58 protein-coding genes (2 of these 58 cut by a window edge) are annotated in these 54,882 nt (G+C 73.3%); 22 read left to right on the plus strand and 36 right to left on the minus strand.

The annotated features are described in order from the left end of the window. From ACZ5GH_RS15870 to ACZ5GH_RS15890, 5 genes are all read right to left on the minus strand, one after another. A protein-coding gene (locus ACZ5GH_RS15870) for a L,D-transpeptidase family protein (RefSeq protein WP_464334532.1) crosses the window boundary here: on the minus strand, window positions 1–810 show its 5' portion. Its footprint begins 489 nt before the window's first position; the window shows 810 of its 1,299 coding nt (coding positions 1–810); it begins with the start codon at window positions 808–810; the stop codon falls past the left edge of the window. A 116-nt stretch (window positions 811–926) separates the two neighbouring features. Next, window positions 927–2,090, minus strand: coding sequence for an aminofutalosine synthase MqnE (gene mqnE, locus ACZ5GH_RS15875; protein ID WP_359902873.1), 1,164 nt, complete (start codon window positions 2,088–2,090; stop codon window positions 927–929). 51 nt (window positions 2,091–2,141) lie between these two features. Then, the gene (locus ACZ5GH_RS15880) at window positions 2,142–3,104 is read right to left on the minus strand and encodes a threonine ammonia-lyase (protein ID WP_387753067.1); all 963 of its coding nucleotides are present in this window, start codon (window positions 3,102–3,104) and stop codon (window positions 2,142–2,144) included. A 3-nt stretch (window positions 3,105–3,107) separates the two neighbouring features. Then, complete coding sequence (locus ACZ5GH_RS15885) at window positions 3,108–3,566, minus strand: Lrp/AsnC family transcriptional regulator (RefSeq protein WP_030055719.1); 459 nt, start codon at window positions 3,564–3,566, stop codon at window positions 3,108–3,110. 119 nt (window positions 3,567–3,685) lie between these two features. Further along, window positions 3,686–4,360, minus strand: coding sequence for a UbiX family flavin prenyltransferase (locus tag ACZ5GH_RS15890; protein WP_387753064.1), 675 nt, complete (start codon window positions 4,358–4,360; stop codon window positions 3,686–3,688). Window positions 4,361–4,450: 90 nt separating this feature from the next. Between ACZ5GH_RS15890 and ACZ5GH_RS15895 the strand changes: the two genes are divergently transcribed. Together ACZ5GH_RS15895 and ACZ5GH_RS15900 are read left to right on the plus strand one after the other, a co-directional pair. Beyond that, a complete protein-coding gene (locus tag ACZ5GH_RS15895; protein ID WP_387753061.1) occupies window positions 4,451–5,194 on the plus strand; it encodes a cyclase family protein in 744 nt (247 codons plus the stop codon). Between the two features lie 58 nt (window positions 5,195–5,252). Beyond that, window positions 5,253–5,969 carry an MOSC domain-containing protein gene (locus tag ACZ5GH_RS15900; RefSeq protein WP_464334533.1) on the plus strand — a complete coding sequence of 239 codons (717 nt, stop codon included), beginning with the start codon at window positions 5,253–5,255 and terminating at the stop codon, window positions 5,967–5,969. A 157-nt stretch (window positions 5,970–6,126) separates the two neighbouring features. Here the strand turns inward: ACZ5GH_RS15900 and ACZ5GH_RS15905 are convergent, their stop codons facing one another. After that, complete coding sequence (locus tag ACZ5GH_RS15905) at window positions 6,127–6,945, minus strand: TetR/AcrR family transcriptional regulator (protein WP_387753056.1); 819 nt, start codon at window positions 6,943–6,945, stop codon at window positions 6,127–6,129. Window positions 6,946–7,046: 101 nt separating this feature from the next. Between ACZ5GH_RS15905 and ACZ5GH_RS15910 the strand changes: the two genes are divergently transcribed. Together ACZ5GH_RS15910 and ACZ5GH_RS15915 are read left to right on the plus strand one after the other, a co-directional pair. Then, a complete protein-coding gene (locus tag ACZ5GH_RS15910) occupies window positions 7,047–8,270 on the plus strand; it encodes an FAD-dependent oxidoreductase (protein ID WP_387753054.1) in 1,224 nt (407 codons plus the stop codon). A gap of 88 nt (window positions 8,271–8,358) precedes the next feature. Continuing rightward, the gene (locus ACZ5GH_RS15915; RefSeq protein WP_464334534.1) at window positions 8,359–9,114 is read left to right on the plus strand and encodes an alpha/beta fold hydrolase; all 756 of its coding nucleotides are present in this window, start codon (window positions 8,359–8,361) and stop codon (window positions 9,112–9,114) included. Between the two features lie 40 nt (window positions 9,115–9,154). Here ACZ5GH_RS15915 and mqnP read toward each other — a convergent pair whose 3' ends face one another. After that, window positions 9,155–10,051 (minus strand): menaquinone biosynthesis prenyltransferase MqnP, encoded by an 897-nt coding sequence (gene mqnP, locus ACZ5GH_RS15920; RefSeq protein WP_387753048.1) that lies wholly within the window; start codon window positions 10,049–10,051, stop codon window positions 9,155–9,157. After that, complete coding sequence (locus tag ACZ5GH_RS15925; protein WP_387753045.1) at window positions 10,048–11,505, minus strand: menaquinone biosynthesis decarboxylase; 1,458 nt, start codon at window positions 11,503–11,505, stop codon at window positions 10,048–10,050. The genes mqnP and ACZ5GH_RS15925 overlap by 4 nt, the downstream gene beginning before the upstream one ends. A gap of 92 nt (window positions 11,506–11,597) precedes the next feature. Between ACZ5GH_RS15925 and ACZ5GH_RS15930 the strand changes: the two genes are divergently transcribed. From ACZ5GH_RS15930 to ACZ5GH_RS15945, 4 genes are all read left to right on the plus strand, one after another. Continuing rightward, entirely contained in the window at window positions 11,598–12,023 is a 426-nt protein-coding gene (locus ACZ5GH_RS15930) for a PLD nuclease N-terminal domain-containing protein (protein WP_464334535.1), read from the plus strand. 452 nt (window positions 12,024–12,475) lie between these two features. Further along, a complete protein-coding gene (locus ACZ5GH_RS15935; protein ID WP_387753039.1) occupies window positions 12,476–14,077 on the plus strand; it encodes an acyl-CoA carboxylase subunit beta in 1,602 nt (533 codons plus the stop codon). Window positions 14,078–14,163: 86 nt separating this feature from the next. After that, window positions 14,164–14,373, plus strand: a complete 210-nt coding sequence (locus tag ACZ5GH_RS15940; RefSeq protein WP_387753037.1) for an acyl-CoA carboxylase epsilon subunit — start codon at window positions 14,164–14,166, stop codon at window positions 14,371–14,373. 214 nt (window positions 14,374–14,587) lie between these two features. Continuing rightward, a complete protein-coding gene (locus ACZ5GH_RS15945; protein ID WP_387753034.1) occupies window positions 14,588–15,199 on the plus strand; it encodes a ScbR family autoregulator-binding transcription factor in 612 nt (203 codons plus the stop codon). Between the two features lie 103 nt (window positions 15,200–15,302). On the opposite strand, the gene ACZ5GH_RS15950 is transcribed toward ACZ5GH_RS15945, so the two are convergent. Further along, a complete protein-coding gene (locus ACZ5GH_RS15950; RefSeq protein WP_387753031.1) occupies window positions 15,303–15,947 on the minus strand; it encodes a ScbR family autoregulator-binding transcription factor in 645 nt (214 codons plus the stop codon). 343 nt (window positions 15,948–16,290) lie between these two features. On the opposite strand from ACZ5GH_RS15950, the gene ACZ5GH_RS15955 reads away from it, so the two are divergent. Next, on the plus strand, window positions 16,291–17,436 hold the full coding sequence (locus ACZ5GH_RS15955) for a ScbA/BarX family gamma-butyrolactone biosynthesis protein (RefSeq protein ID WP_464334536.1): 1,146 nt from the start codon (window positions 16,291–16,293) through the stop codon (window positions 17,434–17,436). 6 nt (window positions 17,437–17,442) lie between these two features. On the opposite strand, the gene ACZ5GH_RS15960 is transcribed toward ACZ5GH_RS15955, so the two are convergent. The 7 genes from ACZ5GH_RS15960 to hemL all read right to left on the minus strand — a co-directional run bounded on the left by ACZ5GH_RS15960 (window position 17,443) and on the right by hemL (window position 24,510). Continuing rightward, window positions 17,443–17,829 carry a hypothetical protein gene (locus ACZ5GH_RS15960; RefSeq protein WP_355256523.1) on the minus strand — a complete coding sequence of 129 codons (387 nt, stop codon included), beginning with the start codon at window positions 17,827–17,829 and terminating at the stop codon, window positions 17,443–17,445. A gap of 141 nt (window positions 17,830–17,970) precedes the next feature. Further along, window positions 17,971–19,098, minus strand: a complete 1,128-nt coding sequence (ccsB, locus tag ACZ5GH_RS15965; RefSeq protein WP_464334537.1) for a c-type cytochrome biogenesis protein CcsB — start codon at window positions 19,096–19,098, stop codon at window positions 17,971–17,973. A 3-nt stretch (window positions 19,099–19,101) separates the two neighbouring features. After that, window positions 19,102–20,919, minus strand: a complete 1,818-nt coding sequence (locus ACZ5GH_RS15970) for a cytochrome c biogenesis ResB family protein (protein ID WP_464336834.1) — start codon at window positions 20,917–20,919, stop codon at window positions 19,102–19,104. Next, complete coding sequence (locus ACZ5GH_RS15975) at window positions 20,916–21,689, minus strand: cytochrome c biogenesis CcdA family protein (RefSeq protein ID WP_464334538.1); 774 nt, start codon at window positions 21,687–21,689, stop codon at window positions 20,916–20,918. Before ACZ5GH_RS15975 ends, ACZ5GH_RS15970 begins: the two co-directional genes overlap by 4 nt. Continuing rightward, window positions 21,686–22,303 (minus strand): TlpA family protein disulfide reductase, encoded by a 618-nt coding sequence (locus ACZ5GH_RS15980; protein ID WP_464334539.1) that lies wholly within the window; start codon window positions 22,301–22,303, stop codon window positions 21,686–21,688. Before ACZ5GH_RS15980 ends, ACZ5GH_RS15975 begins: the two co-directional genes overlap by 4 nt. 152 nt (window positions 22,304–22,455) lie before the next feature. Next, window positions 22,456–23,106 carry a histidine phosphatase family protein gene (locus ACZ5GH_RS15985; RefSeq protein ID WP_387753210.1) on the minus strand — a complete coding sequence of 217 codons (651 nt, stop codon included), beginning with the start codon at window positions 23,104–23,106 and terminating at the stop codon, window positions 22,456–22,458. A gap of 75 nt (window positions 23,107–23,181) precedes the next feature. Beyond that, entirely contained in the window at window positions 23,182–24,510 is a 1,329-nt protein-coding gene (gene hemL, locus ACZ5GH_RS15990) for a glutamate-1-semialdehyde 2,1-aminomutase (protein WP_387753017.1), read from the minus strand. A gap of 440 nt (window positions 24,511–24,950) precedes the next feature. On the opposite strand from hemL, the gene ACZ5GH_RS15995 reads away from it, so the two are divergent. After that, window positions 24,951–25,433, plus strand: a complete 483-nt coding sequence (locus tag ACZ5GH_RS15995) for a hypothetical protein (RefSeq protein WP_121174810.1) — start codon at window positions 24,951–24,953, stop codon at window positions 25,431–25,433. Between the two features lie 57 nt (window positions 25,434–25,490). Here the strand turns inward: ACZ5GH_RS15995 and ACZ5GH_RS16000 are convergent, their stop codons facing one another. From ACZ5GH_RS16000 to ACZ5GH_RS16020, 5 genes are all read right to left on the minus strand, one after another. Beyond that, a complete protein-coding gene (locus tag ACZ5GH_RS16000) occupies window positions 25,491–26,933 on the minus strand; it encodes a DHA2 family efflux MFS transporter permease subunit (RefSeq protein WP_464334540.1) in 1,443 nt (480 codons plus the stop codon). A gap of 136 nt (window positions 26,934–27,069) precedes the next feature. After that, window positions 27,070–27,561 (minus strand): MarR family winged helix-turn-helix transcriptional regulator, encoded by a 492-nt coding sequence (locus ACZ5GH_RS16005; protein ID WP_464334541.1) that lies wholly within the window; start codon window positions 27,559–27,561, stop codon window positions 27,070–27,072. Window positions 27,562–27,623: 62 nt separating this feature from the next. After that, the gene (locus tag ACZ5GH_RS16010; RefSeq protein WP_387753008.1) at window positions 27,624–28,898 is read right to left on the minus strand and encodes a glycosyltransferase family 39 protein; all 1,275 of its coding nucleotides are present in this window, start codon (window positions 28,896–28,898) and stop codon (window positions 27,624–27,626) included. 185 nt (window positions 28,899–29,083) lie between these two features. Next, window positions 29,084–30,757 carry an RICIN domain-containing protein gene (locus tag ACZ5GH_RS16015; RefSeq protein WP_464334542.1) on the minus strand — a complete coding sequence of 558 codons (1,674 nt, stop codon included), beginning with the start codon at window positions 30,755–30,757 and terminating at the stop codon, window positions 29,084–29,086. Window positions 30,758–31,002: 245 nt separating this feature from the next. Continuing rightward, window positions 31,003–31,242: a chaplin gene (locus ACZ5GH_RS16020; protein ID WP_464334543.1), complete on the minus strand. Its 240-nt coding sequence runs from the start codon at window positions 31,240–31,242 to the stop codon at window positions 31,003–31,005. 493 nt (window positions 31,243–31,735) lie between these two features. Here ACZ5GH_RS16020 and ACZ5GH_RS16025 point away from each other — a divergent pair, with 493 nt between their 5' ends. From ACZ5GH_RS16025 to ACZ5GH_RS16035, 3 genes are all read left to right on the plus strand, one after another. Then, entirely contained in the window at window positions 31,736–31,978 is a 243-nt protein-coding gene (locus tag ACZ5GH_RS16025; RefSeq protein ID WP_387753000.1) for a chaplin, read from the plus strand. A 107-nt stretch (window positions 31,979–32,085) separates the two neighbouring features. Further along, window positions 32,086–32,358: a chaplin gene (locus ACZ5GH_RS16030; RefSeq protein ID WP_387752998.1), complete on the plus strand. Its 273-nt coding sequence runs from the start codon at window positions 32,086–32,088 to the stop codon at window positions 32,356–32,358. A gap of 113 nt (window positions 32,359–32,471) precedes the next feature. Next, the gene (locus ACZ5GH_RS16035; protein ID WP_387753207.1) at window positions 32,472–32,849 is read left to right on the plus strand and encodes a hypothetical protein; all 378 of its coding nucleotides are present in this window, start codon (window positions 32,472–32,474) and stop codon (window positions 32,847–32,849) included. 66 nt (window positions 32,850–32,915) lie between these two features. On the opposite strand, the gene ACZ5GH_RS16040 is transcribed toward ACZ5GH_RS16035, so the two are convergent. Beyond that, window positions 32,916–33,581, minus strand: coding sequence for a hypothetical protein (locus ACZ5GH_RS16040; RefSeq protein WP_387752996.1), 666 nt, complete (start codon window positions 33,579–33,581; stop codon window positions 32,916–32,918). Between the two features lie 299 nt (window positions 33,582–33,880). On the opposite strand from ACZ5GH_RS16040, the gene ACZ5GH_RS16045 reads away from it, so the two are divergent. From ACZ5GH_RS16045 to ACZ5GH_RS16055, 3 genes are all read left to right on the plus strand, one after another. Continuing rightward, the gene (locus ACZ5GH_RS16045; RefSeq protein WP_359902775.1) at window positions 33,881–34,225 is read left to right on the plus strand and encodes a rodlet layer protein; all 345 of its coding nucleotides are present in this window, start codon (window positions 33,881–33,883) and stop codon (window positions 34,223–34,225) included. Window positions 34,226–34,309: 84 nt separating this feature from the next. Continuing rightward, entirely contained in the window at window positions 34,310–34,654 is a 345-nt protein-coding gene (locus ACZ5GH_RS16050; protein ID WP_387752993.1) for a rodlet layer protein, read from the plus strand. Between the two features lie 210 nt (window positions 34,655–34,864). Beyond that, complete coding sequence (locus ACZ5GH_RS16055; RefSeq protein ID WP_464334544.1) at window positions 34,865–35,134, plus strand: hypothetical protein; 270 nt, start codon at window positions 34,865–34,867, stop codon at window positions 35,132–35,134. Between the two features lie 66 nt (window positions 35,135–35,200). On the opposite strand, the gene hemB is transcribed toward ACZ5GH_RS16055, so the two are convergent. From hemB to ACZ5GH_RS16090, 7 genes are all read right to left on the minus strand, one after another. Next, window positions 35,201–36,181 (minus strand): porphobilinogen synthase, encoded by a 981-nt coding sequence (gene hemB, locus ACZ5GH_RS16060; protein ID WP_464334545.1) that lies wholly within the window; start codon window positions 36,179–36,181, stop codon window positions 35,201–35,203. Between the two features lie 68 nt (window positions 36,182–36,249). Further along, window positions 36,250–37,899, minus strand: a complete 1,650-nt coding sequence (locus tag ACZ5GH_RS16065) for a bifunctional uroporphyrinogen-III C-methyltransferase/uroporphyrinogen-III synthase (RefSeq protein ID WP_387752985.1) — start codon at window positions 37,897–37,899, stop codon at window positions 36,250–36,252. After that, window positions 37,896–38,903, minus strand: a complete 1,008-nt coding sequence (hemC, locus tag ACZ5GH_RS16070) for a hydroxymethylbilane synthase (RefSeq protein WP_464334546.1) — start codon at window positions 38,901–38,903, stop codon at window positions 37,896–37,898. The genes ACZ5GH_RS16065 and hemC overlap by 4 nt, the downstream gene beginning before the upstream one ends. 41 nt (window positions 38,904–38,944) lie before the next feature. Then, window positions 38,945–40,285, minus strand: a complete 1,341-nt coding sequence (locus ACZ5GH_RS16075) for a glutamyl-tRNA reductase (protein ID WP_464334547.1) — start codon at window positions 40,283–40,285, stop codon at window positions 38,945–38,947. 25 nt (window positions 40,286–40,310) lie between these two features. After that, window positions 40,311–41,213, minus strand: a complete 903-nt coding sequence (locus tag ACZ5GH_RS16080; RefSeq protein WP_464334548.1) for a redox-sensing transcriptional repressor Rex — start codon at window positions 41,211–41,213, stop codon at window positions 40,311–40,313. Window positions 41,214–41,314: 101 nt separating this feature from the next. Next, window positions 41,315–42,061 (minus strand): 3'-5' exonuclease, encoded by a 747-nt coding sequence (locus ACZ5GH_RS16085; protein ID WP_387752973.1) that lies wholly within the window; start codon window positions 42,059–42,061, stop codon window positions 41,315–41,317. 171 nt (window positions 42,062–42,232) lie between these two features. Next, window positions 42,233–42,526, minus strand: a complete 294-nt coding sequence (locus tag ACZ5GH_RS16090; protein ID WP_387752971.1) for a glutaredoxin family protein — start codon at window positions 42,524–42,526, stop codon at window positions 42,233–42,235. A gap of 103 nt (window positions 42,527–42,629) precedes the next feature. On the opposite strand from ACZ5GH_RS16090, the gene ACZ5GH_RS16095 reads away from it, so the two are divergent. From ACZ5GH_RS16095 to ACZ5GH_RS16105, 3 genes are all read left to right on the plus strand, one after another. After that, window positions 42,630–43,658 (plus strand): HAD family hydrolase, encoded by a 1,029-nt coding sequence (locus ACZ5GH_RS16095; protein WP_387752968.1) that lies wholly within the window; start codon window positions 42,630–42,632, stop codon window positions 43,656–43,658. A gap of 579 nt (window positions 43,659–44,237) precedes the next feature. Next, on the plus strand, window positions 44,238–45,059 hold the full coding sequence (locus ACZ5GH_RS16100) for an ECF subfamily RNA polymerase sigma factor, BldN family (protein WP_387753204.1): 822 nt from the start codon (window positions 44,238–44,240) through the stop codon (window positions 45,057–45,059). 280 nt (window positions 45,060–45,339) lie between these two features. Further along, window positions 45,340–46,626, plus strand: coding sequence for a DUF5667 domain-containing protein (locus ACZ5GH_RS16105; protein WP_387752965.1), 1,287 nt, complete (start codon window positions 45,340–45,342; stop codon window positions 46,624–46,626). 147 nt (window positions 46,627–46,773) lie between these two features. Here ACZ5GH_RS16105 and ACZ5GH_RS16110 read toward each other — a convergent pair whose 3' ends face one another. The 5 genes from ACZ5GH_RS16110 to ACZ5GH_RS16130 form a co-directional block, all read right to left on the minus strand. Further along, a complete protein-coding gene (locus ACZ5GH_RS16110) occupies window positions 46,774–47,781 on the minus strand; it encodes a lysophospholipid acyltransferase family protein (RefSeq protein WP_387752963.1) in 1,008 nt (335 codons plus the stop codon). Between the two features lie 7 nt (window positions 47,782–47,788). Further along, a complete protein-coding gene (locus tag ACZ5GH_RS16115) occupies window positions 47,789–48,934 on the minus strand; it encodes an NAD-dependent epimerase/dehydratase family protein (protein WP_387752960.1) in 1,146 nt (381 codons plus the stop codon). A 225-nt stretch (window positions 48,935–49,159) separates the two neighbouring features. Continuing rightward, window positions 49,160–49,276: a 30S ribosomal protein bS22 gene (locus ACZ5GH_RS16120; protein ID WP_425311139.1), complete on the minus strand. Its 117-nt coding sequence runs from the start codon at window positions 49,274–49,276 to the stop codon at window positions 49,160–49,162. Window positions 49,277–49,449: 173 nt separating this feature from the next. After that, on the minus strand, window positions 49,450–49,659 hold the full coding sequence (locus tag ACZ5GH_RS16125; protein ID WP_045699258.1) for a helix-turn-helix domain-containing protein: 210 nt from the start codon (window positions 49,657–49,659) through the stop codon (window positions 49,450–49,452). Between the two features lie 224 nt (window positions 49,660–49,883). After that, window positions 49,884–51,080: an acetoin utilization protein AcuC gene (locus ACZ5GH_RS16130; protein WP_387752958.1), complete on the minus strand. Its 1,197-nt coding sequence runs from the start codon at window positions 51,078–51,080 to the stop codon at window positions 49,884–49,886. 237 nt (window positions 51,081–51,317) lie between these two features. Here ACZ5GH_RS16130 and ACZ5GH_RS16135 point away from each other — a divergent pair, with 237 nt between their 5' ends. Continuing rightward, window positions 51,318–51,782, plus strand: coding sequence for a hypothetical protein (locus ACZ5GH_RS16135; protein WP_387752955.1), 465 nt, complete (start codon window positions 51,318–51,320; stop codon window positions 51,780–51,782). Between the two features lie 34 nt (window positions 51,783–51,816). On the opposite strand, the gene ACZ5GH_RS16140 is transcribed toward ACZ5GH_RS16135, so the two are convergent. Further along, the gene (locus ACZ5GH_RS16140) at window positions 51,817–53,058 is read right to left on the minus strand and encodes an MFS transporter (RefSeq protein WP_464334549.1); all 1,242 of its coding nucleotides are present in this window, start codon (window positions 53,056–53,058) and stop codon (window positions 51,817–51,819) included. A gap of 114 nt (window positions 53,059–53,172) precedes the next feature. Beyond that, window positions 53,173–54,000: a pyrroline-5-carboxylate reductase gene (proC, locus tag ACZ5GH_RS16145; RefSeq protein ID WP_464334550.1), complete on the minus strand. Its 828-nt coding sequence runs from the start codon at window positions 53,998–54,000 to the stop codon at window positions 53,173–53,175. Window positions 54,001–54,219: 219 nt separating this feature from the next. Here proC and ACZ5GH_RS16150 point away from each other — a divergent pair, with 219 nt between their 5' ends. After that, on the plus strand, window positions 54,220–54,669 hold the full coding sequence (locus tag ACZ5GH_RS16150; protein ID WP_464334551.1) for a hypothetical protein: 450 nt from the start codon (window positions 54,220–54,222) through the stop codon (window positions 54,667–54,669). Window positions 54,670–54,802: 133 nt separating this feature from the next. Further along, window positions 54,803–54,882: the start of an SCO2583/SCO2584 N-terminal domain-containing protein gene (locus tag ACZ5GH_RS16155; RefSeq protein ID WP_464334552.1), read on the plus strand. Its footprint extends 1,237 nt past the window's final position; the window shows 80 of its 1,317 coding nt (coding positions 1–80); it begins with the start codon at window positions 54,803–54,805; the stop codon falls past the right edge of the window.

Genomic DNA, 54,882 nt, shown 5'->3' on the forward strand with positions numbered 1-54,882 from the left:
CTTGTCGGTGTTCTTGTCCTGGCCGGAGGCGACCACGACCTGGGTGGTCGCGGCGGGGATCTTCGCGGTGAAGGCCGCGCCGAGGCCGGGTATCGCGGCGACCGAGCCGTCCGGGCGGGTCTGGCTGCGGTCGGCGGCCGGGACCGCGGCCTGCCGGTCGGCGGCGGCCTGGGCGGCCGCGGGGTCCGGGGCGGGCTGGTCGGGCTTGCTGACGCCCTCCGGGCCGGGGCCGTCGGCGGTGGTGATGCCGGGCTTGGCGCCGTCCTGGCCGACGGCGTACCAGCCGGCGGTGGCGGCGACCAGCAGCGCGGTGCCGGCCATCACGGCCTTGCCGTGACGTTTCTGCTTGGCCTTGCGCCGCCGTCCCCGGGCCGCCGTCCGGGCGCCCGCGACCGGTGCGGTGGGCGCCGCGGCGAGCACGACGGGCTCGGGCTCGTACCCGGTTCCGGGAAGGGGCTCGTGGCCGGCTCCGGGGAACGGCTCGTGGCCGGCTCCGGGGAACGGCTCGTGAGCGGCTCCGGGGAACGGCTCGTGCACGGGCCCGGCCTCGTAGACCGAGGCGGGCTCGTAGCCGGCCTCGGCGCCGTACCGGACCGGCTCGGCCTCGTACGGCTGGAACGGCTGGTCGTACGCCGCGTAGTACCCGTCAGGAGCCTGCTCGTACGGCTGGTACCGGTCGTACGGGTGGTCCTGCCGGACCGGCTGCTGGTACGGCTGGAAGCCCTCGTACCGCTGCTGCGGCATCAGGTCGACCGGCTCCTGCATCGGCTGGTGCGGCGGGTACGCGGTGGCGCGATCAGAACCGGACATGCTGTCGATCCTGCCAAACGCCCTACCCGTTGGTAAACCCGGGCCTCGTGCGGAGGCCGTGAAGACAACCGCCGCCCGGGCCGTGGGGCGGCCGGGGCGGCGGGGAGCTTCGCAGGTCAGAGGCGCATCGCCTGCGGGGACTCACGGCGCATCGGGTCCGGCCCGTCGTACTCGCGGATGACCTCGTAGCGGGTGTTGCGCTCCACCGGGCGGAAGCCGGCGTCGCGGATCAGCCCGAGCAGGTCGTCGCGGCCGAGCTTGTTCGGGGTGCCGAAGTTGTCCGCGTCATGGGTGATCTTGTACTCGACCACCGAGCCGTCCATGTCGTCCGCGCCGTGGCTGAGCGCCAGCTGGGCGGTGGCGACGCCGTGCATCACCCAGAAGACCTTGACGTGCGGGACGTTGTCGAAGAGCAGCCGGGAGACCGCGAAGGTCTTCAGCGCCTCGGCGCCGGTGGCCATCTCGGTACGGGCCATCAGCTTGTTGCGCACGACGCCGTCCTTGGAGTCGTGGAAGTCGTGCTGGTAGCGCAGCGGGATGAAGACCTGGAAGCCGCCGGTCTCGTCCTGGAGCTCGCGCAGCCGCAGCACGTGGTCCACCCGGTGGCGGGGCTCCTCGATGTGGCCGTACAGCATGGTCGCCGGCGTCTTGAGGCCCTTGCTGTGCGCGAGGCGGTGGATCCGCGACCAGTCCTCCCAGTGGGTGTCGTGGTCGACGATGTGCTGACGGACCTCCCAGTCGAAGATCTCCGCGCCGCCGCCGGTCAGCGACTCCAGGCCGGCGTCGATCAGCTCGTCCATGATCTCGTCGGCGGACAGGCCGCTGATCTTCTCGAACCAGTGGATCTCGGTGGCGGTGAAGGCCTTCAGCGAGACGTTCGGCAGAGCGGCCTTCAGCTCCCGCAGCGAACGCGGGTAGTAGCGCCACGGCAGGGTCGGGTGCAGGCCGTTGACGATGTGCAGCTCGGTGAGGGACTCGACCTCCATCGCCTTGGCGAGGCGGACGGCCTCCTCGATGCGCATCGTGTACGCGTCCTTCTCGCCCGGCTTGCGCTGGAACGAGCAGTACGCGCAGGACGCGTTGCACACGTTGGTCATGTTGAGGTGGCGGTTGACGTTGAAGTGGACGACGTCGCCGTTCTTCCGCGTCCGCACGTGGTGGGCCAGCCCGCCCAGCCAGGCCAGGTCGTCGCTCTCGTAGAGCGCGATCCCGTCCTCGCGGGTCAGCCGCTCACCCGCGTAGACCTTCGCCTCCAGCTCGCGCTTGAGCCCTGCGTCCATGCGGTGCCCCGCCTCCTCCGACTTCGATTCCTTGCCGGAACGAGCGTACGCCTATGCCGAGAGCAGCTCGGCGAGCAGTGTCGGGTCGATGTTGCCACCGCTGACCACGGCCGCCACCGCCTGGCCGCCGGTTTCGGCGGCGCGGTGGAAGTAGGCGGCCGGGGCGACCGCCCCGGAGGGCTCGGCGACGAGGCGTCCGCGGCGGGCCAGCACGGCCACGGTGGCGCGGATCTCGTCCTCGGTGACGGTGACGATGTCGTCCACGTAGGCGGTGACGTGCTCGAACGGCAGCACGCCGAGCGAGGGGGTGCGCAGCCCGTCCGCGATGGTCCGGTAGGTGTCGGCGACCGGCCACTCGACCCGGCGGCCGGCCCGCAGGCTGGCCCGGGCGTCGGCGGCCAGCTCGGGCTCCACCCCGATCACCCGGATGCCCGGGCGGGTGAGCTTGAGCGCGGCCGCCGTCCCGCCGATCAGGCCGCCGCCGCTGACCGGCACCAGGACGGTGTCCAGCTCGGCCGGGGCGTCCTCGGCGATCTCCAGCCCGACCGTGCCCTGGCCCGCGATGATGAACGGGTCGTCGTACGGGGGCACCCACACGTAGCCGTGCTTCTCGGCCAGCTCGGCGGGCAGGGCGTCCCGCTCCGCCGGGGCGACCAGGATCACCTCGGCGCCGAACGAGCGGGTGGCCTCCACCTTCACCGCGGGCGAGGTGTCCGGCATCACGATCACGGCCTTGATGCCGAGCGTCCGGGCCGCGTACGCCACCGCCTGCGCGTGGTTGCCGCTGGACTGGGCGACCACGCCCCGGGAGCGCTCCTCCTCGGTGAGCGCGGCCAGCCGGTTGTAGGCGCCGCGGGTCTTGAAGGCCCCGGTCGGCTGGAGGTTCTCGGGCTTCAGCCAGAGCCGCCGCTCCCCCTCGGCCGCCCAGGGGGCGGGAACGAGCGGGGTGCGCACGGCGACCCCCGCGATCCGCTGCCGAGCCGCGCGCAGCTCCTCCAGACCGACCAGTGCCATACGTCACTCTCCTACAGGAGGAAGTTCACTCACCCGGTTCTCCCACTTGGTGGAGAGTACGACGGTGGTGCGGGTCCGGGCCACGCCTTTCGTGCCCGAGATCCGCTTGACCACCGACTCCAGGCCGGCCACGTCGGCCACCCGCACCTTCAGCATGTAGGAGTCGTCGCCGGCGATGAACCAGCAGTCCTCCACCTCGTTGAGGTCCTTCAGCCGGAACGCGACGTCCTCGTGGTCCGCCGCGTCGGTGAGCTGAAGGCCGATCAGGGCCGTGACGCCGAAGCCGAGCGACGCCGGGTTGACCGTCGCCCGGTAGCCGGTGATGACCCCGGCCTGCTCCAGGCGGTTGATCCGGTCCGTGACGCTCGGGCCGGAGAGCCCGACCAGGCGGCCCAACTCGGCGTAGGACGCGCGGCCGTTCTCCCGGAGCGCCTGGATGAGCTGTCTGTCCACCGTGTCCATATACCGTCCGCGTCCTTCCGAACCTCACCAGACCCACAGATCATTATCCGGATTCAAAGGCGCTGTGCGCCGACCGACCCGGATATCGCAGAGAAGATACTCTCCCGCCCTCGGTCCGCTTACTCCCCCTCAGGCCGTGGGCCCCCGCCGGCCGCCGGTTTGCGGGCGGCCGCCCCCAACTCCCCTTCCCAGCGCAGGTACAGGGAATGCGGCACGTCGACGGCGTCCAGCACCCGTCCGGCCACGAAATCCACGAGTTCGCGCACGGTGGAGCCGCCGGCGTAGAAACCGGGTGAGGCGGGCAGGACGACCGCCCCCTGTGCGTCGAGCTCCACCAAGTGCTTCAACGTCACCCCGTTGAGTGGTGTCTCGCGCACGCAGACGACGAGCGGACGGCGCTCCTTGAGGGTGACGCTGGCCACGCGCTGCAGCAGGTCCTTGCTCAGGCCGAGCGCGATCCCGGCCACCGCGCCGGTGGTCGCGGGCACCACGAGCATGCCCTTGGCCGGGTACGAGCCACTGGACGGGCCGGCCGCGAAGTCCCCGGCGGGCCAGTAGCGGACGGCGTCCAGGCCTTCGTCGCTCCCGAGCCAAGCGGCGAGGTCGGCGCGCCAGTGGGCGTCCCGGAAGGAGATGCCGGTCTCGTCCAGGATGGTGAGCCGGGCGGCGCGGCTGACGATCAGGTCCACCGCCTCGCCGGCGGCCAGCAGCGCGCGGATCACCGAGGCCGCGTACGGCGTCCCCGACGCCCCCGAGACCCCGACCACCCACGGTTGACGCTTCGCAGTTCCCATGGGGCAATTCTGTCCCGGCCGCACCAGCGCGTTCGGCCCGGGCGGGCCGGGAGGGGCCCGGAAGCGCCCGGCCCCTGGGAGGATGGGCGCATGGCAGCGACCCTCGTCGACCTCACCCATCAGGTGACCACCGCGATGCCGGTCTACCCCGGCGACCCGGCCGTCCTGCTGGAGCCCGCGCTCACCACGGCCACCGCCGGGGTGAACGTGCTGGCCCTGCACCTGGGCTCGCAGTCCGGGACCCACGTGGACGCGCCCTACCACGTGGACGTCACCTGGCCGACCCTGGACGGGCTGCCGCTGGAGCGGTTCACCGGCCCCGCCGTGGTCGCCGACCTGCGCGGACTGGAGCCCCGGACGGCCGTCACCCCCGAACTGCTGGCGCCCGCGCTGGAACGGGCCGCCGAGGGCACCGTGCTGCTGCTGGCCACCGGCTGGGCCCGGCACTGGGGCACCGACACCTACCTCGCCCACCCCAGCCTGACCCCGGCCGCCGCCGAGGCGATCGTCGCCGCCGGGGTGCGGACGGTGGGGGTGGACGCGCTCAGCGTCGACCCGACCCCGGACCCGGGCCCGGGCGACCCGGCGGTGGCCGCCCTGCTCGCCGACCTCACCGACGAGCACGACCCGGACACCGCCGACGAGCCGTCGCTCGCCGCCCACCGGGTGCTGCTGGGGGCGTCCGGCGGCGGGGTGATCGCCGAGAACCTGACCGACCTCCGGCCGCTGCTGGCCGCCCAGGAGGCCGGTCTGCCGGTGGAGGTCTCGCTGTTCCCGCTGCGGCTGGTCGCGGCGGACGGCGCTCCGGTGCGGGCGGTGGCCCGGCTGGGCTGAGGCACCCCGGAGACTTGGTCTAGACCATCCCCCGTCAGCGCCAGTACGCTTTCCGGCCATGGCAGAGATCATCGGAGTGATCGAGCGACTCTGGCGCTACCCCGTGAAATCCACCGGCGGCGAGCGGCTCGACTCCGTCGAGGTGGACGAGCGCGGCCTGGCCGGCGACCGCCTCTACGCCGTCCGCGACGCGGCCGGGCGGCTCGGCTCGGGCAAGAACACCCGCCGCTTCCACCGGATGGACGGCCTGCTCCGCCTCTCCGCCCGGCTCGGCCACCGGATCGACGGCCCCGAGCTGGTCGACCCGCTCGGCCGCCCGGTCGACCGGCCGAACGCCTTCCTGCGCGCCTACCTCCAGCGCGCGGACGTCGAACTCGCCCGCGAGGACGCGGTGTCGCACTTCGACCAGCTGCCGGTCAGCGTGCTCAGCACCGCCACCCTGGACTGGGTCCGCGACGCCGTCCCCTTCGCCGTGATCGACGAGCGCCGGTTCCGCCCCAACATCGTGCTGCGCACCCCGCCGGGCACCCCGCCGTTCGTCGAGGACGCCTGGCTCGGCCGCCGGGCGTCCGGCGAGGCCCCCGGCAGCCCCCGGCTCTCCTTCGTCGCCTCCAGCGAGCGCTGCGCGATGACCGGCGCCCCGCAGCCGGGGCTGCCGCACGCGCCCGAGATCCTCAAGGCCGTGGTGCACGCCCACGACGGCCGGCTCGACGCCCTCGCCGAGGTCGCCGCCCCGGGCCGGCTGCGGGTCGGCGACCGGCTGGTCCTGGACTGATCACCCTCCTCGCGAGCGGCTGACCATTCGTCACTCCGCCTGCGGCGCCAGGGGATTGACCGGCCCGCGGGTTCCACCCCCGCGGCTGCGGACCAGGCGGAAGAAGGGCCCGGCCGGGTGCCGGTCACGGCCCCCCTCAGGGCGGCCACGGCCTTCCTCAGGGGGCGTCGACGTCGCGCCCGGATTCCGCCGCCTCCGCCGCCGGGAGGGCCACCGCCCGCAGGTAGGCGTCGACGAAGATCTCGACGGCCTCGTCCATCGGGGGCATCCCGGCGCCGCCCGGGACGGACTCCAGCACCGGCCGCATCAGGACGTGGTTGAGCAGCGGACCGAGCAGCAGCTGGACCAGCACCGGGGTGGGCAGCGGCCGCAGCCGGCCGGCCCGCACGTGCGGCCGCAGCAGCCGGTCGAGGCTGTCGAGCACCCGCGGCAGGCTGCCGGCCATCACCCTGGCGGCGGGGCCGTCCGGGCGGCCGAAGAGGTCGGCGAAGACGGCGGGGACGATCCGCGGCTCGTGCGCGAAGGCCGCGAGGAAGGCGGCGTGCAGCGCCCGGACGGTGTCCTCCAGGCGCTCCGGCGGGTCGGCCGCGAGGGCCTCCAGGCCGGGCAGCGCGGAGTGCCGCGCGAAGACGGCGGAGAGCAGGCCGTCCCGCCCCTCGAACACCGTGTGCAGGCTGGGCAGCGAGCAGTCGGCCCGGTCCGCCACCGCGTCCAGGGTGACCCCGGCCAGGCCGCGCTCGGCCACCAGCAGCGCGGCCGCCTCGATCGCCCGCTCGCGCACCGGCGGCCGCCCGCCCGGATCCACCCCCGACTCGCGGACCGCCTCGTCCAGTGCCGCCCGGGAGCCGCCGAGCCGGCGCAGCAGCGTGCTGCGGGAGATCCCGGCCGCCGCGGCGATCGCCGTCAGCGGGACGTCGGCGACGTCCTGGCCCCGTTCCTTCGCGGCCGCGAGGGCGGCCGTCACCAGCTCCTTCATGTGGAGCATCGTACTACTTGACACCTGGGACGGTTCCAGAGAGTCTGTATAGGCAAGTTCCATACGGACAGTGGTCGATCGAACACTGAGAGGGGAGAGCCATGAGCGTCGTGATCTCCGGGGGCGGTCCGGCCGGAATGATGCTGGGTCTGCTGCTGGCACGCGCCGGCGTCGAGGTGACCGTGCTGGAGAAGCACGGGGACTTCCTGCGCGACTTCCGCGGCGACACCGTCCACGCCTCCACCGTGCGGCTGATGGACGAACTCGGCCTCGGCCGGAAGTTCGCCGCCCTGCCGCAGAGCCGCCTCGGCGACCTGGTCGTGCGGGTGCCCGGCGCCGCGCCCGTCGCGCTGAGCGCCTACGAACGGCTGCGGCCCCCGTACAACTACATCGCGATGATCCCGCAGTGGGACCTGCTGAACTTCCTGGCCTCGGAGGCCCGGCGGGAGCCCACCTTCACCCTGCGGATGAACACCGAGGCCACCGGCCTGCTCCGGGACGGCGGCCGGGTGGTCGGCGTCCGGTACCGCACCCGGGACGGCGAGGAGGGCGAACTGCGCGCCGACCTCACCGTCGCCGCCGACGGCCGGCACTCCGCCCTGCGCCGGGCCGCCGGACTGACGCCCGAGGAGTTCCCGGTGCCCTTCGACGTCTGGTGGTTCCGGCTGCCCCGGCACCCCCACGAGCGGTCCGCACCGCCCAGCGTCGTCCCCGGCTTCGGGCACCGCGACATCGCCCTGAGCCTCACCCGGGACGACTACTTCCAGATCGCCTACTTCCGGACCAAGGGCGCCGACCCGCTGCTGCGCGCCGAGGGCATCGAACGGTTCCGCGCCCGGATCGCCGAACTGCTGCCCCGGTACGCCGACCGGGTCGACCAGCTGGCCGGCCTGGACGACGTCCACCTGCTCGACGTCCGGCTCGACCGGCTGCACCGCTGGTACGCCGACGGGCTGCTGCTGATCGGCGATGCCGCCCACGCGATGTCCCCGGCCGGCGGGGTGGGCATCAACCTCGCGATCCAGGACGCCGTCGCGGCCGCCACCCTGCTCGCCGAACCGCTGCGCCACGGCCGGCCGACCACCGCCGCGCTCGCCCGGGTGCAGCGGCGCCGGTGGCGGCCGACGGTGATCACCCAGCGGATGCAGCGGGTCCTGCACGACGTCATGTTCGAGCCGGTGCTCAGCGGCCGCCGGGTCGGCCCGCCGCGGCGGCTGGTGCTGCTGGCCCGCTTCGCGCCCGGCTTCCGGCAGCTGGTCTCCCGCCTGATCGCCCTGGGCCCGCTCCCCGAGCACGCCCCGGCGTTCGCCCGCCGCGACGCCTGAGCCGCCACGGCCCGTACGCCGCTCCCCGCTTCCCCCTCCCCCCGAACCGTCCGTTCGGGCGGGCGGCTCGCGGGGAACGACGGCTGGCATGACGATCCCTCACCGCTCGACCGGAACCGGCGACCACCACGTCCTGGTCCTGCACGACTGGTTCGGCACCAGCGCGGGCTGGGGCCCGTTCCTCGACTACCTCGACGGCGACGCCTTCAGCTACGCCTTCCTCGACTACCGCGGCTACGGGCAGCGCAAGGACGTCCCCGGCGCGTACACGCTCGCCGAGATCGCCTCCGACGCGCTCGCCCTGGCCGACCAGCTCGGCTGGGACCGCTTCTCCCTCGTCGGCCACTCGATGGGCGGCAAGGCGGCCCAGCAGGTGCTCGCCGAGGCTCCGCTGCGGGTGCGCAAGCTGGTCGGCCTGGCGCCGGTGCCGGCCGGGGCGTACCCGCTGGACGCGGCCGGGGAGGCGCTGTTCTACGGCGCCGCCGAGGACCGCGGGAAGCGCCTCGCCATCCTGGACCTGGTCACCGGCCGACGGGCCGGCCGGGTCTGGCTCGACCGCATGGTCGACCAGTCGCTGCGGCTGTCCACCCCCGAGGCCTTCGGCGGCTACGTCCGCGACTGGGCTACGGCCGACCTGGAGCGCCGGATCAGCGGCAACCCGGTGCCGGTCAAGGTGATCGTCGGCGAGCACGACCTCGTCCTCACCGCCGACGTGATGCGCGGCACCTTCCTCAGCCACTACCCCCACGCCGAACTGGAGGAGCTCGGCGGCAGCGGGCACTTCCCGATGTACGAGGCCCCGGTGGCCCTGGCGGTGTCGCTGGAGGGCTTCCTGCACCACTGAGCGCAGGCCGACCGGCCGGGGTTCCGGGCGGGGGCGGGCGTCAGATCCCGAGCCCGCGGACGACCAGGTCCACCAGGGCGAAGAAGAACAGCGAGATCCCCACGAAGCTGTTGGTCTGGAAGAACGCCCGGTTGAGCTTCGACAGGTCGTTCGGCTTCACGATGGTGTGCTCGTACACGAACGCGCCCGCGACGACCACCAGGCCGATCCAGAACGCCGGTCCGGCGTCCGTGCGGAGCGCGAACCAGCCCAGCAGGAGCGTCGTCAGGAGGTGGCAGACCCGCGCGCCCCGGACGGCCGCCGGTACGCCGTAGCGCGCCGGCACCGAACGCACGCCGTTCTCGCGGTCGGACTCGACGTCCTGGCAGGCGTAGATCAGGTCGAAGCCGCCGATCCAGATGCCGACCGCGACGCCCAGCACGACCGCGTCCCAGGACCACGTGCCCGTCACCGCGAGCCAGGCGCCGACCGGCCCCATCGCCTGGGCCAGGCCCAGGATCGCCTGCGGGAAGTCGGTGAACCGCTTGCCGTACGGGTAGACCACCATCGGCACCACGGCGACCGGCGCGAGCGCCAGGCAGAGCGGGTTGAGCATCGCGGCCGCGCCGAGGAAGACCACCAGGGCGACGGCCGAGCCGACGTACGCGGTCTTCAACGACACCGCGCCGGTGACCAGTTCGCGGGTGGCGGTGCGCGGGTTGCGGGCGTCGATCTCGCGGTCGATGATCCGGTTGGCCGCCATCGCGAAGGTGCGCAGCCCGACCATGCAGACGGTGACGACGAACAGCTCGCCCCAGTGCACCCGCCGGTCGGCGAGGAACATCGCCGTCAGCGCGGCGATGTACGCGAAGGGCAGGGCGAAGACCGAGTGCTCGATCATCACCAGGCGCAGGAAGGCCTTCGTGCGCCCGGGGGTCTCGACGGCAGCCGTGCTCACAGTCCGTACTCCTTCCAGCGGCGCGAGACCAGGGCGGCCGTCGCCGGGTCCGAGGACACCATCTCCGGCCAGCCGCCGTCCCGGGTGTAGCCCTCCTCGGGCAGCTTGCGGGTCGCGTCGATGCCGGCCTTGCCGCCCCAGAACTGCTGGTACGAGGCGTGGTCCAGGTGGTCCACCGGGCCTTCGACCACGGTGAGGTCGCGGCTGTAGTCGACGTTGCCGAAGGCGCGCCAGGCGACTTCCTGGTAGTCGTGCACGTCGCAGTCGGAGTCCACCACGATGATCAGCTTGGTCAGCGACATCATGTGCGCGCCCCAGATCGCGTGCATCGTCTTCTGGGCGTGCTTGGGGTACTTCTTGTCGATCGAGACGATCACGCAGTTGTGGAAGCCGCCGGCCTCGGGCAGGTCGTAGTCGACGATGTCCGGGATGATGATCTTCAGCAGCGGCAGGAAGAACCGCTCGGTGAACTTGCCGAGCGGGCCGTCCTCCGTCGGCGGGCGGCCGACCACGATGGACTGGAGGATCGGGCGGCGGCGCATCGTCACGCAGTCGATCTTCAGTGCCGGGAACGGCTCCTGCGGGGTGTAGAAGCCGGTGTGGTCGCCGAACGGGCCCTCGGGCAGCATCTCGCCGGGCTCCAGCCAGCCCTCCAGCACGACCTCCGCGTCGGCCGGGACCTGGAGCGGCACGGTCTTGCAGTCGACCATCCGGACCCGCTCCCCGGCGACGAAGCCGGCGAAGAGGTACTCGTCGATGTCCCCGGGCAGCGGCGCGGTGGCCGCGTAGGTGACGGCCGGCGGGCAGCCGAAGGCGATCGCGACCGGGAGGCGCTCGCCGCGCCTGGCCGCCACCGCGTAGTGGTTGCGGCTGTCCTTGTGGATCTGCCAGTGCATGCCGATGGTGCGGCGGTCGTGCCGCTGGAGGCGGTAGAGGCCCAGGTTGCGGATGCCGGTGTCCGGGTCCTTGGTGTGGGTCAGGCCCAGGTTGAAGAACGAGCCGCCGTCCAGCGGCCAGGTGAAGAGGGCGGGCAGCGCGTCCAGATCGACGTCGTCACCGGTGAGCACGACCTCCTGCACCGGGGCGTCGCCGGACTTCACGTGCCGGGGCGGGACGTGCGCCATCGATGCGAGCTTGCCGAAGGCGTCGCGGAAGCCGGTGAAGCCCTGCGGCAGCTCCGGCTTGAGCAGGCCGGCGATCTTCTCTGAGATGTCCTCCGGGCCCTTGAGGCCCAGCGACTTGGCCAGCCGCCGTTCGGTGCCGAAGACGTTCATGGCCAGCGGCATCGACGAACCCTTGACGTTCTCGAAGAGCAGCGCCGGGCCCTTGGCCTTCTGCACCCGGTCGACGATCTCGCCGATCTCCAGGTGCGGGTCCACCTCCGCCTTGATGCGCTTGAGGTCGCCCTCGCGGTCGAGGGCGCGGAGAAACGAGCGGAGATCGTCGTATGCCATGCCTGTCAGTATCCGCCACCCGATAGCCTGGCCGGGTCAAGGGCCCCTGGAAGGCGCCCGCCACCGTCGTCGCCCGGGGGGAGATCCCAGCCGTGCCGAGGATTCTTCTGACCATCATCCTTCCGCTCGCGCTCTGGGTCTGGGCGTTCGTGGACTGCCTGACCACGCCCGAGGACGAGGTGAAGCACCTGCCCAAGGTGGTCTGGGTGCTGATCGTGCTGCTCTTCCCGCCGCTGGGCCCGATCGCCTGGCTGATCGCCGGCAAGCAGCGCGGCTTCCTGCGGACCGCGGCCGCCGGGGCGGCCGACCCGGGGTACCCGGCCGACGACCGTCCGGGCCGCCCGGCCCCGCGCGGCGGGCGCCCGATGGCGCCGGACGACGACCCCGAGTTCCTCGCCTCGTTGAAGAAGAGCGACAAAGACCACGAGGACATGCTCAAGCAGTGGGAGGCCGACCTGCGCCGCCGCGAGCGGGAGCTGCGCGACCGCGACGAACCCGAGGACGGCAGGAAGAGCTGATCGGAGCGGGTCCGCCCGCTCGCTCGGACAGCCCACCCCCACCGCGCGGGGTGGGCTTCGGTGTTTTTGGTGCTTCTCTACGATTGCTCAATCCCTCGGCCGGTCGGCGAACCCCTGGCCACCGGGCTGGAGTGGACCTTGAGCGGCCCCCGAGAGGACCGGCCCGGGGCACCGGCAGACGGTCCTGACCTGCACTTTTCTTCATGCTCAGATCATCGGACCATCATCTGTTCGACAACCCCCGGTATCCGGATGAACACCGAGCGCACGGTGATCGGGTCGACCGCTTCTGTAAGGGCCTGACAGCTAAACGAACCCGACCTTGTACGGAATCGACGCCGAAACCAGCGCACGGCCCCTCGTACAGTCATAAGTGAAGAAAGTGATTCGCAGCCGGGGGCACAGCAGACGTTGGCTGTCGGACAGTTCCCTCACCCTTGGAGTGGTTCGAGATGACGGTTGTGCATGAGGCGCCGGTCGACGGCGAGGTCCCGGAGGTCCCGGCTGACGCCCACGGGCGGGTCGCCGAGCTGCACGAGCTCCGTGAGAAGGTCCGCCGCGGCCCCAGCGACAAGGCCACCGAGGCCCAGCACGCCAAGGGCAAGCTGACCGCCCGCGAGCGCATCGAGCTGCTGCTGGACGAGGGCTCCTTCCAGGAGGTCGAGCCGTTCCGCCGGCACCGCGCCCAGGGCTTCGGCCTGGAGGCCAAGAAGCCGCACACCGACGGCGTGGTCGTCGGCTGGGGCACCGTCCACGGGCGCACCGTCTTCACGTACGCGCACGACTTCCGGATCTTCGGCGGCGCGCTGGGCGAGGCCCACGCGCAGAAGATCCACAAGATCATGGACATGGCCATCGCGGCCGGCGCCCCGCTGGTCTCGCTGAACGACGGCGCCGGCGCCCGCATCCAGGAGGGCGTCACCGCCCTGGCCGGGTACGGCGGCATCTTCCAGCGCAACACCAAGGCCTCCGGCGTCATCCCGCAGATCTCGGTGATGCTCGGCCCGTGCGCCGGCGGCGCCGCGTACTCCCCCGCGCTGACCGACTTCGTCTTCATGGTCCGCGAGACCTCGCAGATGTTCATCACCGGCCCGGACGTGGTCCAGGCGGTGACCGGCGAGAAGATCACCCAGAACGGCCTCGGCGGCGCGGACGTGCACGCCGGCGTCTCCGGCGTCGCCCACTTCATCTACGACGACGAGCAGTCCTGCATCGAGGAGGTCCGCTACCTCCTGTCGCTGCTGCCGCAGAACAACCGCGAGATGCCGCCGTCCGTGATGAGCGACGACCCGGTCGAGCGGCGCAACGACAGCCTGCTGGACCTGGTGCCCGCCGACGGCAACCGCCCGTACGACATGCGCAAGGTGATCGAGGAGATCGTCGACCACGGCGAGTACCTGGAGGTCCACGAGCGCTGGGCCACCAACGTGCTCTGCGTGCTCGCCCGGATCGACGGCCACGTCGTCGGCATCATCGCCAACCAGCCGCAGTCGCTGGCCGGCGTGCTGGACATCGACGCGAGCGAGAAGGCCGCCCGCTTCGTCCAGATGTGCGACGCCTTCAACATCCCGCTGGTCACCCTGCTCGACGTCCCCGGCTTCCTGCCCGGCGTCGACCAGGAGCACGGCGGCATCATCCGGCACGGCGCCAAGCTGCTCTACGCGTACTGCAACGCCACCGTGCCGCGCATCTCGCTGATCCTGCGCAAGGCCTACGGCGGCGCCTACATCGTGATGGACTCCCGCTCCATCGGCGCCGACCTGTCCTACGCCTGGCCGACCAACGAGATCGCCGTGATGGGCGCCGAGGGCGCGGCCAACGTCATCTTCCGGCGCGAGATCAACGCCGCCGAGGACCCGGACGCCATGCGCGCCCAGAAGATCAAGGAGTACAAGAGCGAGCTGATGCACCCGTACTACGCGGCCGAGCGCGGCCTCGTGGACGACGTCATCGACCCGGCCGAGACCCGTCGGGTGATCTCCGCCGCCCTCGCCATGCTCCGCACCAAGCACGCCGACCTGCCCAGCCGCAAGCACGGCAACCCGCCGATGTAGCGGCGCCTCCCAGCGCACCCGCTCCACAGCAGCAGCCCGCACCGGGCACCCACTCAGACCACAGCCACCGGGGGAGAAACCAGGACATGACCGCTTCCGCCGAACCCCTCGTCCGCATCGTCCGCGGCACTCTCACCGACGAGGAACTCGCCGCCCTGACCGCCGTCCTCGCCGCGCGCGCCGCCGCCGCGCAGCAGGCCGCCGCCGCCGCGCCGATGGAGCCGATCGCCAACTGGCAGCGCCTGGAGCGCCGGCCGGCGTACTACTCGCCGTTCAGCTGGCAGCAGGCGGCCTGACCGCCCGAGCCGACGGCCGGCCACCCGAACGGGGTGGCCGGCCGTCGGGCTTTTCCCGGGAGCCGCGCCGGCCGGGCCCCCGCCCGGTCGGCCGGGGCCGGAGGGGGCCGCGGAGGGCTCGGTAGGATACCTGCTGGGCGGTACGCGTCCGCCGCCCCGTCCGCCCCCACGGGACCGGCCGCTGCCGGGACCAGAACCTTCCAGGGAGGCTGCGATGGCCAGGCAGGCCCGCGCGCTGGCGACCCGCCAGGCGGTACTCGTCGCGGCGGCCGAGGTGTTCGACGAGCGGGGCTACGCCGCCGCCACGATGGCCGAGATCCTGGACCGGGCCGGCGTCACCAAGGGCGCGCTGTACTTCCACTTCCACTCCAAGGAGGACCTGGCGCTCGCCGTCATCGAGGGGCAGGGCGCCTGGATCTCCGGGTGGGCACCGTCCTCGGACAGCCCGGTGCAGAACCTCATCGACCTCGGGTACGCCTTCGCCCGCGCGCTCCAGACCGACCCGCTGGTGCGCGGCAGCATCCGGCTGACGATCGAGCACGGCAGCTTCACCCAGCCGCAGATCGCGGCCTACCAGGGCTGGATGGACACGGTCGGCGCGCTGCTGGAGCGCGCCCGGGAGGCCGGCGACCTCCACCCGGGGGTCGACCTGACCGCGGCCTCCGGGGTGATCACCGGGGCCGTCACCGGCATCCAGCTGAGCTCCCAGGTGCTGGCCGACCGGCAGGACCTGGTCCAGCGGATGTCCGACCTCTGGACGCTGCTGCTGCCCGGCCTGGTCCAGCCGCACGCGCTCGCCCGGCTGAGCGTCGCCGAGCGCGCCTGAGCCGTCGGGCGCGCCTGAGCCCGTCCGATGCGCCCGGGCCGTCCGACGCACCCCGGGCCACCGGGCAGGCCGGGTCACCGGACGGCCCCGCGACCGCGCCGGATCAGACCCGGTAGCCCGCCCGGTGCTCCGCCGCCACCAGGGCCGGCAGCGCGGCCGTCCAGAGCCGGCTCACCTTCTCCGGCCCGGGCGCGCCGGCCTCCTCGTCCCCGAGCAGCACCTGGCCCGCCGCCACCGCGGTGAGCAGTTCGGCGGCGGCCCGCCGGTCCACCCCGGGGCCCAGCTCACCGGCCTCGGCGGCGCGGTCCAGCAGCCGGTGGACGACGGCGGTGAGGCTGCGCCAGGCGACGTCGGCGGCCACCGGGGCGGACCGGCCGGACGGCCCCTCCAGGACGCCGTCCCGGCGCCGGCCCTGCTGGACCAGCCGGACACCGGCCCGCACCACCACGTCCTCCCGCAGCATCCGGGCCAGCTCGTGGGAGAAGTCGATCAGGCCCTGGAGCGCCGGGCCGTCGGCCCGCAGCGCGCGCAGCGCGGCCGAGCCGACCTCCCGCCCGGAGGCGCGGCGCACCCCGTCGGCGAGGGCCTGCTTGGACACGAAGTGGAAGTAGAGGGCCCCCTTGCTCACCCCGGCCCGACGGCTGATGTCGACCAGGCTGGCGGCCTCGAAGCCCACCCGCGCGAAGGTCTCCGCGGCCGCGAGCAGTACGGCCTGCCGGGTCCGCCCGGCCCGTTCCTGCTTGACCACTGGCCCCCTCCGGACTCGACCGGGCGCGATCCCCGCCCCACCCGGCTGCTGTCGGCGCGCCCCGCGAGGCGGCGCCGCATGCGGACGGGACGCCCGAAACCGCATGGTTGGTATCTAATCTAGCGCCTGCTTCGCCCCCGCCGTCCAGCGGGGACGGCCCCCCACCGATGGTCCGAGGTCCGCCGAACGGGCATTCCCCCAGCGCACGGGCCAGGTAGCGTGGTGGTACCGGCGAGTGCGGCCCGGGCACCCCGGTCGGCAAAGACAAACCGGGTGGTATGTATGTTTTGCTCGGACGGCCGTGGCGGCCGCTCCGACCGACACCCTGAGGCGGGGGCCAGTCATGCCATCGATCGTAGAGCCGGACCCGCGCGGCCCGTACGCCCACCCCGGCCCGGGCAGCGGTGGCGGCCTCGACTTCCACGACGGCCCCGCGACCGGCTACGACTTCCACGACCGGACCGTCTCCCGGCACCTGGTGCACCGCACCGCGGTCTCCGAGGTGTTCCTCACCGGCTGGCGGTCCACCGGCCCGTACGGTTTCCTGCTCGGCGCCCAGTGGCCCCGGCTGCACGGCTTCTACCGGCTCCCCGGGGACCGCTACCACGACCCGGTGCTGCTCGCCGAAACGATCCGGCAGGCCGGGCTGCTGATCGGCCACGCCGGATTCGGGGTGCCGCGCGGCCACCACTTCGTGATGGAGGACCTCTCCTACGCGCTCGACGGATCCGGGCTGCCGGGCCTGGCCGTCACCACCGGCCCCGCCTCGCTGATGCTGGCCGTCGACTGCGAGGACGTCCGGATGCGGCACGGCGAGCTGGTCTCGCTGCGGGTGTGCGTCGACGTCACCCGGGACGGCCGGCCGATCGGCCGGGGCACCGGCCGGCTGCGGGTGGTCTCCCCCGCCTCGTACGCCCGGCTGCGCGGCCCCGGGCGGCGCACCGCCGCGCCACGGCCGCCGGCGCCCGCCGCCCCCGAACTGGTCGGCCGCGCCCAGCCCGCCGACGTGGTGCTCAGCCCGACCCTCGCCCCGGACACCTGGCTGCTGCGCGCCGACGCCACCCACCCGGTGCTGTTCGACCACGAGCTGGACCACGTGCCCGGGATGCTGGTGCTGGAGGCCGCCCGGCAGGCCGCCCAGCGGCTGCGCCACCCCGAGCCGGTGGTGCCGGTCGAGCTGGTGACCTCCTTCGAGAGGTACATCGAGCTGGACCGTCCCTGCCTCGTCCGGGCGGTCCCCGAACCCATCGCCGGACCGACCTCCGGGCCGGCCGCCGGACCGACTGCCGCGCCCGCCGCGGCGGGCGCCCGGCAGCCGGTACGGGTCCAACTGCTCCAGGACGGCCTGACGGCGGCCGAGTGCCTGCTGCTCACCGCGCCGCTGGACGGCCCGGCCGAGGGCCCGGCGGTACCGGCCCAGCGGGACGCCTACGACGGCCGCCCCGCCGCGCCGGGCCTCGGCGGCACCCGGCTGCCGCTGGCGAGCTGACCCCCGTCAGGCGGCCACCAGGGCGGCCGGCCGGCCCGCGTGCATCACGCTGAGGTTGGTCGCCAGCCGGACCGGGTCCTGGGCCAGCCAGAGCCGCAGCGCCGCGCCCAGGGCGGCGCTGGCCGACTCGATCCGGACGTCGGTGATCTGCGCGATCCGGGCCGCGCCGGGCACCAGCAGGTCGGCCAGCGGGGTCGGCAGCCACACCGTCAGGGCGCACGGCGCGGGCACCGCCAGCGCCCCCAGCAGCCGGTAGGCGTCCCCCGGCGCGCTGAGCGTGGGGATGATGTCCAGCAGCGCGTCGGACACCACCTCGGACACGTCGCTCCGGTGTCCCTGGGCGAGCCGGCGGAGCAGCATGCGCTCGGCGGCGGTGATTCGGACGGTCAACATGACCTCGTCGCACTCCATTGCGCGATTTCCTCCTCAGTTCCCTCTCGCACCGACCGGCGGCCGGCGCGCACTACCCCTGTTGCACCTCGGCCCGGCTACCTGTGGGAGAGGGCCGGGCCGGTGGGTGGTCGTGTGTCCCGGTCAGATCCCCGCGTAGGAGTGCTTTCCGGTGACGAAGATGTTCACGCCGTAGTAGTTGAAGAGCCAGCAGGCGAACGCCGCCAGCGCCAGGTAGGCGGCCTTGCGGCCCTTCCAGCCGGCCGTCGCCCGGGCGTGCAGGTAGCAGGCGTAGGCGACCCAGGTGATGAACGACCAGGTCTCCTTCGGGTCCCACTCCCAGTACTTGCCCCAGGCCGCCTCGGCCCAGATCGCGCCCGCGATGATGGTGAACGTCCACAGCGGGAAGACCAGGGCGTTGATCCGGTACGACAGCTTGTCGAAGGTCGACGCGGCGGGCAGCCGGCGCCAGATCGAGGCCGAGGTGCCCAGCGGGCCGGTGGTGAGGCCGGCCGCCGTCCGCTTGTCGAAGGAGTCCTTGCCGAGGTAGAGCAGCGTGGCGATGAACGCCGCGTAGAAGGCGCCGCCGCAGAAGATCGCGGTGGAGACGTGGATCGCCAGCCACGGCGAGTGCAGCGCCGGGACGAGCTGCTCGGAGTCGGTGTAGAGCACCGTGGTGGCGATGCCGAGGGTCAGCAGCCCCGCGAGGACGACCGGCAGACCCAGCCAGCGGACGTTCTTCCTCGTGGCCAGCAGCACCAGGTACGCCGCCGTCATCGCGAAGGCGAAGGCGCAGGAGAACTCGTACATGTTGCCCCACGGCCAGCGGGAGACCGAGAGGCCGCGGGTGACGATCCCGCCCGCGTGCAGCAGGGCGGCGAGCACGGTGAGCGAGACGGCGATCCGGCCGGCCAGGTCGGCCCGCTCGCTGGTGCCGGCCGCGCCCGGGCCGTCCTCCTCGTCCGCGCCGCGCCCGCTGGTGACCACCGTCGCGCCCTCGCCCGCGACCGCGGTGCGGGTGAGCGTGGTGGTGCCGCCGCCGGCCCCCGCCACGGTGACGGTGACCTTCCTGGCCTTCGGCCCGGCCGTGGCGACGGTCTCGCCGAGGCTGACGGCCTGCTCCTTCGAGCGGACGGCGACGGCGCCCTTGCTGCCGAAGGTCCACTCGATCATGTGGGCGAACATGGCGAGCGTGTAGACCACCATCGCCGAATAGATCAGCTTGTTGGAGAGGTCGGCCAGCTGGGGGTCGACCGCCGAGGCGAGTTGCACCGTCTACTCCTTGGAGTTCTGGTCGGCAGGGACTGCGGGGGCTGAGGCCTCGGCCTCGGGGTCGTCGGACACCGCGTCGGGAGCGGCGGCGGAGCGCTCGGTGCCGTCCCCGTCCTCCTCCGCGGAGGCCGGGGCGTCCTCCTTCGTGGAGGCCGGGGCGTCGTCCTCCTCGGAGGCCGGGGCGTCGTCCTGGAGGTCGACCGCCAGCTCCGCCAGCTCCTCGGCGATCTTCGCCGACTCGCTGCGGGCCAGGCCGGCCAGCTCCACCTGGGTGCCGCCGCCCGGCAGGGCGACCGCCCGCACCCAGATCCGGCGGCGCTGGATGAACAGCGAGCCGATCAGACCGAGGATCGCCAGCACCCCGCCGGCCAGGGCGATCGAGTTGCCCGGGCGGTGCGTGACGTTGAAGCTGGCCCACTGCTTGTAGCCCTCGAAGGTCACCGAGCCGTAGCCGTCGGGGAGCTCCCAGCCCTGGCCGGGCTTGAGCCGGGCCTTGGCCGGCTCGCCGTCCCGGGTGAGCTGGGTGAGCTTGCGGGTGTTGAGCTGGTAGACGTTCTGCGGCAGGCCGGAGTCGGTGCCGAGGTCGCCCGCGAAGGCGTTCAGCACCAGCTCGGGGGCGGCGTCACCGGGGAACAGCGAGACCGGGCCGGTGCCCTCGAAGCTCAGCGGGGCGGTCGGCAGGAAGAAGCCGGAGAAGCCCAGCTGGGTCTTGTTGCCGTCGGGGCCGGTGCCGTAGTCGGAGACCTTCACGACACCGGTGGAGGTGAGGTTGCCGTCCTGCGGCAGGAACGGGACGGCGCCCCGGTAGACGACGTCGCCCTTGCCGTTCTTGACGGTGATGACCGGGGCGTAGCCGTGGCCGATCAGGTAGACCTTGCTGCCGCCGACCTCCAGCGGGTGGTTGACCTCGATCGTCGACTTCTTCAGCTTGGACTCGTCGCTGCCCGCGTAGTACTCGACGTTCGCGGTGAACTGCCGGGCGGCGCCGATCTGGTCGCCCTTCTCCTGGAACTTCGAGGTGAAGCCGTTCAGCTTCAGGTAGAAGGGGTCGAGGTCCTGGCTGCCGTAGAACCGGGTGCCGTTGAAGTCGTCGAGCTGGGTGATGGTGTTGGAGTAGCCCTCGCCCTCGATCATCAGCTTGCCGCCGGTGCCGGCGGCCAGGCTGGACCAGGCGAAACCGCCGAGCAGCGCGAACAGCGACAGGTGGAACAGCAGGTTGCCGACCTCGCGCAGGTAGCCCTTCTCGGCCGCGACCGAACCGCCGGACAGGTGCGCGCGGAAGCCGCGCCGGCGCAGCAACCGGTGCGCGGCGGCGTTCACCCGGTCGGCTTCCGCGTCGGTGCGCCAGGCGGCGTGCACCGGCATCCGGGTCAGGTTGCGCGGCGCGGCCGGCGGCTGGGAGCGCAGCACGCCGACGAACTGCCAGGTGCGCGGGACGATGCAGCCGGCCAGCGAGACGAACAGCAGGATGTAGATCGCGGAGAACCAGACCGAGCTGTAGACGTCGAACAGCTGGAGCTTCTCGTAGACCGGGGCGACGGTGGCGTGCTGCGCCTTCCAGGCCTCGACCTTCAACTGGCCCTGGCCGTTCTGGTACTGCGGGATCAGCGAGCCGGGGATGGCCGCCAGCGACAGCAGGAAGAGCAGGATCAGGGCGACCCGCATGGACGTCAGCTGGCGCCACATCCAGCGCGCCCAGCCGAACGTCCCTATGCCGGTCGGGCCTTCGGACTCGACCGGCGCGGTGCTGAGCCGCTCGGCCGCGCCGTCGTCCGGCGCCGGGGGCTGCTCGGTCTCGGTCGTGGTGTTGCTCACGGTCAGATTCCGATCTGGAAGTCGGCGGTCCAGGACTGCAGCTGGCTCATCATCGAGTCCCAGATCCCGGTGACGAGCAGCAGACCGACCGCGACGAGCATGCCGCCGCCGATCCTCATGACGAGCGGGTAGTGCCGCTTGACCCAGCCGAAGGCGCCCAGCGCCCGGCGGAAGGCCACCGCGGCCACGATGAACGGTACGCCGAGGCCCAGGCAGTAGAAGGTCATCAGCATGGCGCCGCGCGCGGCGTCGGCCTGGTTCAGCGCCAGGTTCTGGACGGTCGCCAGGGTCGGGCCGATGCACGGCGTCCAGCCGACGCCGAAGACCACGCCCAGCAGGGGGGCGCCGAGCAGGCCGACCGCCGGACGGCGGTGGGAGCGCATCTCGCGCATGCTCAGGCCGGGGACGAGGCCCATGAAGGCGAGGCCCATCACGATCGTCACCGCCCCGAGCACGATCGAGATGACCCGCTTGTGCTCCTGGAGGGTGTCGCCGAACTGCCCGAACAGCGCACCGCCCGAGACGAACACGGCGGTGAAGCCGAGGATGAACAGCGTCGCCCCGAGCAGCATCCGGCCGCGCCGGGCGCCGCGCGCGTCCGCGAGGTCGGCGGCGGAGAAGCCGGTCACGTACGACAGGTAGCCCGGGACGAGCGGCAGCACGCAGGGCGAGAAGAACGACACCAGCCCGGCCACCAGCGCGATCGGCGCGGCCACCAGCAGCGCCCCGCTCTGGAGCGTTCCGGTGTTGTCGGCGAGCTGCTGCGGCAGGCTCACTGCTTCTGCTCCGCGACCACCGGCTGGAGGATCGACTCCAGCGCGTCCTCGGTGGTGCCGCCGACGGCGCGGGCGGCCAGCCTGCCGTCCCGGTCGACGATCAGGGTGGTCGGGATGGACTGCGGGTTGAGGCTGCCCTTGGGGAACTTGAGCAGCTGGGTGCCGGCCGGGTCGAAGAGGCTCGGGTAGGTGACGCCCTGCTCCTGCTCGAAGCGGACGGCGTTCTGCTTCTCGGTGTCCCGGGTGTTGATGCCGAGGAACTGGACGCCCTGGTCCCTGTACTTCTCCGAGACGTTCTGGAGGCTCTTGGCCTCGGCCCGGCACGGGCCGCACCAGGAGCCCCAGACGTTCAGCACGACGACCTTGCCCCGGTAGTCGGAGAGCTTGGCCGGGGTGCCCTCCAGGGTCTCCCCGGAGATGTCCGGCGCGTCGCCGCGCTTGCCCGCCTCCGCCTTCGACAGGTTGGTGCCCTTGACCGTGACGAAGCCGACCTGGCCCTCGCCGCCGCCCGACGAGCCCGAGGAGGAGCAGCCGGTGAGGGCGAGCGCGGCAGCGGCGACGGTGACGACGGCTGCTGCGGCGACACGGGGACGGGGGCGCGTCATGGCAGACATGTGAAAAGTTTCGCATGGAGTTCCGGGCAGGTTCGCCGGGGTCCTGCCTTGCGCGTCGCACCCCGTCTGACCTGCGACGACTTCGGGTCACCCGGCACGTGCCAGGTGACCCGAAGTCATACTTACGCACCGCTTACGGGAGGGGCGGAAGGCTAGGCGCCGAAGCTCTTGCCCACCGGCTTGTCCCCCTTGCGGCCCTTGCCCACCAGGTGCGCGGGCAGCAGGTCGCGGGCCGGCTCGCGGTAGCCGACCGAGACGATCCGGTCGTCCTCGAAGGTGAAGCTGGTCAGCGAGGCCAGCGAGCACTGCCGGTTGCGCGGGTCGTGCCAGAGCCGGCGGCGCTCCACGAAGGAGCGCAGGATCCAGATCGGCAGCTGGTGGCTGACGCAGACCGCCTCGTGCCCGCGCGCGGCGTCCCGGGCGGCACCGATCGCCCCCATCATCCGCACCGCCTGGTCGAGGTACGGCTCGCCCCAGGAGGGCTTGAACGGGTTGGTGAGGTACTTCCAGTAGCCCGGGTTGCGCAGCGAACCGTCGCCGACCCCGAAGGTCTTGCCCTCGAAGACGTTCTCCGCCTCGATCAGCCGCTCGTCCTCCGCGACGGCCAGGCCGTGCGCCTCGGCGATCGGCTCGGCCGTCTCCTGGGCCCGCTCCAGCGGGGAGGCCACCACGTGGGTGACGTCCCGGTCGGCCAGGTCCTCGGCGACCCGCTCGGCCATCTTCCGGCCCAGCTCGGACAGGTGGTAGTCCGGCAGGCGCCCGTACAGGACGCCCTCCGGGTTGTGCACCTCGCCGTGCCGCATCACGTGGACGACGGTGATCTCTTTGGCGCTCACTTCTCGACTGCTCCTGGGGAATCGGGTTCGGGCCGCGGCGGGTCAGGCCGTGGCGGCGGCAGCGGCGCGCGCGGCGGCCGGCAGGGCGGCGGCGATCCGCTCGATCGCCCGCTCGTCGTGGGACGCCGAGACGAACCAGGACTCGAAGGCGGACGGCGGCAGGTAGACGCCCTCGGCCAGCATCGCGTGGAAGAAGGCGGTGAAACGGTACGCCTCCTGGGTCCTGGCCTCGTCGTAGTCGGTGACCGGGGCCTCGGTGAAGAACACCGAGAACATGTTCCCGGCGGTCTGCAGCCGGTGCGTCACGCCCTCCTTGGCGAGCGCGTCGGTGACCAGGCCGGAGATCTCGGCGGCGACCTTGTCCACCGTCGCGTACACCTCGTCGGTGCAGCCGCGCAGCTGGGCCAGGCCGGCCGCGGTGGCGACCGGGTTCCCGGACAGGGTGCCCGCCTGGTAGACCGGGCCGGCCGGGGCCAGGTGCGCCATCACGTCGGCGCGGCCGCCGAAGGCCGCGGCCGGGAAGCCGCCGCCCATGACCTTGCCGAAGGTCAGCAGGTCCGGCGCCCAGCCCTCGTTCGCCGCCTCCAGGCCGTACCAGCCGGCCTTGGAGACGCGGAAGCCGGTCATCACCTCGTCGGAGATGAACAGCGCGCCGTTCTCCCGGCAGAGCCGGGCCAGGCCGCCGTTGAAGCCGGGCAGCGGCGGGACGACGCCCATGTTGCCGGGCGAGGCCTCGGTGATCACGCAGGCGATCTCGCCCGGGTGGGCGGCGAAGGCCCGCTCGACGGCGGCCAGGTCGTTGTACGGCAGCACGATGGTGTCGCCGGCCTGGGCGCCGGTGACGCCCGGGGTGTCCGGCAGGCCGAAGGTGGCCACGCCGGAACCGGCGGCGGCCAGCAGCGCGTCCACGTGGCCGTGGTAGCAGCCGGCGAACTTGACCACCTTCGCCCGGCCGGTGAACCCGCGGGCCAGCCGGATCGCGGACATGGTGGCCTCGGTGCCGGAGGAGACCAGGCGGACCTGCTCGACCGGGGCGACCCGGGAGACGATCTCCTCGGCCAGCTCGACCTCGCCCTCGCCGGGGGTGCCGAAGGAGGTGCCGTTGGAGACGGCCCGCTGGACGGCCTCGATCACCGGGGGGTGCGCGTGGCCGAGGATCATCGGCCCCCACGAGCACACCAGGTCGACGTACTCGCGGCCGTCGGCGTCGGTGAGGTAGGGGCCGGTGCCGGACACCATGAAGCGCGGCGTGCCGCCGACCGCGCGGAAGGCGCGCACCGGGGAGTTCACGCCGCCGGGCGTCACCACGGAGGCGCGGTCGAACAGCGACTGGGACTGGGGGGCTTCGTAGGGGTAGCTCACAAAAGACATGGTCTCAAATCGTGTCCTCGCGCTCTGCATGTCCGACCCGATCATCTGGAACGATGATCCGGGCACCGTTGTCTGTACGGTTGTCCGTACAGCAGGGGCCGCTGACTGCACCGGACCGGGGACCAGTCAGACTGTGTACACAGAGTGCGCAGGCGCTCCGGTCTGTGTGCAGGGGTGTGGAGAGGACTGCCGCGTACCGCGAATGGGTACGGCGGCGCATGACGGGTAAGGAGCACGTCCGGTGGGACGCCGGACGTGCGGGGGTCTGTCGATTCCGGCGAATTCCGGTGAGGATGGTCCGAGTGTCCGAGGCGCAGGACGGCTACGACGAGGCCGCGGGGGGCTCCCGCCGGCCCACCGAGGCCGCACGCGGGGGTACGGGAGCGGGTACGGGCCGTGGTCGTCGCGGCGGTGAGAGGCGGGGTGAGGGACGCGTGGGGGTGACCTACAAGTACTTCGGCGCCCCGGACCGCGCGACCGCCGCCAGGGTCCCCACCGCCCTCGGCCCGGGGGGGCTCGGCCTGGACGCCGGCGAGCTCGGCTCGCTGGGGCGGCTCGGCGACCTGATGGAGACCAGCGGCTCCCCCACCGGCCACCTCTCCACCAAGATCAAACCGGAGACGATGAGCGCCATGGTGCTCACCGGCATCCAGGGCGTCCCGCTGCACCAGGTGCCGCCGCTGGAACTGGTCGTGCTGCACCCCGACTACGCCGTCGTCCAGCTCCCCCACAACGTCGTCGAGCCGCTGCGCAAGGCCGACGAGACCGAGCTCGGCGCCGCCGCCTTCATCTGGTCCACCGTGCCGGACCGGCGCGGGCCGCGGGACGCGTTCGTGATCTACAGCATGCTGCACGAGTGGCAGGACTTCGCCAACCGGCTGCACGACGCCGGGCACCAGCTGTACTGCCTGGTCTGGCCGTGACGCCCGCCGCCCCGACTCCGCCGAACGCGGGCCGGGGTGGGGCTGGTTGACGGTTCGTCAGTCCTGGCGACCGGCGGGCCGCAGTACGGTGGCGGCGAGCAGCAGAGCCGTCGCCAGCAGGCCCGCGGCCACCGCGAAGGCGAGCCGGAAGCCGTCCGCGAGCGCCTCGGTGGCGGGCTGCCCGGCGGCCGAGAGGGCCGCGGTGCGGCCGTCGGCGAGGGTGGTGAGGACGGCGACCCCGAGCGCGCCGCCGATCTGCTGGGTGGTGTTGAAGAGCCCGGAGGCGGTGCCCGCGTCGGCCGGTCCGGCGCCCGACATGCCGAGCACGGCGAGGGTGGAGAGCACCAGGCCGCCACCGCCGATCAGCAGCATGGTCGGCAGCAGGTGCACGGCGTAGTCGGCGTCGGCGGGCAGCCGGGTGAGCAGGCCGAGCGCGCCGACCAGCAGGGCGAGGCCGGCGAGCAGGACGCGGCGCTCGCCGAAGCGCGCGCTCAGCCGGGCGGAGAGCAGCAGGGACACCGCGCCGATGGCGACGGCGGCCGGAAGCATCGCGAGGCCGGTGGCGGCGGCCCCGTAACCGAGCACGTTCTGCATGTGGAGGGCGACCAGGATCTGGAACCCGAACATCCCGGAGATGGTCAGGACCTGGACGAGGTTGGCGCCGGAGACGCTGCGCGAGCGGAACATCCGCAGGGGCAGCAGCGGGTGGGCGGCCCGCCCCTCGTGCCGCAGGAAGGCGGCCAGCATGGCGACGGCGAGGGCGCCCAGGCCGAGGGTGCGGACGGAGCTCCAGCCGTGCTCGCCGGTGCCGACGATGGTGTAGACGCCGAGCATCAGGGCGGCGGTGATCAGCACGGCGCCGGGGGCGTCGGCGCCGGCCCGCAGGCCGGGGCCGCGCTCGGGCTCCAGCACCCGGAGGGCGAGCAGCGCGGCGGCGATGCCGAGCGGCAGGTTGATCAGGAAGATCCAGTGCCAGTCGAGGGCTTCGGTGAGGACGCCGCCGAGCACCTGGCCGATGGAGGCGCCGGCCGCGCCGACGAAGCTGAACGCGCCGATCGCGCGGCCGCGTTCGCGCGGTTCGGGGAAGAGCGTGACGATCATGCCGAGGCTGACCGAGGAGGCCAGCGCGCCGCCGACGCCCTGGAGGAAGCGGGCGCCGATCAGCAGCCCGGGGCTGGTGGCGACGGCGCAGAGCAGCGAGGCGGCGGTGAAGACGGCGAGCCCGGCGACGAACACCCGCTTGCGGCCGATCAGGTCGCCGAGCCGGCCGGCCAGCAGGAGCAGGCCGCCGAAGGCGATCAGGTAGGCGTTGACCGTCCAGGTCAGTCCGGACGGCGAGAAGCCGAGGTCCTGCTGGATGGCGGGCAGGGCCACGGTGACGATCGAGCCGTCCAGGATGATCATCAGCATTCCCGCGCAGAGCACCACGAGGGCGAGGGTGCGGGAGCGGGCGGGGGCTGCGGAAGCCGGCCTGGTGGCGGCCGGGGCGTGCGTGGTCATGGCGGTTCTCCCGGTTCGTCGAGTACCGGGTAGGACGCTATCAGATTGTTTTGTTCGGGACTATCTATCTCGGGAGTACATGCGCGGCGGACGGTCCGGGCTCTCGGGTACGGCGGGTGGAGCCCCCGGCTCGCCCTCAGCCCCGGGAACGGCGGGCCCGGCGGACGGTGCGCTCGACCTCGACCGGCTCCGCGAGATGGCCGTCCACCAGGTGCGTCAGGGCGGAGACGAACACCTCGCGCTCGGGCCGCGGCAGCGACTCCAGCAGCTCGCGGTGCACCCGGTCGGCGATCGCGGTGCCCTGCACCACGGCCCGCGCGCCCGCCTCGGTGACCGAGACGATCCGGGCCCGCCGGTCGGTCGCGGACGGACGGCGCTCGGCCAGGCCCGCCTTCTCCAGCTCGTCGACGGTGACCACCATGGTCGTCTTGTCCAGGTCCGTCAGCTCGGCCAGCTGGATCTGGGTGCGCTCGGCCTCCTGGGCGTGGAACAGCACGCAGTAGGCGCGCGGGGTGATCCCGAGCTCGGTGAAGGCGGCCGCCATCCGGGTGGCCAGCACGTGGCTCGCGTGGTCCATCAGCCCGGAGATGTCGCGGATCTGGCGCGCGGGCGGCGGGGGCGTCGTCATACGTCCGAGGTTAGCAACGGCCCGTCTGCTGCCGGATGATCCCGTAGCCAACCAACAGCGGTCTACGGGATGCCCAACTCGAACAGCGCATAGCCCGCGTACCAGCCCGCCGCGAGGACCGGCGTCGCCAGCAGCCCGGCCAGCGAGGAGGTCCGCACCCGGCGCAGCGCCACCGCCAGGCCGATGCAGAGCGGGAAGGCGGGCAGCAGGTAGCGCGAGATGTTGCCGAAGATCTGGTTGGTGCTCAGCGCGGTGAAGAGGGTGAGCCCGGTGTAGACCCACAGCACCAGCGGCGGCCGGGTGCGCCAGAGCAGCACCAGCAGCCCGGGCAGGGCGATCAGCAGGACGATCGCGATCAGGTCCGGGACGGGGTTGGCCTGCCAGTAGACCCAGTGGCCGGCGAGCACGTCCCTGATCGTGCGCACGGTGGACACGCCGCCGTCGAAGTAGCGGTTCCAGGCGCCCTGCTGGAGCTTGAAGTAGCCGGTCCAGTCGCCCATCTTCCAGCCGACCCAGGCCACGTAGCCGAGCAGGCCCCAGGGGGTGACCAGCATCGCGGTCAGCGGACGGGCCACCCCGTCGGTGCGGCGGACCAGCGCGACCAGCGCGGCGATCGAGACGGCGGCGATCAGTACGGCGGCGGTCGGCCGGTTGAGGCCCGCCACCAGCGTCAGCAGGCCGGCCGCGATCCAGCGACGGGTCATCACGCAGTAGCAGGCCCAGGCGGACAGCGCGACGAACAGCGAGTCCGAGTAGACCGCCCACTCCACGCCGGAGCCCGGGAACAGCCCCCAGAGCACCGCCGCGATCACGCCCGCCCGGAAGCCGCCGAGCCGCTCGGCGATCGCGAAGATCCCCGCCGCGGCGACCAGCGAGGCCAGCACCGAGACGACCATCCCGGAGCCGTACGTACCGAGCCCGGTGACCGCGCCGACCAGCCGCATCAGCCAGGGGTAGAGCGGGAAGAAGGCGGCCGAGTTCTCGTAGTAGGTGGCCAGCGGGAAGCCGTGCAGCGGGATCAGCTGCGGGTCGTACCCGTCCTCGGCGATCCGCTGGTACCAGACGCCGTCCCAGGTGCCCAGGACGTCCCACGGGGTGGCGGCGCCACCGCGGCCCGGCTGCTTCGTCAGGTAGTCGCCGGTGTGCGAGAGCAGCAGCAGGAAGACGGTCATGCCGATCGCCTTCACCACCGCGTACGCGCCCAGCGCGGGCGCGAAGCGGTCCACCAGCGCCCCGAACCGCCGGGGCACGCGGCCCGTGCGCTCCTCGGGGGCCTCCACCGGCGCCGCCGCTCCGGGCTGGGTGCTGGACGACTCGGTGCTCGATGCCGTGCTCATCTGGTCTGGACTCCCCGCCCCGCTCGTGGTCCCGCGCGGCTCCGGCGCAACGATTTTCCCGTGAGCCTACGGCACGCCCCCGAACCGAGGCCCCCTGGCGCCCCTGGACCCCCGCCCGGGGTGCCCGGGGACGCGGCCGTCGCCGCCCGGTCGGGCGGCGACGGCCCGGGGTGGTGCGGGGTGGATCAGCCGTGGACGTAGACGATGCCCAGCTTGGTGAGCTGCCAGAGCTGGTTGGCGGCGCCGGTGTCGGCGGCGAGTTCGACGTACGGGTTGCCCTTGGCGTCGAGGGTGCTGCCGGCGGCCAGGACCTTGGTCTGGTCCTGGGAGTCGGCGATCTTGTAGCGGCCGCCGCCGGCCGGCTTGAACACCCAGTGCTGGTTGCCGCCGCCGTTGCAGCGCCACTGCTGGATCCGGGTGCCGGGGGCGGTGGAGGCCGCGTCGGCGTCCAGGCACATGTCCCGGTTGCCGCTGAAGTCGAGCTCGTAGCTGCCGCCGGCCTTGGCCTCCAGGACGAAGGACTGGTTGAGGCCGCCACCGGCCGGATAGGTGATCGCGGGCCGGCCGTTGGTGGAGTCGCCGTAGCTGCCGCCGCCGGCGAGGTCGAGCACGTTGCCGCCGGCCGCGTTGGTCAGCTGGTACCAGGAGCCGTCCTCGGGGACGTCGCCGAACGGCTGTCCGGGAGAGAGCGGCTGGATCGAGGTGGTGTTCTGCTGGTTGAGCGTGCAGTACGCCTGCGCCAGCTCGGGCCGGGCGTAGAACTGGCCGAGGCAGACGCCCTCGCCGCGGTAGCCGGCCACCCGCAGGTGGTACGACTGGCGGACCATGTTCATGCACAGCCCCGGGATGCCGATCTGCGAGTCGCAGCCGTTGCGCACCCACTCGGCGAGGTTGATGACGTCCCCGTTGGTGTACTCGTACGGGGAGCTCGTCCACTCCGCGCAGACCTCGTGCCCGAAGGCGACCCGCCGCTGGTCCAGGTACCGGACGCCGGGCACCTGCTCGGCCGCGCCGCGCAGCGCGTCGCTGAGGGTCGGCACCACCCAGTTGTGGCCCCAGGCGAGGTCCTCGGGGAACGCCGGGCAGCCGTCGGCGACCTTGCCGAGGTAGTCGTTGCGCCGGATGTCCGGGGTGATCGGGTTGAAGTACGACTGGTAGACCAGCTGGTACGAGGAGTCGGCGTAGCCGGCCCTGCGCATGGTCTGGCGGATGTTCTGGAGCGCCGCGACCACCTTGGGCTGGACGCCCTTGGCCCGCCGGCGGATCTCGTCGCTGCCGATGGTGTCCCGGCAGCCCTGGTCCTTGGGGATCGGGAAGTACTGCGCGAGGCAGTGCATCATGATGCCGCTGAAGTCGAAGTCGTCGTTGGCGCCGATGGTGACGACGACCATCTTGACGTCGTACTTCGCCGCCGTGTCGGCCAGTTTGACGTCCTGCTTGGGCTCGCCGAAGTCGCCGCTGCCGGGGCCGGTGATCTTCGCCAGTTCCGGATCGCTGACCAGGTCGCCGGTCTGGGCGCCGGAGCAGGCGAGGTCGATCGGGGTGACCCCGGGGATGTCGGTGACGAAGATCTCCGACTTGGGGTGGCGGTGGCAGTAGTTGGTGGGGCTGTCCGTCTCCGGGAAGTAGCCGTCGTTGGTGTCGGTGCCGGCGCCCTCCCCGGAGATGGCGCTGTCGCCGAGGGCGACGATCGCGGCCGGACGGGCGGCCGCGGGCGCGGCCGGGGCGGGGTCGGCCAGCGCGGCGGGGGCGCCGGCCAGGCCCAGGGTGGCGAGGAGGGCTCCGGTGGCGAGCAGTGCGGCGCACCGGGGCGCACCCGTACGCGTCCGCCGCGCCGCCGACAGAGGGGACCTGATCACACGCGACTCCTTGCGGGGTGGGTGGACCGCCCTGGCGGGGCCGCCGAGCGGCGCGGAGCAAGAGAGGAGCAGGAAAGGTGAGCAGGTCTCGCATTCTAGGAACTGACAAGTAACACAACAAGGCTCGTGACACCTGGAGAACTGACGGTCCGGCGCATTCCGGGCACAGCGGAGAGCCGCCGCCCCGCGCCCCAGGAGGGAAGCGCGGAACGGCGGCTCTCACCGGCCGAACCGGGGGTGCGGACTCAGCCCGCGTTGAGGCACTTGTTGCCGAACGCCGGGTTCAGCAGACCGATGATGTCGATGGTGTTGCCGCACACGTTGACCGGCACGTGCACCGGGATCTGGATCTGGTTGCCCGAGATGACACCGGGGGAACCGGCGGCAACGCCCTGGGCGCCGGAGCTGGCCATCGCGGTGCCGGCACCGGTGGCCACGATGCCCACCACGGCCGCGCCGACGGCGGCGGTCTTCTTGATGCTCATGTGAGCCTCCTGACTGTTCGACAGATGTGCACGGGGAGTGCGACATCTAGAACGAGACCCCACCGGCCCGGTTGCGACGGTCCCCGCACTGTCACCCGTCCGGCGCAACGGCGCCGGGAGACCGGGCATTCGGGTGATCGGAGGGTCGGACCGTTTCCCCGCGCGCGGTGCCTCGTTCTCCCTGACGGAACCCGGTCTCCACGGCCCCCACGCAGCGGGCCTCCCGTACCCGGTGTCCGGCAACCCGTGCCGGAACACCGACCGGAATTCCACCCGGTCACGCCTTCGTCAGGCTTTTCCCGGCCGTGCGGGAATCGCTTCGAAAGGCGCCGTGACCCGGCTGCCGCGGTCGCGCCCGAGCCATGGGCGGAACACGCCGATGTGCGCCGACCGAGTGACAATCACGGCAATCCCTGAAGTCATCGGGTGAGTATTCGTGCTCGCCCGGCTTCCCGACATCTCGCTTCCGTCGGGCAGAAATCGGAGGAATGACATGCGTAACTTCAAGAAGGCCGCCGCCCTGTCGCTGGCCGCCAGCGGCCTGGTGCTCGGTGCCGCCGGTGGCGCGTTCGCCAGCGCCGGCGCCGAGGGTGTCGCCGCCGGCTCCCCGGGCGTGCTCTCCGGCAACCAGATCCAGGTGCCGATCCACATCCCGATCAACCTGTGCGGCAACACCATCGACATCATCGCCCTGCTGAACCCGGCGTTCGGCAACACCTGCGTCAACGCCGGCTGAACCCGCGGTCGCCGCACCGGCGACAGCTGGTTCACCGAGCCCGTGCCACGCCCCGCGACGCCGGGGCGGCACGCTCAACCCGTGTGTGATCGAGGAGATCAACCCCCATGCAGAACATGAAGAAGGCCGCCGTCCTGTCCGCCGCCGCTGCCGGCCTGGTGCTGGGCGCGGCGGGCTCCGCCGCCGCCAGCGCGGGCGCCGAGGGCGTGGCCGCCAACTCCCCCGGTGTCGTCTCCGGCAACCAGCTCCAGGTGCCGATCCACATCCCGATCAACCTGTGCGGCAACACGATCAACATCGTCGGCCTGCTGAACCCGGCGTTCGGCAACACCTGCGCCAACGTGGAGGCCCCGCCGCAGCACGAAGACGACGACTGCTGATCCCCGATCGGCACGCGATCCGGCCGTCCTGCCCCCCGACCAGTCGGCCGGGGGGCAGTTCGGCGTATCCGGACAGCCGTCCGGGACCCCCGATCCTCCGAAGGGTGATCACGATGCTTTCCAAGAAGAGCGCGGCCGGCCTGGCCGCCGCCGTGGGTGCCGCGGTGCTGCTCGGCGCCGGTTCGGCGCAGGCCGCCACCGCCCCGGGCGAGGCCCCGGCCGGCCCGGCCACGCTCACCAAGACCGACCTCGGCCAGGCGCTGGGCGGGACGACCACCGGCCTCGGCTACGGCATCGCGCCGATCAAGAGCCTGCGGCTGGACCCGTGGGCGAACTCCTCGGCCGACTTCCTCAACAACGGCGCGGCCCTCCAGCCGGACCAGGGCCTGCCCGCGGTCGGCACCGGGACGCTGACCGGCCCGCTGAGCGCCGGCGGCGGCGTCAAGGACCTCCCGGTGGTCGGCGGGCTGACCGGCCTGCTGCCGGGCTGAGCGCCCGGGAGCGCGAGAGCCCGGCATCCCGCCGCGCGGGTGCCGGGCTCTCGCGCCGGACGGGCCTCAGAGCCGGGTGAGGTCGGTCAGGCCGGTCTGCCCCACCACGGTGGTGGTCGTCGTGGTGGCGGTGTCGGCCAGGGCGCCCGCCGTGTCGGTCAGGGAGAGCCGGCTGTCATCGCCGCCGAGGCTGGCCTTCGCCCCGGGGATCACCTGCACCGCGCCGGTGACCAGGTGCGGGTCGATCTCGTCCACCTTCAGCCGGCCGCCGGCGAGCTGGCCGGCGCCGTCCTGGGCGAGCGCGAGCGGCTTGCCGAGGGTGAGCCCGGGGGTCCGGGCGTTCAGCGGCGCGGCCGGGGCGTCCAGCAGCACCTCGCCGAGGTCGGCGCTCCGGTCGACCAGCGGGAGCGGCAGGTCGGCCTTGGCGCTCGGGCCGACCTTGCCGGTGGCCAGCTGCGGGAGGATCTGCTCCGGGAGCAGCGCGCCGTCGGAGCTGGTGGTCCGGCCGGGCACCGGCGGCATCACCAGCGAGGTCGGGATGCCGGCCGTGAGGCGGCTGCCCAGCGGGGCGAGCGGGATGTCCGCCGGGACCTGCTGGGTGGCCAGCGCGTCCTCCAGTGCGCCGACCTGATCGAGACCGGTCGGGGCGGCGGCGGAGGCCGACCCCTGGGAGGCGAGCACGCCGGCACCGACCGCCAGCAGCATCGCGCCGGCCCGCTTGGAGAACTTCATGCTATTCACCGTTCTGCTGTCCGAACTGGATCACGGGGGAAGGGCTGCGGGGGCCGCAGCCGGAAAGCAGTCTGCTCAACGAGTGACCGGGACCACGGAATGCGGCGGTTAACCGATTCGGGCTAATAATCCGATCGGAATCCCTTCGCCGCCGTGTCTGCGGGACTCTTTTCAAAAATCCCCGTAACCTTCCGTGCCGTCGTTCTTTGATCTGGACGTCAGTGACTGCAGACCGGGTCTGAGCGTTCTCAGCGTTGTACGCACGGAATCCAAAGAGCATTTCAGAGAGGGATCTCGCCATGATCCAGAAGTCCTTCGCCGCCGCCGGCCTGGCCGTCGCCGCGCTGGCCGGTGCCGCCGCGCCCGCCTCCGCCATCGGTGACGCGGACGGCGCCGCCGCCTCCATCGAAGGCAACGGCGGCACCAACTTCACGGGCACGGTCGGGAACAACAGCCCGAACTTCCACTTCCTGGACAACCCGAACATCTGCCTGCCGGAGATCCACAACATCGCCGTCGGCGTGCTCGGCGTGGCCGTCCCGGTCGAGGTCCCGATCGCCAACAACGGCGGCAGGCAGTACTGCACCGTCGGCCAGGGCACCCAGAGCCAGGGCGACGGCGGCGTGTCCCACCTGATCGGCTGATCGGTCGCCGCTCCGTTCGTCCTGCACCACCGTTCGATCCACCTTCGAATCGCTCCCCGATTCACCCCGAGAGGAAAACCGGAAATGATCAAGAAGACCCTCGCCGCCGCCGGCCTGGCCGCCGCCGCCCTCGCGATGTCCGCGGGCTCGGCCTCCGCCATCGTCGACTCGGACGGCGCCGCCACCTCCGTCCAGGGCAACGGCGGCACCAACCACACCGGCACCACCGGCAACGGCAGCCCGAACAGCCACGTTCTGGACAACCCGAACATCTGCCTGCCGGAGATCCACAACATCGCCGTCGCCGTCATCGGCGTCGCGGTGCCGGTCGAGGTTCCGGTCCTGAACAACCAGCCGAAGCAGATCTGCAACGTCGGCCAGAACACCCAGTCCACCGGCGACGCGGGCATCTCGCACCTGATCGGCTGATCGAGGGGCCTGGCACGGACGGAGGGCCCGGGGAGGAACACCTCCCCGGGCCCTCCGGGCTTCGCGGACGAGAGTGTCCGTCCGGACCGCGGCGCGGTCCGGACGGGTGAGCGGCGGCCCGGCCCGGCGCGTGGGGTGCCGGACCGGGCCGCCGGATGTGATCACGTGTCAGAGCGCCCGCGGGGGCGCTCCCAGAGAGAGGGCAGTTCCATGAAGAACAAGCTGGCCAAGGCCGCGCTGACCGCCGTCGCCGCGCTGGCGCTCGCGGGTGGCGCCACCCCGGCCTTCGCCCACGTCGGCCTGATCGGCGGCGGCGAGTTCGTCGCCTCGGCCGACGAGCCGTTCCTGGCCGGCGGGGGCTTCGGCGTCGCCCACGCCGGCGACGTCGCCGCCGGTGGCTTCGGCGGCGGCGCCGCGACCTCCACCGACCTGGTCGGCGGCGGCGCGGGCTTCGCGCACGCCGGGGGCGTGGGCATCTAGCAGGAACCCGGAAGGCCGGGCCGCTCCCCTGGGGGACCGGCCCGGCCTTCCGCCGTGCGGCGCCCGCTACTCGAGCATCGCGGCGGCTTCCAGGGCCCAGTAGGTGAGGATCTGCTCGGCGCCCGCGCGGCGGATGGAGGTGAGCGTCTCCATGATCATCCGCTCCCGGTCGATCCAGCCGTTCGCGGCGGCCGCCTCGACCATCGCGTACTCGCCGGACACCTGGTACGCGGAGACCGGCACCGAGGAGGCGTCGGCGACCTGGCGCAGGATGTCCAGGTAGGCCATGGCGGGCTTCACCATCACCATGTCCGCGCCCTCGGCGAGGTCCTGCGCCAGCTCGCGCAGCGACTCCCGGGCGTTGGCCGGGTCCTGCTGGTAGGTCTTGCGGTCGCCCTTGAGCGAGGAGCCGACGGCCTCGCGGAACGGGCCGTAGAAGGCCGAGGCGTACTTGGCGGTGTAGGCGAGGATGCCCACGTCCTGGTGCCCGGCCTCGTCCAGCGCCCGCCGGACCACGCCGATCTGGCCGTCCATCATGCCGGACGGGCCGACCAGGTGGACGCCGGCGTCGGCCTGCACCCGGGCCATCTCGGCGTAGCGCTCCAGGGTGGCGTCGTTGTCGACGCTGCCGTCGGCGGCCAGCACGCCGCAGTGGCCGTGGTCGGTGTACTCGTCCAGGCAGAGGTCCGACATGACCACCAGGGAGTCGCCGACCTCGGAGACCACGTCCCGGATCGCCTGCTGGAGGATGCCGTCCGGGTTGGTGCCCTCGCTGCCGACGGCGTCCTGCACCTGCGGGACGCCGAACAGCATGAGGCCGCCCAGGCCCGCCTCGGCCGCCTCCACCGCGGCCTTGCGCAGGGTGTCCCGGGTGTGCTGGACCACGCCCGGCATCGACGTCACCGGGACGGGCTCGCTGACGCCCTCGCGGACGAACAGCGGCAGGATCAGCTCCGCCGGGTGCAGCCGGGTCTCGGCCACCAGGCGGCGCATCGCCGGGCTCTGCCGCAGCCGGCGGGGGCGTACGTACGGGAATTCAGCGGTCACGGCTTCTCTCTCCGAACGGTTGTGCAGTGCCGGGGGCGACGGTCGGCCGCCCCCGGCCGTGAGGGGTGTCAGCGGGCCTTGCGGCGCGAGCCGGGACGGCGCTCGCTGGGCCGGTAGACCGGCTCGCCGGCGGCCGTCGCGGTGTCGCGGCGCTTGGCCCCGAAGTCTGCCAGCGCCTGGGCCAGCGCGGCCGCCGACGGCGCCGGGGCCATCACGTCGACCCGCAGGCCGTGCTCCTCGGCGGTCTTGGCGGTGGCCGGGCCGATGCAGGCGATGACCGTCACGTTGTGCGGCTTGCCCGCGATGCCGACCAGGTTCCGGACGGTCGAGGACGAGGTGAACAGCACCGCGTCGAAGCCGCCGCCCTTGATCGCCTCGCGGGTCTCGGCCGGCGGCGGCGAGGCGCGCACCGTCCGGTACGCCGTCACGTCGTCGACCTCCCAGCCCAGCTCGACCAGGCCGGCCACCAGGGTCTCGGTGGCGATGTCGGCGCGCGGCAGCAGCACCCGGTCGATCGGGTCGAAGACCGGGTCGTACGGCGGCCAGTCCTCCAGCAGCCCGGCCGCGGACTGCTCGCCGGAGGGCACCAGGTCCGGCTTCACGCCGAAGTCCACCAGGGCCTGCGCGGTGGTCTCGCCGACCGCCGCGACCTTGATCCCGGCGAACGCGCGGGCGTCCAGGCCGTACTCCTCGAACTTCTCCCGGACGGCGCGCACCGCGTTCACCGAGGTGAAGGCGATCCACTCGTAGCGGCCGGTGACCAGGCCCTTGATGGCCCGCTCCATCTGCTGCGGGGTGCGCGGCGGCTCGACCGCGATGGTCGGCACCTCCTGCGGCACCGCGCCGTACGAGCGCAGCTGCTCGGACAGGCCGGTGGCCTGCTCCTTGGTGCGCGGCACGAGGACGTTCCAGCCGAACAGCGGCTTGGTCTCGAACCACGAGTGCGAGGCCCGGTGGGCGACCTGCTCGCCGACCACGGCTATCACCGAGGTGGCCGGGTCGACCGGCGCGGAGACCGGCGACGGCAGCACCCGGGCGGCCTTCAGGTCGGCCGCGATGCCGGACAGGGTGGAGGTGAAGGTCCGCTGGCGGGTGGTGGTGCCGGAGAGCGTGGCGCTCAGCGCCGACTCCGGCTTGCGGCCGCCGGCGACCAGCGCGGCGGCGGTGGCGGGCAGCTGGCCCAGCGTGGTGCGGACCACCAGGGTGGTCTCCGGCACGCCCAGGTCCACCGGGCCGCCGGCCAGCAGCGCGGCGCCGTCCACGAACCGCACGTCGGTGCCGGAGCCGGCCCGCAGCGGGACGCCCGCGTACGCCGGGACGCCGACCGACTGGGCGACGCCCGGGATCACCTCGAACGGGATCCCGTCGCCCGCGCAGCGGAGCATCTCCTCGGCGGCGCAGCCGTCCAGCCCGGGGTCGCCGTCGACGGTGCGGACCACGTGCTTGCCGGAGCGGACGGCCTCGGCGACCAGCTTGGCCAGGTCGAAGTCGGCGCCCTCGGCGGCCGGGGCGTGCACCTGCACGCCGGCCGGGCAGTGGCTGCGCACGGCGGCGGCGGTCAGCGGGTCGGTGACCAGCACGTCGGCGGTGGACAGCACCTCGACCGCGCGCAGGGTCAGCAGGCCCGGGTCCCCGGGGCCCGCGCCCAGGAAGGTGCACCGTCCGGTGGCGGGCTGTCCCGCCGGGAACAGGGCGTCGGTGGCGGTGGTGGGGCTCATCGGGCTCGCTCCCCCATCAGGGTGGCCGCGCCCCCGGCGAGCAGCCGGTCAGCCAGCGCGCGGCCGAGGGCCGCCGCCTGCTGCTCGGCGGACTCGTCGAGGACGATCGGACCGTTGGCGGACATCTTCAGCAGGGCGGTTCCGTCGGGGTCGCCGACCACGCCGTCCAGCCGCAGTTCGTTCTCCCGGCCCCAGGTGGCCAGCGCGGCCACCGGCGCCGAGCAGCCGGCCTCCAGGGTGGCCAGCAGGGCGCGCTCGGCGGCCACGGCGACCCGGGTGGGGGCGTGGTCCAGGGCCGCGAGCGCGGCGGTCAGGTCCGTGTCGGCGCTGGTGCACTCGATCGCGAGCGCGCCCTGGCCGGGGGCCGGGACCATCACCTCGGTGCCGAGGTGCTCGGATATCTCGGCGCTGCGGCCGAGCCGGTTCAGGCCGGCCGTCGCCAGCACCACCGCGTCCAGCTCGCCGCCGGTCACGAAGCCGATCCGGGTGTCCACGTTGCCGCGGATCGCGACGGTCTCCAGCTGGGCGCCGCGGGCGGTGGCCCAGGCGTTCAGCTGCGCCATCCGGCGGGGCGAGCCGGTGCCGATCCGGGCCGGCCGGCCGGCCCCGGCCAGCTTCTCCACCAGCTCCTCCAGGCCCAGGCCCTCGACCGCGACCAGGGCGTCCCGGACGTCCTCGCGCTCGGGGACGGCGGCCAGCGCCAGGCCCGCGGGGGCGGCGGTGGGCAGGTCCTTGAGCGAGTGCACGGCGAAGTCGATCCGGCCCTCCAGCAGCGCGTCGCGCAGCGCGGAGACGAACACCCCGGTGCCGCCGATCTGCGCCAGCGACTCCCGGGAGGTGTCTCCGTAGGTGGTGATCTCGACCAGCTCGACGGGGCGCCCGGTGACCCTGGTCACCTCGCGGGCCACCATGCCCGACTGCGCCATGGCGAGGGCGCTGCGCCGGGTGCCGAGCCGCAGGGCCGTGGTGGCCGCGGGCTGCTCCGTGATCGGTTGACCATTCATGAGGTGATCGTCCCGGTGGTACTCGTGGGATGGCTGACGGTTCATCTGGGGCCCCCGGCCGAGGGCTGGGGCGCGCCGCCGACGGGCGTGCCCGACACGGCGTGCACGGCCGCCGGGTCGAGGTCGAACAGTTCGCGCAGTGCCTCCGCGTAGGAGGCGCCGCCGGGCTCGGCGGCCAGCTGCTTCACCCGGACGGTCGGGGCGTGCAGCAGCTTGTCGACGACGCGGCGGACGGTCTGGGTGATCTCGGCGCGCGAGCGCTCGTCCAGGTCCGGCAGCCGGGACTCCAGCCGGCCGAGCTCGGCGGCGACCACGTCGGAGGCCATCGAGCGCAGCGCGACCACGGTCGGCGCGATCCGGGCGGCCCGCTGGGCGGCGCCGAAGGCGGTCACCTCGTCGGAGACGATCCGGGTGACCTGGTCGACGTCGCCGGCGCCGGGGCTGGCGGCGTGCGCGTGGGAGAGGCTCTCCAGGTCGACCAGCAGGGCGCCGGGCAGCTCGTGCACGGCGTGGTCGACGTCGCGCGGCATGGCCAGGTCGAGCAGGGCGAGCGGCTCGGCGGACCGGCGGGAGGCGACCGCGGCGGCCACGTCCTCGGCCTTGACCACCACGCCGGCCGCGCCGGTGCAGGAGATCACCAGGTCCACCTCGGCGAGCGCCTCCGGCACCTTGCCGAGGTCCAGGACCCGGGCCACGTCCGGGCCGAGGATCTCGACCAGCCGCTCGGCGCGGGCCGGGGTCCGGTTGGCGATCAGCAGGTCGGTCACGCCGGAGCGGACCAGGGTGGCGGCGGCCAGCGAGCTCATCGAGCCGGCCCCGACCACCAGCGCGCGCTTGCCGGCGATCTCGCCCGCGCCCGCCGCGACCTGCTCCAGGCCGAAGGTGACCAGCGACTGGCCGGCCTTGTCGATGCCGGTCTCGCTGTGCGCCCGCTTGCCGACCCGCAGCGCCTGCTGGAACAGCTCGTTCAGGCCGCGCCCGGCGGTGTGCTCCTCCTGGGCCTTGGCCAGCGCGTCGCGCAGCTGGCCGAGGATCTGGCCCTCGCCGACGACCATCGAGTCCAGGCCGCAGGCCACCGAGAAGAGGTGGTGGACGGCGCGGTCCTCGTAGTGGACGTACAGGTGGGAGGTCAGTTCCTCCAGGTCCACCCCGCTGTGGTGGGCCAGCAGCAGCGACAGCTCGGCGACGCCGGCGTGGAACTTGTCCACGTCCGCGTACAGCTCGATCCGGTTGCAGGTGTTCAGCAGCGCGGCCTCGCCGACGGTGGCGGTGGCGGCCGCGTCGTGCAGCAGCCGGGTCGGCACGTCACCGGTCAGCGCCGCGCGTTCCAGCACCCCGACCGGGGCCGTGCGATGGCTCAGCCCTACGACGAGAAGGCTCATGCCCGCCCCCCACAGCTCTCGGTGTTCATGCGGGCATCACCGCGGAGAGATCCCCGTCGCCGCCCTTGGCGGACTTTCCCTTGGCCTGCTCGGCCTGGTCCTTGGCCGCCGACTCGACGGCGCCCCGGCCCTTGCCGGTGCCGCCGGCCGCGCGGCGCAGCTTGGCGGCGGCCGCCCGGACCGGACCGGGGGCGCGGTCCAGCACCGACTCGGCGCGGTCGTCCGGCTCCTCGCCGGCCTTGCGCTGCTCGTGGAAGGCCAGGATCTGGAGCTCGATGGAGAGGTCCACCTTGCGCACGTCCACGCCGTCCGGGACGGTCAGCACGGTCGGGGCGAAGTTCAGGATGCTGGTGACGCCGGCCTCGACCAGCCGGTCGCACACCTGCTGGGCGGCGCCGGGCGGGGTGGTGATCACACCGATGGAGACGTGCTGGCTCTCGACGATCGACTCCAGCTCGTCCATGTGCCGCACCGGCAGTCCGGCCGCGGTGGAACCGACCACGTTGGGGTCGGCGTCCAACAGGGCGGCGACCCGGAAGCCGCGGGAGGCGAACCCGCCGTAGTTGGCGAGCGCGTGGCCGAGGTTCCCGATCCCGACGATGACGACCGGCCAGTCCTGGGTCAGGCCGAGCTCGCGGGAGATCTGGTAGACGAGGTACTCGACGTCGTAGCCGACACCGCGGGTGCCGTACGAACCGAGGTAGGAGAAGTCCTTGCGCAGCTTGGCCGAGTTCACGCCGGCCGCGGCGGCCAGCTCCTCGGAGGAGACGGTCGGCACCGAGCGCTCGGAGAGCGCGGTGAGGGCCCGCAGATAGAGGGGCAGGCGGGCGACCGTCGCCTCCGGGATGCCCCGGGCACGCGAGGGTCGGCGCGTGGCGCCCTGGTCGGGCGTCTGCGAACTGCTCTGTGGTGATCGGCCGATTGCCACGGTGCTCCTGTGGGTGAAGCTGGGCTTTGACAGCCAGGCTATGCGTTTGTGAACGTGTGCACAAAGATGGTGTCCGTTTTGTCCCGGCACAGTGATGCGCATCACGCCGTCGAACCCATAGCACCGGACGGGGTCAGTACCACCTCCGGGGCCTGGGAACCGGGCAGCCAGGGGCCGTACGGAGCCTCCCGGCGCAGCAGCGGGACGGCGGCGCCGGACGGGCGGGAGCGGGCCCGGCCCAGCCGGGGCCAGGGCACCCGGGCGGCCTCCCGCAGCGGGCCGGTCCAGTCGTCCGGCGGGCAGGACGGGGCGTCCAGGCAGTGCCGCAGCAGCTCGGCGGTCACCCGGGCGTCGCCCAGCGCGGTGTGCGCCGGGTACCAGCCCAGGCCCGCCGCCTCCACGCAGGCCGCCAGGCCGTGGCCGCGGGCCTCCGGCAGGTGGGCGCGGGCCAGCCGCATCGTGCACAGCAGCGGGACCGGGGGCAGCGGCACCCCGATCCGGGCGAACTCGCGGTCCAGGAAGGCGTGGTCGCAGCTGACGTGGTGACCGACCAGCACCCGGCCGGCCAGCAGCTCCAGCAGCCGCGGGGCGATCTCGCGGAAGCGCGGGGCGCCCTCGACGTCGCACTGGCGTATCCGGTGCACGTGGGTCGGGCCGACCGGGCCCAGCGGATCCAGCAGGGTGGCGAACTCCCCCTCGGGGCGGAGCCGCTCGTCCAGCAGCACCACCGCGACCTCGACCACCCGGTGCCGCCACGGACTGCGGCCGGTCGCCTCCACGTCCACCACGGCGAAGCCGCCGGTCCCCTCCGGGGCTCGGGGCGTCGCGGGGGTCGGGCCGGGAAGCATGGCGCACTCCTCGTGTGCTCAGCCCCCCATGGGCGCAAACGCGTTCGATCGTAAGCCGACCAACCCGCACCGCCCCAAGCCGGAACGGAGTGTCTTTGGCAACGATTCGGCGAACCGCCCCCGCCGATCGGCGGGGGGCGGCGCACGGCCGGACACCCGGTCAGGACCGGCTCAGCCGCCGAGGGCGGTGCGCAGCCGGCGCTCGTCGACCCGCCAGAAGTCGTGCTGGCGGCCGTCGACCAGGGTGACCGGGATCTGCTCCCAGTAGCGGCGGTACAGCTCCTCGTCCTGGGTGATGTCCCGCTCCTCGAAGGACGCCCCCAGGTCGCCCGTCACCCGGAGGATCACCTCGCGGGCCTCGTCGCACAGGTGGCAGCCGGGCTTGCCGACCAGGGTCACGGTCCGGTCCGCGGGCTTGGGGCTCTTACGTCGCAGCAGTGGGCTCACCGCCCCATTCTCCGCCATCGCACCCGCCCGCCCCGGGCCCCCGGCACCCGGTGGAGCTGTTCACCCCGCGGGCACGGCTCCGTCACGGTCGCCGCGCACCCGGCTGGCTATCCTCGATGACATGGCCGTGCTCAGAAGGCTCACCCAGGCAAGGCGTTCCAGCAGCGAGCGGAGCGCCCTGGCCGGCGAAGCCGCGGCCGAGGCCGCCGAGGCCGCGCTGCGGGCCGAGCCCGGGCCGGTCCCCGCCGCCGAGCCGGAGGACGCCGCCGAGGACGCCCCGGCCGCCGACGCACCGGCCGCGGACGCACCGGCCGCGGCCAGGCCCGGCAAGGCCCCCAAGGCCCCGGCCGAGAACCACACCCCGGACCCGGACGACCCCCGCGCCGCCGCCTTCTTCGACTGCGACAACACCATCCTGCGCGGCGCCGCGATCTTCTACCTCGGCGTCGGCCTCTACCGCCGCGGCTTCCTCACCCGCCGCGACATCGCCCGCTTCGCCTGGCAGCAGGCCTGGTTCCGGCTGCACGGCGCCGAGGACCCGGAGCACATCTCGGACGCCAAGCAGTCCGCCCTCGGCATCGTGGCCGGAAAGCCCACCGCCGACCTGGAGGCGATCTGCGAGGAGATCTTCGAGATCGTGGTGGCGGACAAGATCTGGCCGGGCACCCGCGCCCTGGTCCAGATGCACCTGGACGCCGGCCAGCGGGTCTGGCTGGTCACCGCCGCCCCGCTGGAGGTGGCCCGGATCATCGCCCGGCGGCTCGGCATGACCGGCGCGCTGGGCACCGTCGCCGAGGCCCGGGACGGCCGGTACACCGGCCGGCTGGTCGGCGACCTGCTGCACGGCCCGGCCAAGGCCGCCGCCGTCCGCGCGCTGGCCCGGCGCGAGCGCCTCGACCTCGACCGCTGCGCCGCCTACAGCGACTCGGCCAACGACATCCCGATGCTCTCGCTGGTCGGCCACCCGTACGTGGTGAACCCGGACGGCGCGCTGCGGCGCCACGCCCGGGCCCAGGGCTGGCGGGTGCGGGACTTCCGGACCGGGCGCAAGGCGGCCCGGGTGGGGCTGCCGGCGGCGGCCGCGGTCGGCGTGCTGGCCGGCGCGGCGGCGGCCGGAGTGGCGCTGAACCGGCGCCGCCGCCGCGCCTGAACCTCCCGCGCCGGGCGGTCGGACGGCTCCGAAGGGCGCCCGGAGGCCGTCCGGAGGCCGTCCGGGCGGGCTCGCCCCGAAGGGTGAGTCCGCGTCAACAAGGCCTCTGACCTGGCCCCTCTTACGGGCGAACTCCCCCGCTCCGCACGGAAGTCCGGGCCATCTGTGCGAACTTGTCGCCCAGTGACCGGTTCTGATCGTTCGCCAGGCCGGGAAAGTCAGGGGTTGCCGGGCCCCAAGGCTGGGAAACCGCCCCTCAGGCCGCCGAATTGGTCACCCTGGGCACCCGTTCGATCACGTTGAGCCGGATGAACGATGACAGCTCCGGTCAGTGTCAGCCGAATATGCACAACAAATGGATCCCAAACGACCACTTCGACCACACGGTGTAGCTGTCATTGCACAAAGCGTTATTCTCTCCTGGATGCACGTCACGACGCGTCCCGCTCGAACGGACGCTTCGGCGAGTGCTCTCCGCGCAGGCGGAGGTGATCCGTCCACAGTTCTGCCTCTGGGAGTCCCGTGTACCCACCCGTCCGGAACGACGCGCCTGCACCCTCCCGCCCGTCGTCCGCGCCCCTGCGCCCCCGCACCGGCCTCCGCGGCCGGCCGACCGCCGAGCGGCAGATCTCCACCGGCCTGGACCTGTTGCGCACGCTGCTCCGCAGCCAGCTCCCCGCCTCCCCCCAACTCGCGCCGGCCGGAGGATCGTTCGGCCAGCCGCAACCGCTCGGACCGGCGCTGCGCACCACCGCCGCCGGCTCGGCCGGCACCGGCTCGCGCGGCCGCACCGGCAGCACCGGCACCGGCCGGGGCCGCACCCGGACCGCGCCCAGCCCCGGCTACGAGTCCGAGCACAACCCGATCATGGAGCTGGTCGAGCGGGCCCAGGCCGGCGAGAGCGAGGCCTTCGGCCGGCTCTACGACCACTACGCGGACACCGTCTACCGCTACATCTACTACCGGGTCGGCAGCCGGGCCACCGCCGAGGACCTCACCAGCGAGACCTTCCTGCGCGCTCTGCGCCGGATCGGCACCTTCACCTGGCAGGGCCGGGACTTCGGCGCCTGGCTGGTCACCATCGCCCGCAACCTGGTCGCCGACCACTTCAAGTCCAGCCGCTTCCGGCTGGAGGTCACCACCGGCGAGATGCTCGACTCCAACGAGTGCGAGCGCAGCCCGGAGGAGTCGGTGCTGGAGTCGCTCTCCAACGCGGCCCTGCTGGAGGCGGTGCGCCGGCTCAACCCCCAGCAGCAGGAGTGCGTCACCCTGCGCTTCCTGCAGGGGCTCTCGGTGGCCGAGACGGCCCGGATCATGGGCAAGAACGAGGGCGCCATCAAGACCCTCCAGTACCGCGCCGTCCGCACCCTGGCCCGGCTGCTCCCGCCCGACGCGCGATGAGCCGGGCCGACGACGGCGCCGGTTGCATACGCCCCGGTGCCATACGCCCCGGCGGCCCGTCACCGTTCGCGCCCGGCCGACACGTCAGGGTGAACGGACGGTCCGATGATCAGCCGTGCGTAACCGACCGCCCGTACCGCTCGTTGGCCAGCGTGCAAGTCCCCACCGGGCCCACGGTCAAGTCGAATTGTGGCCTATCACCCGATGGAGTGGCTTTGGCCAGCCGGGGCAACCGTCCGGCAGGCCGGGGTGTCGACAACGACGAAGGGAGGTGTGGCCCGTGACGGCAAACGTGCTGGAGCACCGGCGGGCGAAGGCCTTCGCCGAGGCGCTGGAGGCCCACCAGGCGGAGCAACGCGCTGCGGCCGACGGCCAACCGGACAACACCGCCGCCACCGGCGCCGGTCCGGTCGCGATGGCCGAACTGGTCGGTCTGGCCGACGCGCTGGGGGCGCTGCCCGGGCCGGCGCTGGACCGGGAGGTCCGCATGGTCCAACGCGCCCAGCTGACGGCCGCGTTCGAGCAGGCCTTCGCCGGCGGGACGGGCGCCCAGGTGCCCCGTCAGCGCCGCCATCGGGCGATCCGGACGGCGCCGCGCGGCCGTTGGAGCCGCCGGTTCGCGATCGGCGGACTGGTCGCCGGGCTCGCCGTCGGCAGCCTGGCCGGCGCCGCCGCGGCCAGCTCCAACGCCGTCCCCGGGGACGGCCTGTACGGCCTCAAACGCGGACTGGAGGGGCTCCGGCTCGACTTCGCGGGGTCCGACTCGGAACGCGGCGAACTGCTGCTGGACAACGCGGCCACCCGGCTCGGCGAGGCGAAGACCCTGGTCGGCCGCACCGGCCCGGCCGGCGCCCTCAGCCCGGCCACCGTCGACCAGGTCCGCCGCGCCCTGGACGACATGCACGCCGACGCCCTCAAGGGCCGCGAGCTGCTGCGGTCGGTCTACCGCAGCAACGGCTCGCTCGACCCGATGCGGGCACTGGCCGGCTTCGCCCACGACGAGGACGGCCGGTGGAGCGAGCTGCAGGGCAGGCTGCCCGTCCAGCTCACCCGGCAGGCCGACCTGGTGAACCGGCTCTTCGACGACATAAGCGAGGACGTCGCGCCCCTGCGCCTGGTCCTGCCCCCCGCCCAGAGCGGTGGCACGGCCGGCTCCGGAGCGGTCGGCGGCTCGTCCGTCTCGACCGGCGGCCCCTCCGCCGGCGCCCCCGCGGCCGGATCCGGCACCACCGCCGGCACCGGCCAGGCCCCGGGCTCCGGCGCCGCCGGCAACCACCCGGGTGCCACCGAGCACGCCCCGGCCAACCCCGGCTCCGGCGCCTCCGGCAAGGGCGGCGTCCTGCCGGACGCCCTGCCCAGCAGCGCCCCGGACGCCGTCAACGGCCTGGTCGGCGGCCTCACCAACGGGCTCACCGGCACCAAGCCCTCGCCGAGCGCCGACGCGGCCCCGCCGCAGGCCCCCCAGTCGGCCGCGCCCAGCGCCCCCGACGCGGCCCAGCCGCAGGGCGTCGAGGTGCCCCCGCTGCTCCCGGACCTGCTGCCCGGGCTGCGCATCCTGGGCGGCTGACCCCGAGGACCGCGAGGGCCCGGCGGAGTGCGATATCCGCCGGGCCCTCGCTGTGCCCGGGGGCGCCCGCTGTACCCGGGGCACGGCGAGGAGCACGGCGCCCGGCAGGACACCGCGCTCGGGAACGCGCCGTCAGGAGGCGCACCGTCAGAAGAACACCGAACGCCGCTGCACCAGCAGCTGGTAGAGGGTGTGCTGGATGGTCTCGCGCACCTCGTCGGCCAGGTCGAACACCAGCATCGGGTCGTCCGCCGCCTCCGCCGGGTAGCTGTCGGTGGCGATCGGCTCGCCGAAGCGGATCGTCCACTTGGTCGGCAGCGGCAGCATCCCGAGCGGGCCCAGCCAGGGGAAGGTCGGGGTGACCGGAACGTACGGCAGGCCCAGCAGCCGGGCCAGCGTCTTCACGTTGCCGATCATCGGGTAGGTCTCCTCGGCCCCGACGATCGAGCAGGGCACGATCGGCACCCCCGCCCGCAGCGCCGAGGAGACGAAGCCGCCGCGGCCGAAGCGCTGGAGCTTGTAGCGCTCGGAGAACGGCTTGCCGATCCCCTTGAAGCCCTCCGGCCAGACCCCGACCACCTCCCCGCGCTCCAGCAGGGCCTGGGCGTCCTCGTTGCAGGCCAGCGTGTGGCCGGCCTTGCGGGCCAGCTCGTTGACGCCGGGCAGGACGAAGACCAGGTCGGCGGCGAGCATCCGCAGGTGCCGCCGGGCGGGGTGGTGGTCGTGGATGACCACCTGGGTCATCAGGGCGTCCAGCGGGATCGTCCCGGAGTGGTTGGCGACGACCAGCGCACCGCCCTCGGCCGGGATGTTCTCCACGCCCTGGACGTCGATCCGGAAGTACTTCTCGGCCAGCGGGCGCAGCAGCGAGAGCAGCACCTCCTCGGTGAGCTCCCGGTCGAAGCCGAACTCGTCCACCTCGTAGTCGCCGGTGACCCGGCGGCGCAGGAAGGCCAGGCCCTCGGCGGCGCGGCCCTCCCAGCCCTTGCCGAACAGCCGGGTGGCGGCCGGGCCGAGCGGCCCGGACAGCGCCCCGCCGACGGCCTCGGCGAGCCGGTCGGCCAGTTTCGGCCCCTCGGGCGAGGTCCAGCTGGGGGCGGACTCGATCGGGATGACCTTGGCCTCGCCCGGCGCGTTCTCGGCTGCGGCACTCATCGCGGGTTCAGCTCCTCGGTCGGCGGGGGCGGTTCGGTACGGTGCCCGGCCCGGCGGGCGGCCCGGCGTCAGGTCCGGCGGGCGGCCCGGCGGGTGCGGCGCCCTCCGGGCCGAGCAGGGCGGTCAGCCGGTCGGTGACGGCGGCCAGCCGCTCGGGCGGCAGCAGACCCGGGCCCTCGGCGGCGGCGAAGTCGGCGAAGGCCTCCGGGGTGCTGAACACCGGGCGGTAGCCGAAGGTCTCGCGCAGCCGCGCGGTGTCCACCACCCGGCCGTGGGTGAGCAGCCGCAGCTGCTCGGGCGAGACGTCCACCAGCCGGGTCTGCCGGGCCAGCACGGCCATCCAGCTGACCGCGGGCAGCAGCAGCGGCAGGGTCGGCCGGCCGAGCCGGCGGGCGCACTGGGAGAGCAGCAGGACGCCCTCCCCCGCCACGTTGAAGGTCCCGGTGTTGACGGTGCCCGGCACGGGCTCGTCGGCGGCCCGGCAGAGCACCGCGACGGCGTCGTCCTCGTGCACGAACTGCAGCCGCGGGTCGTAGCCGAGGACGGTCGGCAGCACCGGCAGCGCGAAGTACTCGCTGAGCGGGGTGTCCGCGTGCGGGCCGACGATGTTGGCGAAGCGCAGCACCGTCACCGCGACGTCCGGGCGGCGCCGGGCGAAGCCGCGCACGTAGCCCTCGACCTCCGCCGCGTCCTTGGCGAAGCCGCCGCCGGGCGGGTCCTTGGGCTGCATCCGCTCGCTGAACACCGCCGGGTCGCGGGGCGCGGAGCCGTACACGCCGGTGGTGGACTTCACCACCAGCCGGCGCACCGCGGGGGCCTTCTGGCAGGCGCCGAGCAGCTGCATGGTGCCGATCACGTTGGACTCCTTCACCGCGGAGCGGTTGGTGGAGCCCAGGCCGGTGGCGCTGACGCTGAGGTGCACGACGGTGTCCACCTGGTGCTCGGCGAGCACCCGGGAGAGCGCCGGACGGCGCAGGTCGAGCTGGTGGAAGCGGTACGGGGCGGCCGGTCCGGCCGGCTCCTCGGGCGGCAGCCGGGGCGGCTGCACGTCCACGCCGACCACCAGGTCCACGCCCGGCCGGCGGCGGACCTCGGCGACGAACCGGGCACCGAGATGGCGGGCCACGCCGGTGACGAGCACGACCACACCCACGGTGCTGCACCCCATTCCCTCGACCCGAGCGGCCTGCGTGCACCGTACCGCGCCGCCCCGCCGGGCCGTGAAACGACACCGCCCGCCCAGGCCGCGACGGGCCTGGGCGGGCGGTGGAACGCCGAAACCCCGCGAGGGCGGGGCCTACGAGTTCTTCCTGCGCCGCTGTGCGCGAGTCCGCGGCCGACCCCCGCGAACGCGGGGGCTGAGACGCAGGCTCAGGCGTTACTTCTTGTTGCGACGCTGGACCCTCGTGCGCTTCAGAAGCTTGCGGTGCTTCTTCTTGGCCATACGCTTGCGACGCTTCTTGATGACAGAGCCCACGGAACAACCCTCGCTCACTGAGACTCTCGCCCGTGAGAGACGGAGTCCATACGACTGACGTGAGGGCCTAGCCTACCTTCCGGTTGCCCGGGGCTGTAAATCGCGCCCCCGGCAGCCGGAGAACTCGGGGGAAATCCCCGGCGAACGGGTGTGGGGCCCACCGGTGTGGACCCCGCACCCGCGCGCCGCCGCTACGCGCTCTCAAGCCGCACGTAGGACTCCTTGAGGTACTCGTGCACCGCCTGCTGGGGCACCCGGAAGGACCGTCCGACCCGGATGGCCGGCAGCTCTCCGCTGTGCACCAGGCGGTACACCGTCATCTTGGACACCCGCATGACCGCGGCGACCTCCGCCACGGTCAGGAAGACGACTTCCTGAAGGGGGCGCTCGACGGAACTCATGACCATCACCCGACCCTTACCCGTGTGCAAGGCACCGGCTTCCCCTCCGGTGACTCCACCGGCACACGTGTATCCCCAGAGTAGTTATGGGTGGTACCAGTGGGAAGAGGGGAAGTGCAGTCCTCGTACGGTGAGAGATAGGACTGTTGCAGTACGTAGCCGATCGGCGGATGGCACCGCCCGGCGTACGCACGGCCCCGGCGGGGCGGGGCCGGGCGGCGGATTCAGGCCAGCAGTCCGTGCTGGGGGAACACCGCCCGGCGGGTGGCGAGGATGGCCTGATCGAGCCGGTCGGCCGGATCGTAACCCGATTCGAAGTCGCGCCAGGCCGGGCGGGCGCCGTCGGTCATCCGCAGCGGGGCCGGGCGGCGGGTGCGGCGGTAGACCTCGGCGCGCCAGGACTCGGGGGTCTCGGTGGCCGGGTCGACGGGCCGGCCGGCGGCGGTGGCGACCAGGTGGGTCCAGGTGCGCGGGACGACGTCGACCACCGCGTAGCCGCCCCCGCCGGTGGCCAGCCAGCGGCCGCCGGTGTACCGGTGGGCGAGGTCGTGCAGCGCCTCGGCGATCAGCCGCTGGGCGTCCACGGTGACGGCGAAGTGGGCGAGCGGGTCCTCCAGGTGGGTGTCGGCGCCGTGCTGGGTGACCAGGACCTGTGGCCGGAACGCGTCGAGCAGTTCGGGCACCAGGGCGTGGAAGGCGCGCAGCCAGCCGGAGTCGCCGGTGCCCGCGGGCAGCGGCAGGTTGGCGGCGGAGCCGGGGGCGTCCTCGCCGCCGGTCTCGATCGACCAGCCGGTCTGCGGGAAGAGCGTCGCGGGGTGCTCGTGCAGCGAGACGGTGAGCACCCGGGGGTCGTTCCAGAACGCCGCCTGGACGCCGTCGCCGTGGTGGACGTCCACGTCGACGTAGGCGATCCGCTCGGCGCCGAGTTCGAGCAGCCGGGCGATGGCCAGCGCCGGGTCGTTGTAGACGCAGAAGCCGGAGGCCTTGCCGGGCATCGCGTGGTGCAGTCCGCCGGTGAAGTTGACGGCGTGCGGGGTCTCGCCGCGCCAGACCGCCTCGGCGGCGGCCACGGACTGGCCGGCGATCAGCGCGGAGGCCGAGTGGATGGCCGGGAAGGACCAGGTGTCGTCGGTGCCGAGGCCGTGCAGCGGGTCGGAGCGCTCGGGGTGGGCGGCCGCGCTCCGGACGGCCTCGACGTACTCCCGGGTGTGCACCAGTCGGAGGGTGGAGTCCCCGGCGGGCGGCGCGGAGCGGACGGTCACCCCGGGCCCGGTGCTCAGCCCGAGCGACTCGACCAGGCGCATGGTGAGGGCCAGCCGGTCCGGGTCCATCGGGTGGCCGGGGCCGAAGTCGTAGGCGGTGACGGCCTCGTCCCAGAAGAGGTGCAGACCGCAGGGGGTGTCACGCTCGGCTTCGGGCATGGCCTCCACCGTAGCGGGTGGCGGCGGCCGGGCGGCCGCCAGGGCGGGCCGGGGCGGCGCTCCCGGGAACGGTCGGTCAACCGGTGCGCGACGGGGCCACGAGGTTGTGGGGCAGCTGTGGAGACGGGTGTCGAGGCGGTGCAGACAAACGCCCCGCGACTCCATATCCTCTCCGCCATGAAGCCATTCAGCGTGCAACGCCTTGGGGTAATTCTCGCTGCAATACTGGGATTTGGCGTGTTCTTCGCCGCCCAGCCGGCCTCCGCCGCGGTCAGCGGCACCGCCTTCGCGGTCGACAAGCCGACGGCGAAGGCGGGAGACCAGTTGACCCTGACGCTGTCCCTCACCAACTCCGAGGACAGCCCCATCTACTTCGCCTACGAGGCCGTCCAGCCGACCTGGCCGGCCAACTCGCAGGCCGGAGCGTTCACCATCACCGGCTGCACCGGTGACACCTCCGACTGCGCGTTCAACGGGAACAGCGCCAACTTCCACTTCAACGCGCCGATCGCGCCGGGGGCGACGAAGAGCGTCACGCTCACCGTCAAGATCACCGACACCCCGTCGTGGGGCACCGCGCCGTACACGCTGAACTGGGCACCGTACGTCTACTACGAGTTCGGCCAGGTGGGCGGCACCACCACGGCCAAGGACCAGGGCTGGACCTACGGGGTGCCCGAGCTCCAGACCGTGATCAGCTGACCCTGACCCCGCGCCCCGTCGACCGCCCCCGCCGTCACCCGACGGCGGGGGCCTCGGCCGGTGCCGGGACCGTGGCCGGAGCCGGGGCGAAGCGGTGGGCCAGCGGCAGCACGGCGAGCACCAGCAGCATCGGGGCGAGCAGCGCCCAGCGGTACGAGCTCGCGTCCGCGATCGCCCCGACCAGCGGCGAACCGACCAGGAACCCCACGTAGTTGAAGAGGTTGAGCCGGGCCACCGCGGCGTCCGAGTCGGCCGGGAAGAGCCGGCCGCCGGCCGCGAACACCTGCGGGATGATCGCGCAGATGCCGAAGCCCAGCACGGTGAAGCCGGCGATGCCCGCCCAGGCGGCGGGCGCCACCGCGGCCGCCCCGAAGCCGAGCGCGGCCAGCGCGGCACCGGCGCGGACCACCGGGACGGCGCCGAAGCGCTGCACCGCGCGGTCGCCCAGCGCGCGGCCGAGCAGCATCGCGACCATGTAGCCCAGGTAGGAGAGCTTGGCGACGTCCTCCCGGCTGCCCAGCCCGTCGGTGAGGTACTTGACGCTGTAGTTGGAGACCGAGGCGTCCGCGATGTACGCGAAGGCCATCGCCAGGCAGAGCGGCAGCAGCGGACGCCAGGGGACGGGCCGGGCCGCCGCCTCGGCCGCCTCCCGGACGGCGTCGCCGGGTTCGGCCGGACCGGCGGTCGGGATGCCCCCGGCCGGGGGCCGGGGGAAGGTGCCGGCCAGCAGGGCGAGCGGGGCGATCACCGCGGCGGCCGTGCCGAACAGCACCGGCAGCCCGAGGCCGTAGTGCGAGCCGAGGCCCGCCAGGGCAGCGCCGAGGATCGCGCCGAGGCTGAACGCGGCGTGGAAGCCGATCATGATCGAGCGGCCGTAGCGGTGCTGGAGCCCCACCCCGAGCATGTTCATACTGGCGTCCAGTGCCCCCACCAGCAGCCCGAACGCCCCCAGCGACAGGGCGAGTTGCCACAGTGTGCCGCCCATGCCGACGGCCGCCAGGCCGAGGCAGACGGCGGGCTGGACCACCCGCAGCACGGCCCGCGCGCCGGTGCGCCTCACCAGCCGCTCGGAGGCGATCGAACCGACCCCGGCCAGGACCGGCACCGCGGCCAGGAAGACCGGCAGCAGCCCGTCGCCCAGCCCGTACCGGTGCTGGATCTCCGGGATGCAGGTGACCAGCAGGGCGAAGGCGGTGCCCTGGAGCAGGAAGCTGACGGCCAGCGCGGCCCGCCCGGCGCGCAGGCCGGGCGGGATCCGGGACGGTGCGGCACTCAAGCGGACCTCCACGCGGACTCCGGACGGACCTCACCACCCCGCTACCGACCGGTAGGACGATGTTGGCGAGAGCGTAGGGGCTGCGCCGCGATTCCGGGAGGGGTCGCGCAGGGGTCATTTCCCGCCGCAGGCCAGCTCCCGGGAGCGGTCCCGGGCCGCTTCCAGGGCGCCGAGCAGCGCGGCCCGCACCCCGTGGTTCTCCAGCTCGCGGATCGCCGCGATGGTGGTGCCGGCCGGGGAGGTCACCGCCTCGCGCAACTTCACCGGGTGCTCGCCGGAGTCGCGCAGCATCACCGAGGCGCCGATCGCGGACTGCACGATCAGGTCGTGCGCCACCTGCCGGGGCAGCCCGAGCAGGATCCCGGCGTCGGTCATCGCCTCGACCAGGAAGTAGAAGTAGGCCGGGCCGGAGCCGGACAGCGCGGTGGCCGCGTCCTGCTGGGACTCGGGCAGCCGCAGCGCCTTGCCGACCGAGCTGAAGATCTCCTCGGCGCGCACCAGGTGCTCCTCGCCCGCGTGCGAGCCGGCCGAGATGACGCTCATCCCCTCGTCCACCAGGACCGGGGTGTTGGGCATCACCCGGACCACCGGGGTGCCCGCCGCCAGCCGCTCCTCGAACCAGGCGGTGGGGACGCCGGCCGCCGCCGAGATCACCAGCCGGTCCGCGCCGACGTGCGGGGCCAGTTCCTCCAGCAGGGTGCCCATGTCCTGCGGCTTGACGGCGAGGATCAGGGTGTCGGCGAGCTTGGCGGCCTCGGCGTTGGAGACGGCCACCACGCCGTAGCGGGCGGCGAGTTCGACCGCGCGCTCGGGGCGGCGGGCGGTCACCAGGACGTCGGCCGGGTCCTTGCCGGCCCGCAGCAGACCGGAGAGCAGGGCCTCGCCGATCTTGCCGGTGCCCAGGAAGGCGATCTTCTGTCCGTGTGCTGCGCTGCTGCCCATGGTCCGCTCCTTGCCTCGGTACTGCGGCCATCCTCGCACCGCCCGGTGGCGTGCGCGGGGACCGTCCGCTCCGTGGTCGCCCCGCGCCCGAACGGCCCCGAACGGCCCTGCCCGGCCGGCCCGGCCCGCCCCGGGTGACGGGCCCTTAGGGTCCGTCCTGGGAGAATCTCGGGGGTTTCCCCTATGGCCTCCGCGCTCCGGCGGGCGCACCGTGGAGCCATGGCACACGACGAGATGTCCCGACGTGAGAACCGGCAACTCGCCATCGCCTCGGCGACCGTGGGCCCGTGGCGGACCGCCGCGGGGGTCGGTGCGGTGGTGGGCGCGACGACCCTGGGGATCGAGGCGATCTCCGGGGACTGGTCCCTGAGCATGCTGGCCTCACCGGCCGGCTGGGGCCTGTTCTTCTTCTTCCTGGTCGGCACCGTCGGCGGCCGGCTGCGGCGCGACACCGCCGACCGGCGGCTGCGCCGCTGGGCGGACGAGCACCCGTGGCAGGCCTCCCTCCCGGCGGCCGGGGGCCTGCTGGCGCTGAACACCCTGGCCCAGCTGTTCCTCGGCGACGAGGGCCTGTTCGGCGCCTTCTTCCTCTCGCTGCTGCCGGCCGGCCTGCTGCTGGCGATCGCCGGGGTGGTAGGCTCGGTCAAGCAGGCCCGCGGCAAGGGCTGAACGGTTCGGAGCGGGCCGGGCGGCGGCGCGGTTCCGGACGAAACGGGGTGAACCGTCGACCCACCCGCACGAGTCCACCACCCGATGCGCCCCCGATCCGCGCATCGTCACCCCCCGTCGTCATACTGGCGCGATGCCGATTGCCGAAGATCCGGAACCGCGCCCCCGCCGGGGCGACGAGCCGGACGGGTCCGACCCGTCCGGGACGGGCGA

This window comes from Kitasatospora sp. Xyl93 (assembly GCF_055383135.1).

Coding starts and splice junctions, on each gene's coding strand:
- hemL (WP_387753017.1), bottom strand. CDS start 24,510: ATGTCTTTTGTGAGCTACCCCTACGAAGCCCCCCAGTCCCAGTCGCTG.
- ACZ5GH_RS16150 (WP_464334551.1), top strand. CDS start 54,220: ATGGCACACGACGAGATGTCCCGACGTGAGAACCGGCAACTCGCCATC.
- ACZ5GH_RS16095 (WP_387752968.1), top strand. CDS start 42,630: ATGGCCGTGCTCAGAAGGCTCACCCAGGCAAGGCGTTCCAGCAGCGAG.
- ACZ5GH_RS15915 (WP_464334534.1), top strand. CDS start 8,359: ATGACGATCCCTCACCGCTCGACCGGAACCGGCGACCACCACGTCCTG.
- ACZ5GH_RS15885 (WP_030055719.1), bottom strand. CDS start 3,566: ATGGACACGGTGGACAGACAGCTCATCCAGGCGCTCCGGGAGAACGGC.
- ACZ5GH_RS16125 (WP_045699258.1), bottom strand. CDS start 49,659: ATGAGTTCCGTCGAGCGCCCCCTTCAGGAAGTCGTCTTCCTGACCGTG.
- ACZ5GH_RS16055 (WP_464334544.1), top strand. CDS start 34,865: ATGAAGAACAAGCTGGCCAAGGCCGCGCTGACCGCCGTCGCCGCGCTG.
- ACZ5GH_RS15925 (WP_387753045.1), bottom strand. CDS start 11,505: ATGGCATACGACGATCTCCGCTCGTTTCTCCGCGCCCTCGACCGCGAG.
- ACZ5GH_RS16045 (WP_359902775.1), top strand. CDS start 33,881: ATGATCCAGAAGTCCTTCGCCGCCGCCGGCCTGGCCGTCGCCGCGCTG.
- ACZ5GH_RS16020 (WP_464334543.1), bottom strand. CDS start 31,242: ATGAGCATCAAGAAGACCGCCGCCGTCGGCGCGGCCGTGGTGGGCATC.
- ACZ5GH_RS15955 (WP_464334536.1), top strand. CDS start 16,291: ATGCCATCGATCGTAGAGCCGGACCCGCGCGGCCCGTACGCCCACCCC.
- ACZ5GH_RS16090 (WP_387752971.1), bottom strand. CDS start 42,526: ATGGCGGAGAATGGGGCGGTGAGCCCACTGCTGCGACGTAAGAGCCCC.
- ACZ5GH_RS16000 (WP_464334540.1), bottom strand. CDS start 26,933: ATGACCACGCACGCCCCGGCCGCCACCAGGCCGGCTTCCGCAGCCCCC.
- mqnE (WP_359902873.1), bottom strand. CDS start 2,090: ATGGACGCAGGGCTCAAGCGCGAGCTGGAGGCGAAGGTCTACGCGGGT.
- ACZ5GH_RS16110 (WP_387752963.1), bottom strand. CDS start 47,781: ATGAGTGCCGCAGCCGAGAACGCGCCGGGCGAGGCCAAGGTCATCCCG.
- hemC (WP_464334546.1), bottom strand. CDS start 38,903: ATGAATGGTCAACCGATCACGGAGCAGCCCGCGGCCACCACGGCCCTG.
- ACZ5GH_RS15905 (WP_387753056.1), bottom strand. CDS start 6,945: ATGAAGGAGCTGGTGACGGCCGCCCTCGCGGCCGCGAAGGAACGGGGC.
- ACZ5GH_RS15890 (WP_387753064.1), bottom strand. CDS start 4,360: ATGGGAACTGCGAAGCGTCAACCGTGGGTGGTCGGGGTCTCGGGGGCG.
- ACZ5GH_RS16005 (WP_464334541.1), bottom strand. CDS start 27,561: ATGACGACGCCCCCGCCGCCCGCGCGCCAGATCCGCGACATCTCCGGG.
- ACZ5GH_RS16030 (WP_387752998.1), top strand. CDS start 32,086: ATGCAGAACATGAAGAAGGCCGCCGTCCTGTCCGCCGCCGCTGCCGGC.
- ACZ5GH_RS16075 (WP_464334547.1), bottom strand. CDS start 40,285: ATGAGCCTTCTCGTCGTAGGGCTGAGCCATCGCACGGCCCCGGTCGGG.
- ACZ5GH_RS15895 (WP_387753061.1), top strand. CDS start 4,451: ATGGCAGCGACCCTCGTCGACCTCACCCATCAGGTGACCACCGCGATG.
- ACZ5GH_RS16065 (WP_387752985.1), bottom strand. CDS start 37,899: ATGAGCCCCACCACCGCCACCGACGCCCTGTTCCCGGCGGGACAGCCC.
- ACZ5GH_RS15960 (WP_355256523.1), bottom strand. CDS start 17,829: ATGTTGACCGTCCGAATCACCGCCGCCGAGCGCATGCTGCTCCGCCGG.
- ACZ5GH_RS15980 (WP_464334539.1), bottom strand. CDS start 22,303: ATGTCTGCCATGACGCGCCCCCGTCCCCGTGTCGCCGCAGCAGCCGTC.
- ACZ5GH_RS16040 (WP_387752996.1), bottom strand. CDS start 33,581: ATGAAGTTCTCCAAGCGGGCCGGCGCGATGCTGCTGGCGGTCGGTGCC.
- ACZ5GH_RS15935 (WP_387753039.1), top strand. CDS start 12,476: ATGACGGTTGTGCATGAGGCGCCGGTCGACGGCGAGGTCCCGGAGGTC.
- ACZ5GH_RS16130 (WP_387752958.1), bottom strand. CDS start 51,080: ATGCCCGAAGCCGAGCGTGACACCCCCTGCGGTCTGCACCTCTTCTGG.
- ACZ5GH_RS16085 (WP_387752973.1), bottom strand. CDS start 42,061: ATGCTTCCCGGCCCGACCCCCGCGACGCCCCGAGCCCCGGAGGGGACC.
- ACZ5GH_RS16050 (WP_387752993.1), top strand. CDS start 34,310: ATGATCAAGAAGACCCTCGCCGCCGCCGGCCTGGCCGCCGCCGCCCTC.
- ACZ5GH_RS16035 (WP_387753207.1), top strand. CDS start 32,472: ATGCTTTCCAAGAAGAGCGCGGCCGGCCTGGCCGCCGCCGTGGGTGCC.
- ACZ5GH_RS15945 (WP_387753034.1), top strand. CDS start 14,588: ATGGCCAGGCAGGCCCGCGCGCTGGCGACCCGCCAGGCGGTACTCGTC.
- ACZ5GH_RS15940 (WP_387753037.1), top strand. CDS start 14,164: ATGACCGCTTCCGCCGAACCCCTCGTCCGCATCGTCCGCGGCACTCTC.
- ACZ5GH_RS16025 (WP_387753000.1), top strand. CDS start 31,736: ATGCGTAACTTCAAGAAGGCCGCCGCCCTGTCGCTGGCCGCCAGCGGC.
- ACZ5GH_RS16010 (WP_387753008.1), bottom strand. CDS start 28,898: ATGAGCACGGCATCGAGCACCGAGTCGTCCAGCACCCAGCCCGGAGCG.
- ACZ5GH_RS15900 (WP_464334533.1), top strand. CDS start 5,253: ATGGCAGAGATCATCGGAGTGATCGAGCGACTCTGGCGCTACCCCGTG.
- ACZ5GH_RS15985 (WP_387753210.1), bottom strand. CDS start 23,106: ATGCGGCACGGCGAGGTGCACAACCCGGAGGGCGTCCTGTACGGGCGC.
- proC (WP_464334550.1), bottom strand. CDS start 54,000: ATGGGCAGCAGCGCAGCACACGGACAGAAGATCGCCTTCCTGGGCACC.
- ACZ5GH_RS15910 (WP_387753054.1), top strand. CDS start 7,047: ATGAGCGTCGTGATCTCCGGGGGCGGTCCGGCCGGAATGATGCTGGGT.
- ACZ5GH_RS15880 (WP_387753067.1), bottom strand. CDS start 3,104: ATGGCACTGGTCGGTCTGGAGGAGCTGCGCGCGGCTCGGCAGCGGATC.